This window comes from Candidatus Rokuibacteriota bacterium, from assembly GCA_030647435.1.
Lineage (GTDB): Bacteria > Methylomirabilota > Methylomirabilia > Rokubacteriales > CSP1-6 > AR37.
The window spans coordinates 1-56168 of record JAUSJX010000135.1 but is presented as its reverse complement, the minus strand read 5'-3'; the positions used below and the strand labels follow the sequence as shown (position 1 = coordinate 56168).

52 protein-coding genes, 1 tRNA gene and 1 pseudogene (1 of these 54 running past the window's edge) are annotated in these 56168 nt (G+C 68.4%); 24 read left to right on the top strand and 30 right to left on the bottom strand.

Annotated features, from left to right (window positions below):
* The 5 genes from Q7W02_24005 to Q7W02_23985 all read right to left on the bottom strand — a co-directional run.
* On the bottom strand, positions 1–678 hold the 5' portion of the coding sequence (locus Q7W02_24005; protein ID MDO8479197.1) for an SCO1664 family protein. The gene continues 24 nt to the left of window position 1, outside the view; 678 of the gene's 702 nt are visible here — the first part of the coding sequence; it begins with the start codon at positions 676–678; its stop codon lies beyond the left edge, outside the window.
* The gene (locus Q7W02_24000; GenBank protein MDO8479196.1) at positions 665–1180 is read right to left on the bottom strand and encodes a DUF3090 family protein; all 516 of its coding nucleotides are present in this window, start codon (positions 1178–1180) and stop codon (positions 665–667) included. The genes Q7W02_24005 and Q7W02_24000 overlap by 14 nt, the downstream gene beginning before the upstream one ends.
* Positions 1177–1821, bottom strand: coding sequence for a histidine phosphatase family protein (locus Q7W02_23995; GenBank protein MDO8479195.1), 645 nt, complete (start codon positions 1819–1821; stop codon positions 1177–1179). Before Q7W02_23995 ends, Q7W02_24000 begins: the two co-directional genes overlap by 4 nt.
* 258 nt (positions 1822–2079) lie before the next feature.
* Positions 2080–4419: a xanthine dehydrogenase family protein molybdopterin-binding subunit gene (locus Q7W02_23990; protein ID MDO8479194.1), complete on the bottom strand. Its 2340-nt coding sequence runs from the start codon at positions 4417–4419 to the stop codon at positions 2080–2082.
* Positions 4420–4597: 178 nt separating this feature from the next.
* Positions 4598–5038 (bottom strand): hypothetical protein, encoded by a 441-nt coding sequence (locus Q7W02_23985; GenBank protein ID MDO8479193.1) that lies wholly within the window; start codon positions 5036–5038, stop codon positions 4598–4600.
* Between the two features lie 717 nt (positions 5039–5755).
* Between Q7W02_23985 and Q7W02_23980 the strand changes: the two genes are divergently transcribed.
* From Q7W02_23980 to Q7W02_23930, 11 genes are all read left to right on the top strand, one after another.
* Positions 5756–6772 (top strand): hypothetical protein, encoded by a 1017-nt coding sequence (locus Q7W02_23980; protein ID MDO8479192.1) that lies wholly within the window; start codon positions 5756–5758, stop codon positions 6770–6772.
* A 325-nt stretch (positions 6773–7097) separates the two neighbouring features.
* Positions 7098–7622, top strand: a complete 525-nt coding sequence (locus tag Q7W02_23975) for an ORF6N domain-containing protein (GenBank protein MDO8479191.1) — start codon at positions 7098–7100, stop codon at positions 7620–7622.
* Positions 7623–7701: 79 nt separating this feature from the next.
* Positions 7702–9624 carry an OPT family oligopeptide transporter gene (locus Q7W02_23970; GenBank protein ID MDO8479190.1) on the top strand — a complete coding sequence of 641 codons (1923 nt, stop codon included), beginning with the start codon at positions 7702–7704 and terminating at the stop codon, positions 9622–9624.
* 39 nt (positions 9625–9663) lie between these two features.
* Positions 9664–10437 (top strand): methyltransferase domain-containing protein, encoded by a 774-nt coding sequence (locus tag Q7W02_23965; GenBank protein MDO8479189.1) that lies wholly within the window; start codon positions 9664–9666, stop codon positions 10435–10437.
* Positions 10438–10441: 4 nt separating this feature from the next.
* Entirely contained in the window at positions 10442–11809 is a 1368-nt protein-coding gene (locus Q7W02_23960) for a CUAEP/CCAEP-tail radical SAM protein (protein MDO8479188.1), read from the top strand.
* Between the two features lie 199 nt (positions 11810–12008).
* Entirely contained in the window at positions 12009–14582 is a 2574-nt protein-coding gene (locus Q7W02_23955) for a CHAT domain-containing protein (GenBank protein ID MDO8479187.1), read from the top strand.
* A gap of 4 nt (positions 14583–14586) precedes the next feature.
* Positions 14587–15462, top strand: coding sequence for a hypothetical protein (locus tag Q7W02_23950; protein ID MDO8479186.1), 876 nt, complete (start codon positions 14587–14589; stop codon positions 15460–15462).
* Entirely contained in the window at positions 15459–16181 is a 723-nt protein-coding gene (locus Q7W02_23945; GenBank protein ID MDO8479185.1) for a hypothetical protein, read from the top strand. Before Q7W02_23950 ends, Q7W02_23945 begins: the two co-directional genes overlap by 4 nt.
* Positions 16182–16267: 86 nt before the next feature.
* Positions 16268–16501, top strand: coding sequence for a hypothetical protein (locus Q7W02_23940; GenBank protein MDO8479184.1), 234 nt, complete (start codon positions 16268–16270; stop codon positions 16499–16501).
* Position 16502: 1 nt separating this feature from the next.
* Entirely contained in the window at positions 16503–17981 is a 1479-nt protein-coding gene (locus Q7W02_23935; protein ID MDO8479183.1) for a patatin-like phospholipase family protein, read from the top strand.
* A gap of 41 nt (positions 17982–18022) precedes the next feature.
* Positions 18023–18163: a hypothetical protein gene (locus Q7W02_23930; GenBank protein MDO8479182.1), complete on the top strand. Its 141-nt coding sequence runs from the start codon at positions 18023–18025 to the stop codon at positions 18161–18163.
* A gap of 59 nt (positions 18164–18222) precedes the next feature.
* Here the strand turns inward: Q7W02_23930 and Q7W02_23925 are convergent, their stop codons facing one another.
* The 14 genes from Q7W02_23925 to ispG form a co-directional block, all read right to left on the bottom strand.
* Positions 18223–18738, bottom strand: a complete 516-nt coding sequence (locus Q7W02_23925; protein ID MDO8479181.1) for an arsinothricin resistance N-acetyltransferase ArsN1 — start codon at positions 18736–18738, stop codon at positions 18223–18225.
* Between the two features lie 48 nt (positions 18739–18786).
* Positions 18787–19230: a hypothetical protein gene (locus tag Q7W02_23920; protein ID MDO8479180.1), complete on the bottom strand. Its 444-nt coding sequence runs from the start codon at positions 19228–19230 to the stop codon at positions 18787–18789.
* The gene (locus Q7W02_23915) at positions 19221–19886 is read right to left on the bottom strand and encodes a molecular chaperone TorD family protein (protein MDO8479179.1); all 666 of its coding nucleotides are present in this window, start codon (positions 19884–19886) and stop codon (positions 19221–19223) included. Before Q7W02_23915 ends, Q7W02_23920 begins: the two co-directional genes overlap by 10 nt.
* Positions 19883–20461, bottom strand: coding sequence for a 4Fe-4S dicluster domain-containing protein (locus Q7W02_23910; protein MDO8479178.1), 579 nt, complete (start codon positions 20459–20461; stop codon positions 19883–19885). The genes Q7W02_23915 and Q7W02_23910 overlap by 4 nt, the downstream gene beginning before the upstream one ends.
* 17 nt (positions 20462–20478) lie before the next feature.
* Positions 20479–23391, bottom strand: a complete 2913-nt coding sequence (locus Q7W02_23905; protein ID MDO8479177.1) for a molybdopterin-dependent oxidoreductase — start codon at positions 23389–23391, stop codon at positions 20479–20481.
* A 47-nt stretch (positions 23392–23438) separates the two neighbouring features.
* Positions 23439–23912: a hypothetical protein gene (locus tag Q7W02_23900; protein MDO8479176.1), complete on the bottom strand. Its 474-nt coding sequence runs from the start codon at positions 23910–23912 to the stop codon at positions 23439–23441.
* 226 nt (positions 23913–24138) lie between these two features.
* A complete protein-coding gene (locus tag Q7W02_23895; GenBank protein ID MDO8479175.1) occupies positions 24139–24561 on the bottom strand; it encodes an arsenate reductase ArsC in 423 nt (140 codons plus the stop codon).
* Between the two features lie 7 nt (positions 24562–24568).
* Entirely contained in the window at positions 24569–25612 is a 1044-nt protein-coding gene (gene arsB / locus Q7W02_23890; protein ID MDO8479174.1) for an ACR3 family arsenite efflux transporter, read from the bottom strand.
* Positions 25613–25634: 22 nt separating this feature from the next.
* Positions 25635–26456 carry an arsenite methyltransferase gene (locus Q7W02_23885; GenBank protein ID MDO8479173.1) on the bottom strand — a complete coding sequence of 274 codons (822 nt, stop codon included), beginning with the start codon at positions 26454–26456 and terminating at the stop codon, positions 25635–25637.
* A gap of 11 nt (positions 26457–26467) precedes the next feature.
* Positions 26468–26776, bottom strand: a complete 309-nt coding sequence (locus Q7W02_23880; protein ID MDO8479172.1) for a metalloregulator ArsR/SmtB family transcription factor — start codon at positions 26774–26776, stop codon at positions 26468–26470.
* A gap of 32 nt (positions 26777–26808) precedes the next feature.
* Positions 26809–28605 (bottom strand): sodium:solute symporter family protein, encoded by a 1797-nt coding sequence (locus Q7W02_23875; protein MDO8479171.1) that lies wholly within the window; start codon positions 28603–28605, stop codon positions 26809–26811.
* A complete protein-coding gene (locus tag Q7W02_23870; GenBank protein ID MDO8479170.1) occupies positions 28602–29813 on the bottom strand; it encodes a CoA transferase in 1212 nt (403 codons plus the stop codon). The genes Q7W02_23875 and Q7W02_23870 overlap by 4 nt, the downstream gene beginning before the upstream one ends.
* 42 nt (positions 29814–29855) lie before the next feature.
* The gene (locus Q7W02_23865; GenBank protein MDO8479169.1) at positions 29856–30596 is read right to left on the bottom strand and encodes a cupin domain-containing protein; all 741 of its coding nucleotides are present in this window, start codon (positions 30594–30596) and stop codon (positions 29856–29858) included.
* 148 nt (positions 30597–30744) lie between these two features.
* Positions 30745–31953 (bottom strand): flavodoxin-dependent (E)-4-hydroxy-3-methylbut-2-enyl-diphosphate synthase, encoded by a 1209-nt coding sequence (gene ispG / locus Q7W02_23860; GenBank protein MDO8479168.1) that lies wholly within the window; start codon positions 31951–31953, stop codon positions 30745–30747.
* A 102-nt stretch (positions 31954–32055) separates the two neighbouring features.
* On the opposite strand from ispG, the gene Q7W02_23855 reads away from it, so the two are divergent.
* Positions 32056–32514, top strand: coding sequence for a MaoC family dehydratase (locus Q7W02_23855; protein ID MDO8479167.1), 459 nt, complete (start codon positions 32056–32058; stop codon positions 32512–32514).
* Between the two features lie 6 nt (positions 32515–32520).
* Here the strand turns inward: Q7W02_23855 and Q7W02_23850 are convergent, their stop codons facing one another.
* From Q7W02_23850 to Q7W02_23840, 3 genes and pseudogenes are all read right to left on the bottom strand, one after another.
* Positions 32521–32910, bottom strand: a complete 390-nt coding sequence (locus Q7W02_23850; GenBank protein MDO8479166.1) for a coiled coil domain-containing protein — start codon at positions 32908–32910, stop codon at positions 32521–32523.
* A gap of 62 nt (positions 32911–32972) precedes the next feature.
* Positions 32973–33107 (bottom strand): annotated as a pseudogene (locus Q7W02_23845) (Bcr/CflA family drug resistance efflux transporter).
* A gap of 182 nt (positions 33108–33289) precedes the next feature.
* A complete protein-coding gene (locus Q7W02_23840) occupies positions 33290–34870 on the bottom strand; it encodes a hypothetical protein (protein MDO8479165.1) in 1581 nt (526 codons plus the stop codon).
* A gap of 162 nt (positions 34871–35032) precedes the next feature.
* Here Q7W02_23840 and Q7W02_23835 point away from each other — a divergent pair, with 162 nt between their 5' ends.
* Both Q7W02_23835 and Q7W02_23830 read left to right on the top strand, forming a co-directional pair.
* Positions 35033–35593 (top strand): thiamine pyrophosphate-binding protein, encoded by a 561-nt coding sequence (locus tag Q7W02_23835; GenBank protein ID MDO8479164.1) that lies wholly within the window; start codon positions 35033–35035, stop codon positions 35591–35593.
* Positions 35594–35595: 2 nt separating this feature from the next.
* Positions 35596–36195, top strand: a complete 600-nt coding sequence (locus tag Q7W02_23830) for a thiamine pyrophosphate-dependent enzyme (protein MDO8479163.1) — start codon at positions 35596–35598, stop codon at positions 36193–36195.
* A gap of 130 nt (positions 36196–36325) precedes the next feature.
* Here the strand turns inward: Q7W02_23830 and Q7W02_23825 are convergent, their stop codons facing one another.
* On the bottom strand, positions 36326–37228 hold the full coding sequence (locus tag Q7W02_23825) for a VOC family protein (GenBank protein MDO8479162.1): 903 nt from the start codon (positions 37226–37228) through the stop codon (positions 36326–36328).
* Between the two features lie 132 nt (positions 37229–37360).
* Between Q7W02_23825 and Q7W02_23820 the strand changes: the two genes are divergently transcribed.
* Positions 37361–39691 (top strand): xanthine dehydrogenase family protein molybdopterin-binding subunit, encoded by a 2331-nt coding sequence (locus Q7W02_23820; protein ID MDO8479161.1) that lies wholly within the window; start codon positions 37361–37363, stop codon positions 39689–39691.
* Here the strand turns inward: Q7W02_23820 and Q7W02_23815 are convergent.
* From Q7W02_23815 to Q7W02_23790, 6 genes are all read right to left on the bottom strand, one after another.
* Positions 39688–39849, bottom strand: a complete 162-nt coding sequence (locus tag Q7W02_23815; GenBank protein MDO8479160.1) for a hypothetical protein — start codon at positions 39847–39849, stop codon at positions 39688–39690. The genes Q7W02_23820 and Q7W02_23815 overlap by 4 nt on opposite strands.
* A gap of 197 nt (positions 39850–40046) precedes the next feature.
* Positions 40047–40664: a peroxiredoxin family protein gene (locus Q7W02_23810; GenBank protein ID MDO8479159.1), complete on the bottom strand. Its 618-nt coding sequence runs from the start codon at positions 40662–40664 to the stop codon at positions 40047–40049.
* A gap of 11 nt (positions 40665–40675) precedes the next feature.
* Entirely contained in the window at positions 40676–43861 is a 3186-nt protein-coding gene (locus Q7W02_23805; GenBank protein ID MDO8479158.1) for an adenylate/guanylate cyclase domain-containing protein, read from the bottom strand.
* Between the two features lie 23 nt (positions 43862–43884).
* Positions 43885–44508 carry a redoxin domain-containing protein gene (locus tag Q7W02_23800; protein MDO8479157.1) on the bottom strand — a complete coding sequence of 208 codons (624 nt, stop codon included), beginning with the start codon at positions 44506–44508 and terminating at the stop codon, positions 43885–43887.
* A 218-nt stretch (positions 44509–44726) separates the two neighbouring features.
* A complete protein-coding gene (locus Q7W02_23795; GenBank protein ID MDO8479156.1) occupies positions 44727–45758 on the bottom strand; it encodes an LLM class F420-dependent oxidoreductase in 1032 nt (343 codons plus the stop codon).
* Positions 45758–46282, bottom strand: coding sequence for a DinB family protein (locus Q7W02_23790; GenBank protein MDO8479155.1), 525 nt, complete (start codon positions 46280–46282; stop codon positions 45758–45760). Before Q7W02_23790 ends, Q7W02_23795 begins: the two co-directional genes overlap by 1 nt.
* Before the next feature lie 192 nt (positions 46283–46474).
* Between Q7W02_23790 and Q7W02_23785 the strand changes: the two genes are divergently transcribed.
* The 5 genes from Q7W02_23785 to clpX all read left to right on the top strand — a co-directional run bounded on the left by Q7W02_23785 (position 46475) and on the right by clpX (position 51645).
* Positions 46475–48247, top strand: a complete 1773-nt coding sequence (locus tag Q7W02_23785) for an acyl-CoA dehydrogenase family protein (protein ID MDO8479154.1) — start codon at positions 46475–46477, stop codon at positions 48245–48247.
* 96 nt (positions 48248–48343) lie between these two features.
* A tRNA-Leu gene (locus Q7W02_23780) sits at positions 48344–48429 on the top strand.
* 22 nt (positions 48430–48451) lie between these two features.
* Entirely contained in the window at positions 48452–49720 is a 1269-nt protein-coding gene (gene tig / locus Q7W02_23775) for a trigger factor (protein ID MDO8479153.1), read from the top strand.
* A 35-nt stretch (positions 49721–49755) separates the two neighbouring features.
* Complete coding sequence (gene clpP / locus Q7W02_23770) at positions 49756–50382, top strand: ATP-dependent Clp endopeptidase proteolytic subunit ClpP (protein ID MDO8479152.1); 627 nt, start codon at positions 49756–49758, stop codon at positions 50380–50382.
* Positions 50383–50394: 12 nt separating this feature from the next.
* Positions 50395–51645: an ATP-dependent Clp protease ATP-binding subunit ClpX gene (gene clpX, locus Q7W02_23765; protein MDO8479151.1), complete on the top strand. Its 1251-nt coding sequence runs from the start codon at positions 50395–50397 to the stop codon at positions 51643–51645.
* Positions 51646–51753: 108 nt separating this feature from the next.
* Here clpX and Q7W02_23760 read toward each other — a convergent pair whose 3' ends face one another.
* Positions 51754–52542 (bottom strand): GNAT family N-acetyltransferase, encoded by a 789-nt coding sequence (locus tag Q7W02_23760; protein ID MDO8479150.1) that lies wholly within the window; start codon positions 52540–52542, stop codon positions 51754–51756.
* 58 nt (positions 52543–52600) lie between these two features.
* On the opposite strand from Q7W02_23760, the gene rsmI reads away from it, so the two are divergent.
* From rsmI to Q7W02_23740, 4 genes are all read left to right on the top strand, one after another.
* Positions 52601–53302 carry a 16S rRNA (cytidine(1402)-2'-O)-methyltransferase gene (rsmI, locus tag Q7W02_23755; GenBank protein MDO8479149.1) on the top strand — a complete coding sequence of 234 codons (702 nt, stop codon included), beginning with the start codon at positions 52601–52603 and terminating at the stop codon, positions 53300–53302.
* Positions 53281–54069, top strand: coding sequence for a bifunctional hydroxymethylpyrimidine kinase/phosphomethylpyrimidine kinase (thiD, locus tag Q7W02_23750; GenBank protein MDO8479148.1), 789 nt, complete (start codon positions 53281–53283; stop codon positions 54067–54069). The genes rsmI and thiD overlap by 22 nt, the downstream gene beginning before the upstream one ends.
* Complete coding sequence (gene tatC, locus Q7W02_23745; protein ID MDO8479147.1) at positions 54069–54869, top strand: twin-arginine translocase subunit TatC; 801 nt, start codon at positions 54069–54071, stop codon at positions 54867–54869. The genes thiD and tatC overlap by 1 nt, the downstream gene beginning before the upstream one ends.
* A gap of 25 nt (positions 54870–54894) precedes the next feature.
* On the top strand, positions 54895–56168 hold a 1274-nt coding region (locus Q7W02_23740), incomplete at its 3' end, for a DEAD/DEAH box helicase (protein MDO8479146.1).

Below are 56168 nucleotides of genomic sequence, written 5' to 3'. Positions count from 1 at the left end.
GTGGCCGCTCTTGTCCTCCGGGAAGCGGGCGTAATCGGCAAGCGCCTGGGCGCGGACCAGGAGCGCCTGCTGCTCATGGGCGTCGAGGAGATCGGCTAGCGGCTCGGGCAGGCCGTCTTTCACGAAGCGTTTCAGGTCGTCCAGCATGTCCTTCGGAATCGGCTCGCCGGCGTAGTCCCAGATGACGGTGCGGAGCTTCATCTCGGTGTGGAAGGTCAGGCCGTTGTCGATGGCGTAGATCAGGTTGTCGGGGCCGAGGAGGCAGTGGCCGCTCTTCCGGTCGGCGTTGTTGGCGACGAAGTCGTAGACGCAGATCTTCTGGAGGCGCTCGCGGTGGCGCGGGTCTTCGCGCAGGGTGAACCAGTGCTGCTCGAACTCGGCCTCGATGAAGAGCTGGAAGGATCCCTCGCCGTGCGGGCCCTCGCGCACGATGGTGGGCGGGACCAGGCCCCAGCCGAGGGCTTCGGAGAAGAGATAGGCCGCCAGCTCGCGCTTGTAGAGGCCGGGCGGGAAATCCCAGAGCGGGCGCTCGCCGCGATCGGGCTTGTAGATGGCGCGCGCGCAGGTGGGGCCCAGCGTCACCTCGGCGAGGAGCGTCACGTTGCTGGCCCAGGGCATGCGTCCCTTGACTGTGACCTCGCCGCGGGTCAGCAGATCGAGCGCGTCAGTGGACAACATGGCCGTTGCTGCGCGGGCAGACGTGGCCGGCGGGGTCCATGGGCCCGCTGCAGACGGGGCAGGGCGGCCGCCCGCCCTTCATCAGCTCCTTCGCGCGCTCGACGAAGGCCTGCGCCTGCTCGCGCGTGATGCGCACGCTCGCGGTGGCGGGCTCTTCGCCCGCGCGCTGGCCTTCCTCTTCCTCTTCGAACAGCTCGTGGGCGTGCACGATGATGCGCTCGTGCTCCTCGTCGTAGCCGACTCCAAGCGTGGCCACGATCCACGCGGGCTCGGCGAAGGGGAGCAGGTCCATCTCGGCGGGCACCTTGCCCTTGGGCGCGCCCAGCTTGGTGATGAGGCCGGTCATGTATTCGGCGAGGGCGCGCACCTGCTCCTTCTCGCACTTGAGCGTGATGAGCCGGCCCGTCTCCTGCGCCTGGAGAAAGAAGACGCGCTCACCCGGCTTGCCGACGGCGCCGGCGGTGAAGAAGTTGGGCTGTTCGAAATCGAAGGATTCGCTCATTTGATGCCGAGGGCGGAGAGGTCGCCGTCCATGGAGTTGACGGTCAGGGCGGCGGCGCCTGAAGACCGATAGGCGATGGCCGTGATGGAGGCCGTGCCGATCATGATGCGCTGGAAGAGGTCGAGCGGGGTGCCGAGGGCATGCGCCACGACGGCCTTGATGGGGTCGGCGTGGGAGACGGCGATGACGATCCGGCCCGGGTGACGGGCCACGATGCGCGCGATGGCGCCCGTGATGCGCGCCTGCATCTCGGTAAACGATTCGCCGCCCTCGAAGCGGAAGCCGCTCGGGTGGTGCTGGACGGCCTTCCACTCGGGTTTGCTTCCCGCGTCCTTCAGCGCCATGCCCGTCCACTTGCCGATGTCCAGCTCCAGGAGGCCGCGCTCGATCCGCACGGCCATGTTGCGCGCTTTCGCGATGATGGCGGCCGTCTCGCGCGCGCGCTCGAGTGGTGACGAGTAGACGGCGACGACCTTGGCGATCTTGGCGATGCGTGCGGCGGCGGCTTCGGCCTGGCGGCGGCCCTCGTCGCAGAGGTGCAGGCCGCGCGCGCGGCCGGGCAGCTTCACGCCCGTCGTCGGCGTGAGGCCGTGGCGGACAAGGAGGACCACGGTCGGTGGCGCGGGCTTCTTGTCCTTCATGCCCCCCTCATCCACTCAGCCCTCGCCTCGCGGCCGAGCCGCTCAGCTCGAACTGCGGCCCTCTCCCCGTCCCCCTCACCCTGCCCTCTCCCCCTCCAGGGGCGAGGGAAGAGCAAACGACCCTCTCTCCCTCCGAGGGCGAGGGAAGAGCAAACGACCCCCTCTCCTTCCGGGGGCGAGGGAAGAGCAAACGACCCTCTCTCCCTTTTGAGGGAGAGGGTTGGGGTGAGGGTGGAGGGTCATAGGGCGCAACCCGTACTAGCCATGCCTGCGCGCCTCTTGGAGGGCCTGCCAGATGCGCGCGGGCGTGGCGGGCGCCTCGCGGAGCACCACGCCGAACTCGCCAAGCGCGTCTTCCACGGCGTTGACGATGGCCGCCGCGCCTGGGATGGCGCCGCTCTCCCCCACGCCTTTGACGCCGAGCGGGTTGATGATCGAGCGATGCTCGGTCAGCGCGACGGGGATGTCGGGCACGTCGTCGGACTTGGGGATGCAGTAGTCCATGAATGAGCCCGTCAGCAGTTGGCCGGCTTCGTCGTAGACCAGCTCTTCCATGAGGCCGGCGGCGATGCCCTGGACGGCGCCGCCCTGGAGCTGGCTCTCGACGATGGCCGGATTGATCGCGCGCCCCGGGTCGTGGACCACCGCGTAGGCCAGCAGGCGCACGCGGCAAGACTCGACGTCCACGTCCACGACCGCGGCCTGGGTGCCGAAAGCCCACGTCACCGTGGCGGGATAGAAGTAGGTGCAGGCGTTGAGGCCGGGCCCGGCCATTGGAGTTTGAGGCGTGGGCTTCAGCGCCTTGGACTTGACGGCAGCCAGCGCGAGTCGCGCGAGGGTCACGCTCCTGTTTGGCGAGCCGATGACGAAGGCCTCGCCGCGCTCGATGCGGATGTCCTCGGGTGCGGCCTCAAGCAGCTCCGCGGCGACCTGCTGGGCCTTCTGCTTCACCTCGCGCGCGGTCTGGGCGACGGCCGGGCCGGAATTGGCCATGACGCGGCTGCCGCCCGTGCCCATGCCGAAGGGGAACTGGCTCGTGTCGCCCGCCATGACGTGCACGTCCTCGAAGTTGGCGCCCAGCTCGGCGGCGGCGATTTGCGCCAGCGTTGTCGCGTGCCCTTGCCCCTGCGCCGTCACGCCGATGTAGACGTAGACCTTGCCGCTCGGGTCCACGCGCACCGTCGCGCCTTCATAGGGCCCGAGCCCGGAGCCTTGCGCGTAGCAGGAGACGCCGATGCCGAGGCGGCGCGTGCCGTTCCGGTTCTCCTGCTGGCGCCTGCGCCACCCGTCGTAGCCCAGGATCGCCAGCGCGCGGTCGAACGAGCCGGGGAAGTCCGCCGGGTCGTACGCGATCGGCGTGCCGTCCTTGTAGATGAGGCCGGGCTTGTAGGGCATCTCGTCGGGGCGCACGAGGTTGTGGTGGCGCAGTTCGACCGGGTCGATGCCGAGGCGGCGGGCGCCGATGTCCATCAGGCGCTCCATGACGAAGTTGGCCTCGGGCCGGCCCGCGCCGCGATAGGCGCCGTTGAGCGTCTTGTTGGTGACCACACTCTTGCCCTGGCTGCGGAAGTGCGCCACGCGGTAGGGCGCGCAGAAGTGGTTGACCGTGTTGAGCGTGAGCCCCTCGCCCTCGATGGGGTAGGCGCCGACGTCGGCCAGGAACGAATCATCTATCGCCACGATGGTGCCGTCGCGCTTGAAGCCGATCTTCGCCTCGTGGACCTGGTCGCGGTCGTGGCCGCTGGTGACGAGGTCCTCGCCGCGCCCCGAGATCCACTTGACCGGCCAGCCGGTCTTGAGCGCCGCGGCCGCGACCAGCATCTCCTCGGGATAGATCGAGCCCTTGGGGCCGAAGCCGCCGCCGACGTCGGGCACCATCACGCGGATCTGCTCGGCGGGCAGCTCGAGGACGGCGGCCAGCGAGTCGCGGAGTGAATACGGGTTTTGCGTGGAGGACCAGACGGTGAGCGTGCCCGTGTCCGCATCGCGGTAGGCGAGCGCCCCGCGCGTCTCGATGAAGCCGCCGGCCATGCGCGGGTGCCGGATCTTCTCGCTGACCACGACGTCGCACTGCATCCAGGCCTTGTCCACGTCGCCGTAGTGGGCGCCGACGGGCAGCGTGGTGTTGTCGGGCCAGTCGTGGATCGGGGGCTTCGCTGTCACGGCTTTTTCGGTATCCGCGGCGACGGGCAGCGGCTCGTACTCGATCTCGACGGCCTGCGCCCCGTCGGCCGCCGCATAGGCGCTCTCGGCAAGGACGACGGCCACGGCCTCGCCCACGTAACGGACGCGCTCGTGCGCGAGGACGGGCACGGCGAAGGAGCGGCCCTTGTACTGGCCGCCATAGGCCGCGGGCATGGAGCGCTTGATCTCGGGCAGATCGCTCGCCGTCCACGCCGCCGTCACGCCCGGCAGGGCCTTGGCGGCCGCCACGTCTATCTTAATGATGCGGGCGTGGGCATGGCGGCTCCTCACCACGGCCATGTGGAGCAGGCCGGGGCGGGAGAGGTCGTCCACGTAGCGGCCGGCGCCCGTGATGAGCCGCCGGTCTTCCTTGCGCTTGGGAGACGCGCCGATCAGGTCCTGGGCCGAAGTCACGAAGAGGAGTGTATACGTCCCCGCCAACTCCCGCCAGCGGGGCCATCTCAACCTGACCCCGACTCTGCGACCAGCAAGACAGAATGCCGTCGCATCGCTCTAGCTCATCGAATCGGCCAGCGGCTCATTCGGCCCAGAGGACCTTCCGGGCGTCTCAAGGTAGGCGCCCCGCCTGCGGTCAGTGCTGGGGCGGAGCCAGGGGTGGTGCCGGGGGGGCGGGAGGCGCCGGCGCGACGGGATAGGGCACCCACACCCACTGGTAGGCGACGGTCACGCCATCGCCGTACAGCCGATAGCACCCAGACGGATAGCAGCTTTCCCGCGGCACGGGAGCGACATACACCTGCGGCTGAGGATAAACCGCGGGAGGCGGGGTCACGTAGACCGGCTCAGGATAGCGGTAGTAAACCCTGGGGGTGGTGGCGGCAATCACGGAGCCGACAATGAGCCCACCGAGCAGCGCGCCGGGGAGCCACCGACCGACATGCCCACCGCCGCCATGCCAGCCGTGGCTCTGACCCCCGCGATAACCGCCACGATGTCCGGAGGCGGCGAAGGCCGGGTTGATGAGCGCGAGGGAAAGAGCCCCAACGACCGCGAGACTGATGACCTTCTTCATCGCCCTGTTCCTCCCTGTCCGCTGCGTCAAGGTATGGCCGGACGTCGCGCTCTGCCTCGGAAGAGCTCGCACGGCGTCCGTGTCTAGTGATTCCTGAGCTTGCAGTGTCCGTGTGTAGGCGGTATGTAGCCCGTGTAAAGAAATGTGAACAGGGATTCTTGATATGGACCGATCTCCGCCCCGGTGACGGCGTCCACCGAGCCCCCCGCGAGTCGCTCGATACGCCAAAGGATCTGCCCTAAGAGGCGTTGCGTCAAGGGGCGTTCGGCCAGCTGGAGGATGAAGTACCGGGCATGCCGGATCAGGCGACGGCCGGTCTTGAACAGCCGCTGCTGCAAGCTCGTCCCCGACCTGGCTTCACTTGCCGTGGATCATCTCACTGCCGCTACGTCCCTCGGGCGACCGAATGGGTCATGCTGTCCGGTCGCCCGTAGCTACGGCCAAGCCACAATGGCATCATAGAGGCGTGCCTGCCGCGGCGCCCTGCCGCGACGGGTGAAGCTGCGGCGGTGCGGCCAGCGCCACAAGGCGGGGATGCGGTCCCCGCGCCATCGCCCCGGATAGCCGCCGGAGTAACGCCCGGCCGGCAGGCACATGTCCCGCGTTCTTTGAGGTTGCAATTCGCAACCTCAAACGCGACTGCACTCGGGGTCAGGTCTTGAAATCCAGCATGCCGCGGTTTGTTATCCTCTGCCGGTGATCGAGGGTTATCGGGCTGTGGAGGTTCTGTATCACAGCTATCTCACCGGGCTCATCCTGACCACGGTGAGCCGGCGGAGCGGGGCCGACGCGGCCGAGCTCGTCTTCCGCACCTTTCGGCGCCAGCACTTCGAGAAGTTTCTGCCCGGGCTCGCCAAGCTCGGCCTCTCGGCGCTGCCGCATGCCGTGGCCTGTGCCCAGTACCACTACCTGTCGAATCACCTGGGCGGCGTGCGCGTCGAGTATATGTACGAGTCCGACCGGAAGGCCTGGGTGCGCTACGCGCCGCCGCGCTGGATCTACGACGGCGCGGCCATCTGCGGCGTGCCGAGCGAGGTATCGCGCGCGATGCTTCGCGGCTGGCACGCGCACAACGGCGTGTCCTTGGGCAACCCGCGGCTCGGCTTCGTCTGCACCAAGCAGACCACCGACGGCCAGCCGGGTCTCGAGGGCTACTACCTGGAATACGACCGCGACTTGGATCCCGAGGAGCGGCTACGCTTCGCCCCTGACGAGGACGGGCCCGACTTCGATCCGGCCCGAGCTCCACGCGTCGAGGGTGCGGATTGGCCGCAGGAGCGCCTGCGGAAGATCGTCCGCAATTACGCCATGGACTACGTGCGGACCATTTTGCCCGTGCTCGCCGAGACCTTCGGCGATGCGGAGGCGACGCGGCTGGGAGGCGTGACGGGCCGTCTCATCGGGATGCAGTACTACGCCGAGACGGCGGGGCTCCTCGGCATCGACGGCCGCCGGCCGGAGGACTTCGCCGAGTACCTTGTCCGCATGGGCCTGGCGCAGGATGACCGGATCGAGTGGGCGCGCGAGGCGGACGAGGTCGTGGTGCGCCAGCACACCTGGCGGCTCATGCAGGGCGTCGTCTCGCCGCCGCCGGCGGTCTTCAATTCCTGGAACGCGCTCTGGCAGGGGGCGCTGTCCGTGCACAACCGGCGGCTCGTCCTCGACGCGCGCCGCCGGCTCGACCAGGGCGATCCCTGCTTCGAGTGGCGCGTGCGCCCGAGGCGGCCAGAGTAGCGCTCGCCCGCCCGGCACATTCCCCACGCCGTTTGAGATCGCAATTTGCGATCTCAAACAGGGGGGGGCGGCCGAGGATCTTTGAGGTTGCAATTTGCAACCTCAAGTTTGAGGTACCAATTTGGCACCTCAAGTTGGCATGCACTGCCGTTGTGAAGCATCATTGGGGGCGTGCCTGCCGCGCCGCCCGGCCGGCACATTCCCCACCAAACTTGAGGTCGCAATTTGCGATCTCAAGATGAGGGCACCCTAAGGTTCCTCCCTCTCAACTGTATCTCGGCGGCCACAGATTGACACTCTGCATGAGCATTGTCATAAGCGTGCCATGGAGAAGCCGTTTGCCATGGCCCCCGACTCTAGGATCGCGCGTCGTATCCTCTTTGTGCGGGGCCATAAGGTGATGCTCGACCGGGATCTCGCTGTCCTGTACGGGGTCTCGACCAAACGGCTCAACGAGCAAGTACAGCGCAATATCGAACGTTTTCCTGCTGATTTCATGTTTCAGCTGACTCTCGACGAGGCCGAGTCTTTGAGGTCGCAATTTGCGACCTCAAACAGGGGACGGGGCGGCCGGCGTTACTTTCCGTTCGCCTTCAGCGAGCAGGGGGTCGCTATGCTGTCCGGCGTACTCAAGAGCCGCCGGGCGGTGCTTGTCAACGTCGAGATCATGCGGACCTTCGTGAAGCTGCGCCAGATCCTCTCATCGCACGCGGAGCTCGCCCGCAAGCTCGAGGAGCTGGAGAAGAAGTACGACAGTCAGTTCAGGGTGGTCTTTGACGCGATCCGCGAGCTCATGAGCGCGGAGCCCGGCGAAAATCGCCCGGTCGGATTCCGGCCGTCGCGGGGCTAGGAGCCGGGCTCGCCTCGCGAAATCCGGCTGAAGCACGCTCGACAGAAATATGCGTATAGTCTGAGCGGTCCGAAGCCCGATGGCTCAACCGGAGAGCGCCAGCCCGACGAACGTTCCCGCCTCCCCGACGGCGCTGCCCGTCGAGGGCTTCAGGGGCACCCCCGAAGAGATCGAACGCCAGTGGTACGAGCAGGTCTACCGCGGGCGCGGGGACAGCATGCTCCAGCTGACCTGGCGCGCGGTGCTCATGGGCTCGGTGCTCGGCGGCGCGCTCTCGCTCACCAACCTCTATATCGGGCTCAAGGCGGGCTGGGGCTTCGGCGTGGCGATCACCGCGTGCATCCTCTCGTACGCGATCTGGACCACGCTGCACCGGGTCGGGATCGTGCGCGAGCCCATGACCATCCTCGAGAACAACTGCATGCAGTCCACGGCCAGCTCCGCGGGATACTCCACCGGCGGCACGCTGATCTCCGCCTTCGCGGCCTACATGCTCATCAACAACAGCACCATGTCCTTGCCCACCATGCTCGCGTGGGTGTTCTGCCTGTCGGTGCTCGGCGTCACCATGGCGATCCCCATGAAGCGGCAGATGATCAACGTCGAGCAGCTGCGCTTCCCGAGCGGCATCGCCGCGGCCGAGACGCTGCGCGCGCTCCACTCCGTCGGGGAATCGGGGATGCGGTCGGCCCGCGCGCTCGGATGGGCCGGCCTGTTGGCGGTCGTCAGCAAGTTCTGGACCGAGGGCCTGGTGGTCGTGAGCGCGCAGCTCGCCCCGTTCATGATCGGCACGTGGGTGGCCGCGCTGAACCAGCGCGTGTTCGGCCCCGCATGGATGGGACGCACGGTGATGTTCTCCTGGGAGCCCATGTTCATCGCCGCCGGCGCCATCACGGGGCTCCACGTGTGCTGGAGCATGTTTCTCGGCAGCGTCACGGCGTGGATGATCTTCGCGCCCGTCCTCCAGCACCGCGGCATCATCGAGGGCTCGGGCTACGCGACGATCGTGCAGTGGACGCTCTGGGGCGGCGTCGCCTGCATGGTCACGTCGAGCCTGCTCTCGTTCGGACTGCAGTGGCGGACCGCGCTCCGCGCCTTCACCGATCTCCGGGCGATGTTCGGCGGCGGCCGCGGAGCCGCAAACGATCCCGTCGGCGCGATCGAGACGCCCGCCTCGTGGTTCATCACCGGCCAGGTCATCGGGTTCCTCGGCCTGGCGTGGCTCGGCCACCGGACCTTCGGCATGCCGTACTGGCAGACGGCGGTCGCCGTCGCGCTGTCATTCGCGCTTGCGCTCGTCGCGTGCCGCGTCACCGGCGAGACCGACACCACGCCCGTGGGCGCGATGGGCAAGATCACCCAGCTCACGTTCGGCGCGCTCAGCCCGGGCCACATGAACATCAACCTCATGAGCGCCAACATCACCGCCGCCGCGGCGGGCAGCAGCGCCGACCTGCTCACCGACCTCAAGAGCGGCTATCTCCTCGGCGCGCACCCGCGGAAGCAGTTCATCGCCCAGTTCGCCGGCATCTTCGTCGGGACGCTCGTCAGCGTGCTGTGCTTCAGGCTGCTCGTGCCCGACGCCAGCGCGCTCGGCACCGACCAGTTCCCCGCGCCCGCGGCGCAGACCTGGCGCGCCGTCGCCGTCGCGCTCTCAGAGGGTCTAGGCGCCCTCGGGCCCGTCAAGATCTGGAGCATCGTCATCGGCGGGCTCGTGGGCATCGTGCTCACGCTGCTTCCGAGGATCTTCCCAACGCGCCGGCACCTCATCCCGTCGCCGGCCGGCGTGGGCCTGGCGTGGACCTTCCACTGGCACTACGGGCTGCTCTTCTTCATCGGCGGCGTGCTCGGCTGGTGGGTCCAGAAGAAGCATCCGAAGTGGTCGGAGGAGCTCACGTTCCCCGTGGCGTCCGGCTGGATCGCCGGCGAGAGTCTCATGGGCGTCGGCCTCGTGATGTGGGAGAACGGGCCGGAGCTCGTGCGCAAGCTCTTCGGCCGCTGAGGTTGCCTCTCTCCCGGCGAGCCGCGGTATGCTGTCATCGTGGCCTGGGACCCAGCGCAGTACCTGAAGTTCGCCGACCAGCGTTTGCGGCCGGCGGTCGACCTGTTGAACCGGATCGACGCCGCCGACCCGGGCGAGGTCTGTGACCTGGGCGCCGGCGCGGGCAACGTGACGCGCCTCCTCAAGGCGCGGTGGCCGAACGCGCGCGTCACCGGCGTGGACGCATCGCAGGAGATGCTCGCGAAGGCGGCCGCGGCGGCCCCGGAGATCACGTGGCAGCGGGCTGATCTCGCGACGTGGCGGCCGGAGCGGCCGGCCGACGTCATCTATTGCAACGCGGCCTTGCACTGGCTCGGCGACCACGAGCGGCTCTTCCCCGCGCTGCTGTCCGCGCTGGCGCCCTGCGGTGTCCTCGCGGTGCAGATGCCCCGCAATTTCTCCGCGCCGTCTCACACCGCGATGGTCGAAGCCGCGCGGAGCGGGCCGTGGAAGGCGAAGCTCGAGCCGCTGCTCAGCCCGATACCGGTCGCTGAGCCGGCCTTCTATTACGGCGTGCTTTCACCGCGCGCCGCGGCCCTCGACATCTGGGAGACCGAGTATCTCCAGGTGCTCGAAGGCGAGCACCCGGTCAAGGAGTGGACCAAGGGCACGTGGCTCAAGCCGCTGCTCGACGCGCTCGACGAGCCGCACCGGAGCGGCTTCGAGTCCGCATACGCCGAGCTGGTCGCCCGCGCCTATCCGCGCCGCGCCGATGGCCGCACGCTCTTGCCGTTCCGCCGCCTCTTCATCGTGGCCACGGCGCGTCAGGGCTGAGCTGATGCGAATCCTGCTCGTCTCCTGCTATGAGCTGGGCCACCAGCCGCTGGCGGTCGCCTCGCCGCTGGCTTTCCTCGAGCGCGCCGGTTTCGTCGCCGATGCGCTCGACATCTCCGTCGAGGAGTTCGACGCCGACAAGGCGGCGCGCGCCGGACTGGTCGCGATCTCCGTCCCCATGCACACGGCGCTCCGACTGGGTGTCCGCGTGGCTACGATGATCCGGCGGATCAACCCGGGCTGTCACATCTGTTTTTACGGGCTCTACGCGTCGCTGAACGCGGAGTACCTGCTCGCGCACTGCGGCGACTCGGTGATCGGCGGCGAGTTCGAGTCGGCGCTGGTGGCGCTCGTGGAGGCGCTTGCGGCCGGGCGTCCGGGCGTGGTCGAGGGAGTCCACCTGCGGGGCCACGCCGCCAAGCCTGTGCTCGATCGTCTGCCTTTCCCCGTGCCGAGCCGGGGGGCGCTGCCGCGCCTCAAGAAGTACGCGCATCTGGACAGGGACGGCCGCAAGGATCTTGTGGGCTACGTGGAGGCAAGCCGCGGGTGCCTGCACCTGTGCCTGCACTGCCCGATCCCGCCCGTGTACGGCGGCCGCTTCTTCGTGGTGCCGCAGGAGATCGTCCTCGCTGACATCCGTCAGCTGGTGGGGGAAGGCGCGACCCACATCACCTTCGGCGACCCGGATTTTCTGAACGGTCCGGGCCATTCGCTCGCGGTGGTTCGTGCGATGCACGCCGAGTTCCCGTCGCTGAGCTTCGACTTCACCGCGAAGGTCGAGCACATCATTGAACGAGAGGAACTGTTTCCCGAGCTGCGAGCGCTCGGCTGCGCCTTCATGATCTCGGCCGTCGAGTCGCTGAGCGATGTAGTTCTCGGCAACCTTGAGAAGGGCCACGCGCGCGCCGACGTGCCGCACGCGCTTCGGATAGTCCGGGAGGCGGGCATCGCCTTCCGGCCCACGTGGGTCGCCTTCACGCCGTGGACGACGCTCGAGGATTATCTGGACATGTTCGAGTTCGTCGAGCGGGAAGGGCTGATCGACCACGTCGACCCCGTCCAGTTCGCGCTGCGGCTTTTGGTCCCGCCCGGCTCGGCCCTGCTGACGCGCGAGGCGATCACGCCGTACCTGGGTCCGCTCGACCAGGCCGCCTTCATCCATCGCTGGACGCATCCCGACCCGCGCATGGACCTGCTTCAGCGGGAGGCCAGCCGCCTCGTCGAGGCCGCGGCCACCGAGGATGCGGCCGCCACGTTCTACCGGCTGAAAGCTCTCGCCCATTCGACGGCGGGCCTGCCGCTCGAGCCCGAGCCGGCGCTCGCGCCGGACAGACGGCGGCCGCCCAGGCTGACCGAAGCGTGGTTCTGCTGAGCGGAGCCAACCGAGGGCCAGTTCGGCCCTCTCAAGCCGGCGCTCCACGAAGGTGTGTCGGGCGTCGTCCTGTAACGCGCGTTCTTCATCGCTCGCGCCATCAATAAGGGCAAGAATCCGGCCGGGCGTCGTACCGATGCTGTATTCTCCCGGTGAGCCGCACGTCCCGGAGGCATCGAGCTTGGTGGGAGGTCGCGCCATGGAACAGTTGCCCGGTCGGCGTTCGTGTTTTCTGCTTGTCTCCTGTGTCTGTCTACTCGTCGCGATCGCGCCTGTCCCGGTGTGGGCGCAGGGCAGCGCGCCCGAGCTGATGCAGCGGGCGCTGGCGCGGGTCGAAGCGTCCCGCGACCACTTCGCGCGCACCCTTGAGCTGCGGTCTCGCGCCGGCGACCTGCAGCAGGCCCTGTCCGAGCTCGACCAGGCGTGTCCGGCGTTGATGACGGTCGGTGACCGCGCCGGTGCCGCCACGTGTCTGGTCAAGTCCGGTGACGTCGTGCGCATGCTGAGCCAGCTTCGCCTGGGTGTGCAGATGTCCGCCGAAGACCAGCGCTGGGTCCAGAACCTGCTCAGCGAGGCGAGCCGCCGGTACCGCGAAGGCGAGCGCCTGGCGCGGGCCGAGCGGGCTGTCCAGCCGCTCGCCGAGGCGCTCATCGGTCAGGTACGCACGCAGCTCGGCGCGGGCGCGCTGCACGACTACCGGTCGGCGGCAAGCGCGGCGGACGAGGCGATCCGTGTGGCCGCCGCCCTGCCCGATCGTCGCACCCTTGCTCGCGGCATCGAGCTGAAGTCCCAGCTCGATGTGGAGCAGGGCGATGTCGTCGCCGGCGCCGACGGCATCAACCGGGCGCTGGCCATTTACGCCAAGCTCAGCGACGACCGCGCGCGATTCTACGTGCTGCTCGACCGCGCCGACATTTTCGGGAAGCTCGCCGCCCGCTGCGACTTCAAGCTGACATTCGTGGAGTGCGACGAGGATGCGAAGCGGGCGCGCGCCGACTATGAGGCCGCGCGATCGATCGGGACGACCCTCGGGTGGTCGGGCCTCATCCGCCAAATCGACCAGTTCATCCGTAACATCGAGACGCGCCGCCAGTTGATCGCGAACCGCAAGCGGATGCACGCGTCCGTCGTCGGGCAGTTCCATCCCGCCAAACCCGGCGACGCATTGGTGTCGGAACGGTATGTGACGAGCGGTGGCGGCGTGCCGCGCGAGTTGGTCGAGGCAATCGCGGCGATGGGCGGCCTTCCAGGGGGCACCGACGCGCGGGGCGCGTACGTCCGGGGGATCGAGGCCGACATGCGCGGCGACGGGGATGCCGCCCTCGCCTCCTACCTGCGCGCTGTGGCGTTGCTCGAGGGTGATCGGCAGCGGGCGAGTGACAGCGAGGCGCGGGGCGTCTTCCTCGAGGACAAGATAGACTTCTACTATCCGCCGATCCTCCATCTCCTCCAGCGCGGCAAGCAGGCGGAGGCATTCCGGCTTATGGAGGCGTCCCGTTCGCGCGTGCTTTCCGACTTGCTGGCGACGCGGAGCGGGGCGACCGACCAGCGCCAGCGCGCGCTGCTGGCTCGCCACCAGGAGCTGCGTGCGAAGATCGGGCGGCTGCAGAAAGAGCTGTTCGACCTGCGAACGCGCCCCGACTATGACGCGGCCGGCGTGGGCGCGGCCGAACAGGACCTCGAGCGGCTGGAGCGCGAGCGCGCGAGCGCCGCCCAGGAGATGCAGCGGCTTGCGCCGGGTCTGCTCGAGCCGGCCTTCTCGGAGCCGGTTCCGCTGGGGGAGGTTCTCCAGGGCGCTACGGCCGGCCGTTATGACGTGCTCGAATACCTCGTCCTCGACACCGGTGTCATCGTCTGGCACATCGGGAGCGGCGGCGTCCACGTGCGCAACGTCTTCCTGCCCCGAGCCGAGCTCGGCGCCAAGGTCGATGCGCTGAGGAAGAGCCTGGTCAATCCGCGGACGCCATTCGACACGCGGACGGCGCGCGAGATGTTCCTGTTCCTCGTCGAGCCGATGCTTCAGTGGGTCAAGAGCGGAACGCTCGTGGTCGTCCCGCATGAGGATCTGCACTACGTGCCGTTCCAGGTCTTTCAGGATCCTTCGGACGGCCGGTTCCTCGGCGAGAAGGTCCGGATCTCGTACGCGCCGAGCGCCACCGTGCTCAGCAGGCTCAAGCCTGGCGGCGGGCTTGCCGGGAGCTCGATGCTCGCCGTGGCGGGACCGCGGCTCCCCGCGGGAGTGGACGAGGTCAAGGCGATCTCGCGTCTGTACCCGGCGGGGCGGGTGACGTTGCTGCTCGATGAGGCTGCCACGGAGGAGGAAGTCACGCGCCGCGTGGCGAGCCATGGGGTATTGCACCTGGCCGCTCACGGCGTCTTCGACGGGCCGGAGCCCTTGCTCTCGTATATCGAGCTCAGGCGGTCCTCGGGCGCCGATGGGCGCCTCAGTGCAGCCGAGATGTACGGGCTGCCGCTCGGCCAGGCGCGACTCGTCACGCTGAGCGCGTGCGAAACCGGCCGCGCCGAGGCGACCCACGCCGGGGAAGTCATCGGCATGCAGCGCGCGCTCATCTATGCGGGGGCTGGGTCCCTGCTCCTGACACAGTGGAAGGTGGACTCGGCCTCGACGGCGCTGTGGATGGAGACGTTTTACCGTGAGGCCGCCCAGGCCGCGCTTCCCGAGGCCGCGCGCCGCGCCAGCGCCGTGCTGCTGGCCAAGCCCGAGTACACGCACCCCCACTACTGGGGCGCGTTCTTCCTCGTGGGACGCTGAGGCGATGCCGTCTCTGCCCGGGTTGCTCGCGGAGGCGTTCGGTTCGGCCGTCACCAAATGGAGCGTCCTGACCGGCATCTGGACTTTCGTGCTCTACGGGATTGGCTACGTCGCGCTGCGCTTCCAGCTCACGGCGCTCGGTGTGGGTACGGACCTCGCGGTTCTCGACGAGCGCTACCTGTTCGAGGGCACGAAGTTCCTGCTGCAGGTCATGACGGCGATCCCGCTCGGGGTGCTGCTCGGGCTGCCGATCGCCGCGCTCGGATGGGTCGTCGTACGCGCCGTGCCCGCTGTGCGCGGGGCCGCTGCCCGCTGGTGGTCGGTGCCGGCGCGGCCGCTCATCGCCGGCATCGTCTTCGCCGTCCTTCTGATCCAGATCGTCATGCGACAGTGCCTGGCATTCAACGATCTTTTGCTCGCGACGGACCTGCCGAGACAGCCGACGTGGTTCCGCGCGATTTTGCTCGCGGGCGATGACACGCTGATGAACCTGTTCTTCGTTGTCCTCCTGGTGGGCGTCGGGGTCACCGCGGTGTGCGTGCTGGCGCTCGGGGCATGGGAGACGGCGCGCCCGTTTGACCGCGTGCTCGGCGTGCTGCTCGTTGTCCTGCTCGGCATCGAGCTGCTTCTTCTGCCCGTGAACTACGGCTATCTGAGCACGCGCCGGGCCATGCCGCGCATCGTGATCGGCACCCCAGTCGAGACTGGGCGGCAGGCATGGCTGGTCTGGGAGGGCAAGGACGGCGTCACATACCTTGCCCTCGATCCGAAGGGCGGACGGCGCCTCGTCACTGTGCCGAAGGGCGAGTTCAAGTTCATGGAGATGGTCGCGTACGATCCAGTGCTGCGGACGCTCTACGGCGGAGTCAGAGCTCGATGAGTGCGACGCTGAGGTCGCGGCTCCTGGCTCTCGCCGTCGCCGCCGGCGTGCTCTGCGTCGGATCGGTCTCAGCGCAGGAGTCGGTCTGGCAGACTCTCGCCGGCTTCTTCGGCATGTCGCAGTCGCCGAGCCAGCTTCGTTCAGGCTCCGGCGAGCCGGTGGCGGGTGAGATCTGGCTGGTCCCTGCCGCGGCCGGCGCGAGGACGAGGCTCACGGCGGAAGGCGGTTACAACTCGCCCGTGTTCCTACCAGACGGCAAGGCGCTCCTCGCGCTACGCGATGACGTCCTGGTCCGCATCGAGATCACCGGCGGCACCGTGACCGAGCTGGCGCGGCTGCTGGGCGTCACGAGGCTCGTCGGTGTCGCGCGCGAGCGGCCGGACGACCTTGCCGTACTGGCCGTCGGCGACGGCCGGCCCCGTATCGAGATCTTCGAGCGCAGCTCGGGCCGTCGGCGCGCCGTGCGCCACGACCCCCAGAGCAGCCGGGACCGGCTGATGCTCGCCTACGCGGAGGGTGACGAGCGGGAGTACGGCAGCGTGCGCGTCTTCATCGACGAGCAGAGCACGTCGTTCCGGCAGTGGACCGACGTCTTCATCCAGACCGCCGGCCGGCCCCCGGTTGATCTCACGAACGGCAATGGGATCAGCAGCCGCCAGCCGGCCCTGTCCCACGACGGCGCGCTTGTCGCGTACGTCAACGTCGGCCGCGCCCGCTGAAGACCAGGCGCGCTTGTGCAGCAAAACCCCCTAAACTATAGTGCTCGCCGGGTCGGGACGCTCGCCCGAGCGCGCAGGAGGACATTTTGGAACACGTGATCGTCGAGTTTCCTGAGCGTCGCGAGGTTTTCATGGGAGGCGTCAGCCAGGGCGACAACCTGAAGGACTCCGGCGGGTACTGGATTCTCCCGGTGGACGAGGGCTTCCACACCTTTACCCTCGGCGGCCCAAAAGACTTCGCTCCCGACAGCCAGGGGATCGATGTCCGCGGCACCACGCCCGGTCAGCCCCTGCACATCGTCTTCACGAAGAAGGTCTGACGTGCGCGTGCCCGTCCGATCGCTCCTGCTCCTCGCGGTGGCCGCGCTCCTCGCCGCCTGCGCCGGCCAGCCGATCAACACCAGGCTCGACGCGTTCGACGGCACCAGCGGGTACCGATACCGCAATCTGCCCTCCGAGGGCAACGCCGACGATCTGTTCGTGATCCTGGCCTTCTCCGGCGGAGGCACCCGCGCGGCGGCGTTCTCGTTTGGCGTCATGGAGGGGCTGAACGATACAAAGTATCGGGGGCCGAACGGGGAGCGCGCTCTCCTCGAGGACGTCGACGTGATCTCGTCCGTGTCGGGCGGCAGCTTCACTGCCGCCTACTACGGCTTGTTCCGCACGGAGTTCTTCAAGGAATTTCCGGGCGCCTTCCTGCACCGCGACATCGAGGGCGACCTCCTCCTCCGCGCCCTGTCGCCGGTCAACTGGGTTCGCCTGGCGTCTCCGACCTTCGACCGCATCGATATGGCCGCCGAGCTCTACGACGAGGTGATCTTCAAGGGCGGGAAATTCGCGGATCTGCTCAACCCCCCGCGGAAGCCTTTCATCATTCTCAATGCCACGGACATGACCTTGGGTCACCGCTTCGAGTTCACGCAGGACCAGTTCGATCTGCTGTGCTCGGACCTCGGACCTCTCAAAGTGGCGAATGGCGTCGCCGCTTCCTCCGCCTTCCCGGGTCTGCTCAGTCCTCTCACGCTCAAGAATTTCGCGGCGAAAGACTGCGGCTATAAACCGCCGGAGTGGCTCACGGACGCGGCGCGACCAGGCAACCCCATGCAGCGCTACGTGCCCGCGCGGGAAGCCCTCTCCTATCAGGTGTTCGAACCCGGGCGCCCCTACATCCACCTGCTCGACGGCGGGCTCGCCGACAACATAGGGCTCCGAGGCCCCTACATGGCTCTCACCAGCCACGCCAGCCCATGGAGCGTGCTCTCCAGGATCAACCAGGGCCGCGTCCGGCGCGTCGTGGTGATCACCGCGAACGCCAAGACCAAGCCGAGCCACGACTGGGATCAGCGGCGGCGGGCGCCTGGTGTCTTCAGCGTGCTGGGGTTCGTGGCTTCCGGGCCGATGGACAACTACTCCTTCGATACCGTCCAGATGGTCCGCGACTTCTTCACCCAGCAGGACGCGGACATCAAGTCGGCGAACGCCTGCGCGGCCCGGATCAAGGATGCGTGTGGGGCCACCGGCACGGACCAGCGGCGCGTAGTGGACTTCTTCGCGGTGGAGCTCTCGTTCGACGCGGTGGACGACGACACGCTCCGCGGCTGCCTCGACAACCTGCCCACGTCGTTCGCCCTGCCCGAGAAGACGGTCGGGCTGCTCCGCGTCGTCGCGCGCTCTCTGCTCATGAGATCGAAGGATTTCCACGCGGCGATGCGCACGATCGACCCCGCCTGGACTCCCAGCCCCGTCACGATCGACCCCGCGCTTCGCGCTGAGGTCTGCGCGTCATCAGCGGCGCGCTGACGCGGAATCGAGGTATGGCAGAGCCATGTAAGGGGGGGTAGATGATGGACGAGACGGCCGAGCTGCTCTCGTGGATCCTCGCGCTGGCCTTCACGACGGGCCCGGCCGAGGTGCTGGCCTACATGCCCGCCATCGCGTGGAGGTCCGGCACGGGCATGGTCGTCTGGAACAACTTCGCCTAACGGTGTGATGATCCCCTCGCCCCCGGAGGGGGAGAGGGCAGGGTGAGGGGGGCGGTCGCCTAGCGGCCCACCAGGCGCTCGACGACGACGCAGTCCTTCCAGACGCCTTCGAGCTGGCCGTGCGCTTTGTACGTACCGACCTCGCGGAATCCCACCGCGCGGCACGCGGCCCGGCTCGCGAGGTTCTCCGGGAAGATGCGTGAAACGAGCTTGTGCAGCCCGGCCTTGGCTGATTCCTCGATGAGCGCCTCGAGCGCGCGGCGTCCTACGCCGCGACGCCGGTAGTCGCGCGCGACGTACACGGAGAACTCGGCAATCTTCGCGTAGCACTCGCGCGGCCGGTAGGAGGACGTCGAGGCGAAGCCGACGACCTGCCCGCTCTGCTCGGCCACGACGATCGGATGCATGCCGTCGAACCAGCCGGCGACGTCCTCGGCCATCCGCGGCCGTGTCTCGAAGGTGGCGATGCGGTCCTCGATGCCCTGGTTGTAGATCCGCGCGATGGCGCCCGCGTCGGCCGGCGTCGCCCGCCGCATGGTGATGCCCCGTCCGCTCTCAATGGATCCGCCTGCCATGTGAGTAGAGTAACAGGGGCAGGCTTGGGTCGCTCTTCCGTCTTCGCGTCAGCTGGTAGAGCGCTCCGATGACAGCTCCGGAGATGGAGGACGGGACTGCTGAAGCGCCGGAAGAAAACAACGGTGGCGGAACCGCGACGGCATGTGGGAGCCCACCGACGCCACCGCCACCGTCAGGAGGAGCAGAAAGACGCGATGCTCCCAGAAGAACGGGACCGTCAGCAGGATGAGGAGCTTGGCCAGGACCACCAGGCCTTTGCCCATGAACAGCCAGGCGCAGGTCGATGCCAGCTCCAGCGCCAGCAGGGCCCCGCCGCTGGCGATCGTGGCAACGAGAAACGGCATCAGGCGGGCGGGATCCACGTCGAAGAAATGGCCGCCGAGGAGCGCCCCGAAGGTCATGAGGTGAGCGGTGCGCAAGGTGAGGCCGAGCGCGCGGTGACGCGGGATCCGCCTGGGCGGATCGGGGAACAGGAGGGCCCTCACTCGCATGAAGCGTCCTGTGCCCCGGCCTCCTGGTCGAGGAAGGCCTCGGTGAGCGCGACGATGCCCCGGTAGAAGGGTCCGGGCGCGTTGGCCCGGATTCTCTCGCACAGGCGCGGCGCCCATTGCCGGATATGTTCTTGAAGCAGGCGCCGCTGGAGCGCTTGCGCTCGCGCGACGGCGTCGCCGTCGCCCTCCTCCCGCGCACGCGCCTCGGCGTCACAGAGAACCTGCATGCAGCCCAGCTCGAGGCCGATGTGGTCCGGCAGCTCGCGGACATCGCCCGCCACCTCGACGCCCGCCTCCCGGTAGATCGCCTTGACGGCGAGCGTCGAGGGGCCCATGAGCAGTCCACGAACGACCTCACCGTCGACGACACGCTCGTCGCGGTACACGGCCTCGTAGGGAGTGACGTAGCGTCCCAGCGGAACCGTGAAGAGGCTCTGGTACTCCTGGTCCAGGGTGTCCCAGCTCCCGTCAAAGCGCGAGCGGAACTGCTCGAGCTCGCCGACGACGGCGGCGCCGAACTGCTCGGCCAACTGCCGCAGGACGACGTCGTCGAGGATCGGCGAGACGGACTGGGCGGTCGGCGGCCGCAGGAAGGCGCCGGCCAGGTATCCGTAGAACTGCCCTCGAGCGACAGCGCAGGCCGCCTCCATGATCATCGCTTCACGAACCTCGCCGACGGCCGGGTCATCCCCGGCGCGGCAAAGCCGTCTGGCGCGTTCTCGCCGGAGCGCGCCGCGTCGAAGTCGGGGACATAGGTGAGCGCCTTGCCGATGCACGTCGTGGCGCAGGCCGGCTCGAGGCCCTTATCGGTCCGGTGGACGCACATCGTGCACTTCTCCACCTTCCGCGTGGCCTCATTCCACTGGGGCGCGCCATACGGGCAGGCCCACACGCAGTACTTGCAGCCGATGCATGCCTCCTGGTCGATGAGCACGATCCCATCGGAGGCGCGCTTGGAAATGGCGCCGACCGGGCAGGCGTTCATGCACGCGGGCATCTGGCAGTGATTGCACGCCGAGGTGACGAAGGTGCGCCAGACGTTCGGATACGTGCCGCCCTCATTCACGATGACCCAGCGGTAGCTCACGTTGAGCGGACGCTGGGGATTGCCGTTCTGGAAAAGAAGCGGGGAGTTGCTCGGGGCCGTGTTCTGCTCCGACTTGCACGCGACCGTGCAGCTGTGGCAGCCGATGCAGCGTCCCAGGTCGATCACCCATCCGCGCTGTGCCATGGCCTCTCGCCTCCCCTCTACGCTTTCACGAGCCGGACGCGGCTGTCAGAGAAGGACACGCTGCCGCCGACTTTGTCCTGGATGGACGTGTTGAGGATCCGCCCCTTGAACTGGTCGAGCCGCATGATCGGGTTCACGGTCAGCCCCGTGCCCCGGCTCGGGTCGGCCGACTGCCGCACGCCGTCCACGACGTACGGTCTGGACGCCAGCTGCCAGTGGCCGAAGTGATGCGACACGGCGATCACGCCGGGCCGGAGCCCCTCGGTGAGCTTGGCCTTGCCCACGACGCCCTCCGGGCTCGTGCGCGAGCTGAGCCGCACGGCATCGCCGTCGCCGATCCCGAGTCGCCGCCCGTCGGAGGCGTTGATCTCGACGTAGTTCTCCGGCTGGATAAGCGTGAGCCACGGGATGGTCGCCGTCCGCGCCTGCGCCTGCCAGGCGAACTTGTAGGTGATGAGGTGGAACGGGTAGTCGGCGCCGTCGATGCCGGCGATGGGCGTGTCGTCGGCGAACTTGGGCGGCTCGTAGTGCGGGAGGCCGTCGAAGTACTGGCCGGTCATGGAGTCCTTGGTCGTCGCGAGCTGCTCGATGTAGAGATGGATCTCGTTGGCGTACTTGTACTTGAGATACTTGCCGTCGTACTCGCCGCCCGAGTCCTCGAACACGCCGCCCTTGGCCACGATCTCGGCAAGAAGCTTGCCCGAGTTCTTGGCGAGGTTCTGAAGCCCCTTCTTGTAGAAGTCCCAGGAGGTGTTGATGGGGCTGCCGTCTTCGAACGCCTTGTCGCCGACTCCTGGGAGGCCCAGCGCCTTGGCCAGGCCGATGTGGATGTCGCCCACGGTCTTGGTATTCGGGAGCACGGGCGTGTAGACGTTGGGCGCATCGGGATTGAAGGGCACCGTGCCGATGTCCTTGCCGTCGAGCTTGCCTGCGACGGGCTGCTGGAACGACGTCGCTCGCGTGAGGATGGTCGGCGTCATCCCGGGGAAGGCCCACTTCTCGAGATACGTCGTGTCCGGCAGGATGTAGTCGGCGAACGCCGCGACCTCGCCCATGTTGAGGCTGATGGCCACGAACAACGGCAGCTTGGTCTCGTCCTTGACGTAGTCCTCGAAGACCGTTCGCAAGGCCGGCGTGCTGTAGGGCCACGCATTCCAGTACGTGAACAGAGCCTTGAGGGGATACGGGTAGCCTTCAGCCGCGCTCGGGATGACCTCCTGGTAGTTGCCGTGGGTCGCGTACGGGAACCACGGCCGCTTGGCCGGATAGCCGCCGTCGCGCTTGAAGAGGCTGGGCGCGTCCTTCTCGTAATGTTTGACCGTCCGGTTGAGCTTGAGGCCCTTGGGCGAGACGCCGCCCGGCACGGTCCCCAGCGGCGTCACGCCCGAGCCCTCCGACCATCCGCCGCCACCGCCGGCATTGCCGCCGCGCCAGTCGTAGTTGCCCACGAGGGTGTTGAGCAGGTTGACGGAGAGCTGGTTGTACACGCCGTTCGTGTGCTGGACGAGGCCCCGGTAGGCGTTGGTGACGGCCTGCTTGCCCGCCGCCGCGAACTCGGCGGCGAGCGTGGTGATGATCGCCACGCTCACGCCGCCGTCCTCGGCGTACTCGGCCAGGGACTTCGAGAGCAGGCGCTCCTTCATGAGGTGGAAGGCCGTTTTGCACCGCCGCCCGGCCACGGTGACCTCGCCGGGCTCGAGCTCGCCGACGAGAGCCGGCGCGCCGATCTCCTTGGCGCCGCCGCCCATCCACGCCACGTAGTTGTCCTTGCCGCCGCCGATGGCGTCGGCGCGAAGATAGCGCCGGGCCTCGGGGTGAGCCGGGTCCACCACCACGAGGCGCGTGGCGTCGGCCCAGGTGGGCTCCCCCGCCGCCTTGGCCGCCGCCTGGTTGGCATTGGCCAGGTACTTGGCGTCGTACTTGCCGTTCTCCACCATCCAGCGCGCCATCCCGAGCGCCAGCGCCGCGTCCCCGCCGGGCTTGACGGGTACCCACCGATCGGCCAGCGCCGCCGTGTTCGAGAAGCGGGGGTCCACCACGACGTACTTGCCGCCCTTGGCGCGAAAGTCCATCAGCTTCTCGCCGAGCGCGACCAGCGGGAAATTCGCCTCGAGGAAGCTCGAGCCGAACAGCATGATGTACTTGGCCTCGAGGATGTCGGGCTTGAAGTGGTTCTTCCGTCCCCGGTTCGCCTTTGTGTCCCAGGTCATCAGCTCGTTGGCGACGTGGTGAGATGTCTCGCAGATGCTGGTGTGGTCCTCGCGCCGGTTGACCGTCCCGAAGCCACTGCCCCAGATCCGGTCGGTGAAGCCGCCCTCGACGGTGCGGCCGGGCGAGTACAGCACCTGGTTGGCGATGGGCCCGAGCTCGGGCGCCGCCGGATCGATGAGCGTGGTGAGATCGCGCAGCGGCTTGAGCCTGGCGGCGATCTCCTCGAAGGCCTGGTCCCAGCTGATGGCCTTCCATTCTCCGGAGCCGCGCGCGCCGGCGCGCTTGAGCGGCTGCTTGATCCGGTACGGATCGTAGAGCACCTGCATGCCGGCCTGCCCCTTCGCGCAGAGTCGCCCGGGCTTGCGCTTGGCCTGCTCCACCGGCGTCGCGTACGTGGGGCGCTCGCCGGGCCCCAGGTTGTTCGGGTGATACGGGTTGCCGTCGATCTTGAGGACGACCCCGTCCTTCAAGCGCGCCATCATCCCGCAGCGGCCGTGACAGTTCTGGCAGACGCTCATGAGGACTTGCACGCCCGCATCGAGCTCGGTGGCATCGGGCGGAATCTGGCCCGTGGACAGCGCCTGCGCCGGGCGCGCCAGAAATAACATATCGCCCGCCCCGGCGGCGGCGCCCAGGGCCGCGGCCATCTGGAGGAAGCGCCGCCGATCCACCTGACCGTCCAGCAGGGTCGTCGTCCCTGCTTCTGCGTGCTGAGCCATACTCGTCGCCCTCCTATCCGAGTCGACCGTTCCAAGCCGATCGGGAATCATTCCGCGTAGAACTTTCTGTTTGCCATGCCGTTCTTGCCATGGCAGGCGGCGCAGGAGCTGGGATCGGTGTTCTTCCGGATCTGCATGCCGGAGTGCTGGACCACGTCCACGCGCGCGTGGCAGGTGCGGCAGTTGTCGTTGGTCACCCCGGCCTTGGCGTCGTAGTCGGGCATGAACGGGACCATGGCCGCATGCGCGTTCTTGACAGCGGGCTTGAGCGTGGCCCGCGTCATGAGGTCGGCGTGGCAGCCCAGACACGTGCCGCGGAACTGCGGCGAGTCGGGGTTATGGACGGCGGCCAGGTCGATCGCGTCCGCGCGCGGCGGGCCGGCTTGAGGGCCGGCAGGTCCCGAGCACGCCGCCACCACGACCGCGAGGGCAACGAGGAAAGCTGTGATCGTTCCAATCCTGGCCGTCCCGTCCCGTCCCGGCCGCCCTCCTCCGCTGGAGGTTGTATGGAATAGCATCATCTGTGCTCCTCCTCGGCCCTCAATGGTTCCTCGGGGTCCTACGGAAGCCTGCACGGGTGGTGCCACAGGAACCCGGGTCAAAAACTGGGGCGGATGGACTACGGCCCGCGTTCGAACGCACTAAGGAGGGCCGGGAGTCGTGGCGGCGGCGCCGCCCCAGCGGGGCCTCTATGCCGCAGTGCGGTGCAGGACCCGGAAGGAGCGTGCACGGATGTTGCGGGGGGTCTCAGGCCTCCGGCAGAGAGATCCAGCTGCTGATCTTCTGCGAGATCTCGTCCCTGATACGGCAGAAAGTTTTGAGTTTCTCCTCCTCGGAGCCGGCGGCCGCCGAGGGATCCTCGAAGCTCCAGTGGAGGCGTGTCGTGCGCGCCGGGAAGATCGGGCACCGCTCGTTCGCGTTGTCGCACACGGTGATCACGCAGTCCCAGGGTTGGGCGAGAAACTGGTCGAACGTTTTCGAGCTGTGCCCGGCGAGGTCGATCCCCACTTCACGCATAACCTGGATCGCGAGCGGGTGGACTCGCGGCGCTTCGGTGCCGGCGCTGGCCGCCTCGAACCGGTCCCCGCCGAGCGCCCGCAGGAAGCCCTCGGCCATCTGGCTCCGCGCCGAGTTGTGCGTGCAGAGGAAGAGAACGCGCCGCTTCGTCATGCGCCGCTCACTCTGCCGGGGTGGGCGAGGGCGCGGGGAACCAGCCGCGCGTCCGGTTGCAGAAGGCGCAGACCGACAGCATGACGGGCACCTCGACGAGCACGCCCACGACGGTCGCCAGCGTAGCGCCGGACGTCAGGCCGAACAGCGAGATCGCCGTCGCCACCGCCAGCTCGAAGAAGTTGCTCGCGCCGATCAGCGCGCCCGGGGCGGCCACCGCGTACGGGACCTTGAGCCAGCGGGCCAGACCATAGGCCAGGCTGGAGTTGAAATAGACCTGGATCAGGAGCGGGATTGCGATCAGCACGATATGCAAGAGGTTGCCGAGGATCACGTCGCCCTGGAAGGCGAAGATCAGGACGAGGGTGGCGAGGAGCGCCATCACCGACACCGGCTTGAGCCGCGCCAGGAAGACCTGCTCGAACCACGGGAGCCCCCGCGTCCGGACGAGCACGGCCCGCGAGCCCGCACCCGCCGCCAGCGGGATCGCGATGTAGAGCAGGACCGAGTACAGCAAGACGTCATACGGCACGGTGATGCTCGACACGCCGAGCAGGAAGATGACGATCGGGGCAAAGGCCACGAGCATGATGAGATCGTTGAGCGCCACCTGGACCAACGTGTACGCCGGGTCGCCGTCGGTCAGGTAGCTCCAGACGAAGACCATGGCGGTGCAGGGGGCCGCGGCCAGGATGATGGTGCCGGCCAGGTACTGGTCCCCGAGCGCCGGCCCGATCATCCCGGCGAAGAGATGCTTGAAGAAGAGCCAGCCCAAGAAGGCCCTGCTGAAGGGCTTGACCAGCCAGTTGACGAAGAGAACCACGAAGATGCCCCGCGGCTGGCGCCCGACGCCGCGGAGCGCGGCGAAGTCGATGCGGAGCATCATCGGGTAAATCATCAGCCAGATCAGCACCGCGATCGGGAGGTTGACGTGGCTGACCTCGAGCCGGCTCAGCCCTCCCACCAGGGCGGGGCTGAGCCGGCCGATCGCGGTGCCTACGACGATGCAGAGCGCGACCCAGACGGACAGATAGCGTTCGAAGACGCTCAAGCGCCTGGTCTGCCGGTGGGACTTACCGGGCCGCGGGCTTCCGGGCGCGGATGAAGGCGCTCATGAACTTGCCGTCCACCTGCGGCGCGATGGTGTCGGGGTCGATCCCCGATCCGGCCAGGAAGTCGCGCGCGTCCTCCACCCGGTAGACGCGCGTCGGCTCGACGTCGATGCCCTCGAAGCCCGCCTTGCCGAGCTTGTCGCGGTACTCCTGCTCCTCGAGCGCGCCGGCGACGCAGCCGATCCAGAGCTCGACGCTGCGCCGGATGGCGGCGGGTATCTCGCCCCGCACCACGACGTCGGAGACCGCGAAGCGCCCGCCCGGCTTGAGCACGCGGAAGGCCTCCGCCAGAACGCGGTCCTTGTCGGCCGAGAGGTTGATCACGCAATTGGAGATGATGACGTCCACCGTGTTGTCCGGGAGCGGTATCTGCTCGATCTCGCCCTTGAGGAACTCCACGTTCTGGGCTCCTGATTTGCGCTGGTTCTCGCGCGCCAGGGCCAGCATCTCGTCCGTCATGTCGAGGCCGTAGGCCTTGCCCGTCGGCCCGACTCGTCTGGCGGAGAGGAGCACGTCGATGCCGCCGCCGGAGCCCAGGTCGAGGACGCTCTCGCCGGGCTTGAGCTCGGCCAGCGCCGTGGGATTGCCGCAGCCGAGCGAGGCGGCCGCAGCCTCGGCGGGCAACCCTTCCGTCTCCGTCGCGGAGTAGAGGTTGGACGTGATCGGATCGCACTCGCCGCGCGAGGACGCGGATCCGCAGCAGGAGCTGCCGCCCGTCGTGACCCTGAGCGCCGCCTTGCCGTACTTGTCCTTCACGATCTGCTTGATGTCCTGGTCTGCCATGGCGTTCTCCTTTAACAGCAGGCGGTCAGCAGGCGCGCCAGCGTCGTGGCCGTCTCCCGCTGCACGGAATAGTAGATGTACCGCTCTTCCTTCCTGCTCTCGACGAGCCCGGCCCGCCGGAGCAGGTCCAGGTGATGCGACAGGGTCGGCCCCGGGATCTCGACCGCCGCCTGGATCTCGCCGACCGAGACTTCCTTCCCGGCACGGACCAGGAAGAAGAATACTTGGAGACGGGTCAGGTGGCCGAGGGCCTTGAACGCCTCGACGTGGCTTTCGTCCGCGTCCAACCGGGCCAGCGGGAGGCGGGCTATCGTTTTCATATTTTGAAGTGTATGGAACTATCGAACGGATGTCAAGCGGGATCCTTGAACGAGCGCGAGATCCAGTAGAATGCGGCCGCCGCCACGGCCAGCATCCCCAACCCCGCGCCGGTGAAGCCGAAGATGACTTTTCCGATGCCGAAGAGCGTCGCGTAGACCGCGATGACGCCGGCGATCCAGTTCGTCCAGGCGAGCGCTCCGCCTGGGATAGCCTCGCGCCCGTATCCGAGCCGCGCCGACACCGTTGCCCAGCCGGGGCCGCCGGGACGCACGCGCCGGTAGAAGGCGTCGAGCACCGCGTCGGGCTCCGGGCGCGTGAGGAGCGTCACCGTCAGCCACACGACCGTGCTGCACGCGACGGTCACGAGCATGACGGTCGCGGTCGCGTTGGGATCGTTCGCGGCGAACCGCGGCTTGATGAAGCCGAAGCCGAGCAGGCTGATCACGAAGCTCGCCACCGTCGCGGAGATCTCGCTCCACGCGTTGATGCGCCACCAGTACCAGCGCAGGATCAGCACGAGCCCTGTGCCGGCGCCGAGCGCTAGGAGGAGCTCCCACGCCTTCTCGACGCTTGAGAGCTGGGAGGTGACGGCGATCGACCCGAGGAAGAGGAGGACCGTCGCGGCGCGGGAGACGGCGACGTAGTGCGCCTGGCTTGCGTCCCGCTTCACGAAGCGCTTGTAGAAGTCGTTGACGAGGTAGGACGCGCCCCAGTTGAGGTGGGTCGCGACGGTGCTCATGTACGCGGCGGCGAAGCCGGCGAGCATGAAGCCGCGCCACGGCGTCGGCAGGAGGTCCACGAATGCCTGGACGTAACCGGCTTCTCTATCTTGAAGATTCGGGTAGAGGATGACCGTGGCGAGGCCGGTGACGATCCACGGCCACGGCCGCAGCGCGTAGTGCGCGATCTGGAAGAAGAGCGTGGCGAGCACGCCCTCCCTCTCCGACCGCGCGCTGAAGATGCGCTGGGCGATGTAGCCGCCGCCGCCCGGCTCGGCGCCCGGGTACCACGCCGCCCACCACTGGACGGAAAGATAGACGCCCAGGGTGAGGAGCGGCATCCATGCGTAGGCGTGAAGGCCGGTGGCCGTCGCGCTCACCGGGAGGACGGACAGCGCCGCCGCCTCGCTCCCGAAGTGCTGGACCAGCTTGATCTTCATGACCTCTATCCCACCCACGGCGCGCACCGCGTAGACCGCGAGGACGATGACGGCGCTCATCTTGATGACGAACTGGACGAGGTCGGTCCACAGCACGGCCCACATCCCCGCGGCCACCGCGTAGACGGCGGTGATCGCGAAGCAGATGCCCACGGCGACGACCTCGCCGCTCACCGTCATTCCGGCGATCGTCACGTCCCGCAGGCCGAGCGAGATCGTCAGGATCTTGATCATCGCCCGGGTGACCCAGCCGAGGATGATGAGGTTGATCGGGATGGCGAGGTAGAGCGCGCGGAAGCCGCGCAGGAAGGCCGCGGGCCGTCCGCCGTAGCGTACCTCGGCCAGCTCGGCGTCCGTCATGACTTCCGCCCGTCGCCAGAGCCGGGCGAAGAAGAAGACGGTCAGCATCCCGCTCATCACGAAGTTCCACCAGAGCCAGTTCCCCGCGACGCCCTTGGTGGCGACGAGCGCCGCGACGACGAGCGGCGTGTCGGCGGCGAAGGTCGTGGCGACCATCGCCGTGCCGGCGAGCCACCACGGCACCTGGCGCCCGGAGAGGAAGTACTCGTCGAGGCTCTTGCCGCCGCGCCTGGTGAAGAAGAGCCCGATCGCGGTGCAGAAGAGGAAGTACGCCGCGACGATCGCCCAGTCGAGCGGGGTGATGGTCAAGGCGCGATCACGCGGAGCCGCCGCAGTAGGGTGATGCCGGCGGCGTCGTAGCCAAGGCCACGGAGGATCTCGTCCGTATGCTCGCCCAGCTCGGGCGCGCGGCCTGCCGGGACTTTTGGCTGGCCCGCCACGAAGACCGGGTTGCTGACCGTGCGGAAGGGGCCCTCGGCCATGGGGACGATCACCTGGGCCGCGGTCATCTGCTGGTCGTCCTTGATGTCCTCGATGCGCGCGATGGGCCCGAAGGTGACGCCGTAGGACTTGAGGCGCTCGCGCCACCCGGCCCAGTCCCGCGAGGCGAAGACGCCGTCGAGGATGGCGACGAGCTCCGCGGCATTGGCCTGGCGTGACTCGAAGGTGGCGAAGCGCGGGTCGGAGGCGAGTAGAGGCCTCTCGATGGCGCGGGTGAAGGGCTCCCATCCTTTTTCGGCACGCAGCACTGTCAGCATGAACCAGCGGTCGTCCTTGCAGCGGTAGAAGTTGATGATCGGGTTCCGGCACCGCTCGCGCGGCATCCGCTCCGGGAACGTGGCGTCGCAGAGCGAGGCCTGGATGAGCGTCGAGTTGGCCCAGGCGCCGCTCGCCATGAGAGACGTCGAGACCTTGGCGCCGCGGCCGGTCTTCTCGCGCTGGTAGAGCGCCAGCATGACGGCGCCGAAAAGCACCATGCCCGTCGGGTGGTCGCCCATGCCCGGCATCGAGTGGGCCGGCGGCCCGTCCGGGGCGTGCACGAGGTCCATCAGCCCGGAGCGCGCCCACCAGGCGTTGATGTCGAAGCCGGGCTTGTCGGCCTCTTCGCCGACTTCCCCGTAGCCCGTGACCAGCGCGTAGACGAGCCTTGGGTTGAGGGGTTTGAGCTCTTCATAGGTGAGGCGGAGTCGCGCGAGGACGGCCGGAGGGAAGTTGGTGACGAGGACGTCGGCGCGTGCCGCCAGTTTGAGGAAGGCCTCCCGCCCCTCGGGCTTGCTTAGGTCCACGGCGAGGCTCTTCTTGTTGCGCGAGTCGAGCAGCCAGGAGTAGTTGTGCTCGCTCACGGGCAGCCCCGGCAGCTCGCCGAGCCGCCGGTTCGGGTCGCCCCCGTCGGGCGTTTCGACCTTGATCACCTCGGCGCCGAAGTCGGACATGACAGTGGCGGCGGACGGGCCGGCGAGGAAGCTGCCGACGTCCAGCACGAGGATGCCGTCGAGAGCGCGCGGTGAAGGGCTCATCGTGGAGCGGTTGAGGACGTTACGGCCGGGAGCGCGCGGATGTCAAGCGAAGCGCCAGCCGTCGAGCGCTCGCGGGTTCTTTGGGACGACGCGCAGCGGCAGGTCGCGCGGGCCGAGGATGCCCGCGTCGAGGAGCGCCTGCGCGCCCCGGCCGAGATCCTCGCGCCGGAGCGACGGCATGGTCGAGAGTCGGCTCGCGAGGGCGTGGGCTCGGGCGGGAAGCGTGACGACCCCGCCGGGGAGCCAGAGCGGGAAGTCGCCGCGCTTCCGATCAACCGGACCCGCGAAGACGGGCACCTGTGTCCAGACGCGATCGCGGCTCAACCGCGGGATGGGCTCGGCCTGCCCGGCCGCCACGTCCCATGTCGTGATCGCTGCCGCAGCGGGGGCGCCTTTGAGCGGCTTCTTGCGCGTCTTCCAGGTGAGCGACAGCGCGAGCGAGCGGCCGTGGCAGAGGACGCGGTGTGGCGTCCGCGGCGGCATGTAGAAGAGCGAGCCGGCCTCGAGGTGGCGAGTGGTCCAGCCGCGGCCGATGATCCTCTCGTCGAGGTCCGCGCGCGTGCCGCGCGGCACCTGCGGTCCCGTCGTCACGGTGCGCCGCCCTTCGAGCTGCACCCACACGCTGTCCACTTCGCCGTCGTGGTGGAGCCCCATGCCCTGGCGGCCTTTTCCGTTAACGATGAAGAGAAAGGAGGTTTCCTCCCGGCCGGGGCCGAAGAGCGTCGCGCGGAGCGCCGCCATGAGACGCGCCACGCGCGGCAGCACCTGGTGGGCCTGCGGCATGTAGATCGTGGCGCCCGCGGCGAAGGCGCGATCGATCTGCGCGCGGGTGGGGCGCCGCTGGTAGGTCCGCTCCGCCGCGATCTGGACGGGAAGGCCGGAGCGGGCCAGCCTTATCGCCTCGCGAAAAGACGGCGCGAGCGCTGTGCTGTTACTTCTTCGAGGCGGCGTAGCGCTTCTCGACGTAGTTGTCGAGAATCTCGAGGAACTCGGCAACGATCCTGTCGCCCTTCAGCGTGAGCTTGAGCGCGCCGTCCACGAAGACAGGGGCCTTGGGCTCCTCGAAGGTGCCGGGCAGCGAGATGCCGATGTTGGCGTGCTTGCTCTCGCCGGGGCCGTTGACGACGCACCCCATCACCGCGACCTTGAGCTCTTCCACGCCCGCGTACTTCGACTTCCACACCGGCATCTGTTCGCGGAGGTAGGCCTCGATCTCCTCGGCCATCTCCTGGAAGAAGGTCGAGGTCGTGCGCCCGCAGCCGGGGCAGGCCGTCACCTGCGGCAGGAAGCTCCTGAGCCCCATGGACTGGAGGATCTGCTGGGCGACCAGCACCTCTTCCGTCCTGTCGCCGCCGGGCTTGGGGGTGAGCGACACGCGGATCGTGTCGCCGAGTCCCTCCTGGAGCAGGATCGAGAGCCCGGCGGAGCTGGCGACGATGCCCTTGGCGCCCATGCCCGCTTCGGTCAGCCCCAGGTGCAGCGGGTAGTCTGAGCGCGGCGCGAGCTGGCGGTAGACGTCCACCAGGTCCTGGACGCCCGAGACCTTGGCCGAGAGGATGATGCGGTCGTGGGCCAGGCCCGTCTGCTCGGCCAGCTCGGCCGACCGGATGGCGCTCTCGACCATGGCGTTCATGGTCACGTCGCGCGCGGAGAGCGGCTCGCGCAGCTTGGAGTTCGTGTCCATCATCTCGGTCAGCAGGTTCTGGTCGAGGCTGCCCCAGTTGACGCCGATGCGCACGGGCTTGCCGTTGTCCACGGCGACCTTGACGATGGCGGTGAAGTTGTCGTCGTGGTGCTTGCCGCCGACGTTGCCCGGGTTGATGCGGTACTTGGCGAGCGCCTTCGCGCAGGCGGGGTACTTGGTCAGGAGCACGTGGCCGTTGTAGTGGAAGTCGCCGATGACGGGCGCCTGCACCTGCTTGACGATCTCGGGGACGGCCCGCGCCGCGGCGTCGTTGTTGACCGTCACGCGCACGAGCTCGCTGCCCGCCGCGTGGAGCGCGTTGACCTGCGCTACCGTGCCGGCGATGTCCGCCGTGTCGGTGTTGGTCATGGACTGGACGGCGATGGGCCGCTCGCTGCCGACCTTGACGCTGCCCACGTCCACCAGCACCGTCTTCCTGCGCTTGGAGAAGCTCATATCAGCGCCCACTATATCATGGGGATCGAGGGCTTCCAGAGCGCCCCGGGATCGTGGATAATCGGGCTCCGGAGAACCCAAACCCCGATCGAGGAGAACGCCATGCTCGTTGTCGAGACCCCGAAGGACCTGAAACAGCACATCGGCAAAACGCTCGGCCCGTCCGAGTGGATCGTCGTGGACCAGCCCATGATCGACAAGTTCGCGGAGGCGACGGGCGACCACCAGTGGATCCACGTGGATGTCGAGCGCGCGAAGAAGGAGATGCCCGGCGGCAAGACGATCGCCCACGGCTACCTGACCCTGTCGCTCCTGCCTCGGCTGGTCCCGCAGCTCCTGAAGGTGGAGAAGCGGAGCCGTGGCCTCAACTACGGATCCAACAAGATCCGCTTCACCAACACCGTGCCCGCCGGCTCGCGGGTCCGGCTCAAGCAGACCATCAAGAACGTGGAAGACGTCGAGGGCAACGGCGTCCGCATCACCTCCGAGATGGTGATGGAGGTCGAGGGGCAGGAGCGGCCGGCGCTGGTCGCCGAGGTGCTCGGCATCCAGTACACCTGAGGGCGGCTACTGGAAGCGGGCCCTGGCCTTCTCGTAGGTCTGCTTGACGGAGTCCATGGCCGAGTTCGCGCCGGCCTTGACGTCGTTCCACGCCGAGGCCGAGGAGGCCTTGACGGCCTCGGTCTTCTGGGCGAGGACGGCCTTCTGCCGGTCGAGCACTTCCATGTCGCGCGCGAACTCGGCCTTGACGGCATCGCTCGCCCGCCCGGCCTTGGCCTTGAGCTCGTCGATCTTGACGTCGAGCTCCCGCTTCTGCGTGACGAGGGCGCGCTGGTACTCTTCCTTCTTCTCGTACGTGTAGTCGGCAGTCTGGCGGCTGTCCTCCTTCATACCGGAGACGGTGTTGCAGCTCGCAAGCGTGGCGGCGGCGATGAGCGCGATGGCGAGAGTGCGCATGGATCCTCCTACGCCGACGGTAGACGAGCGTGGGCCGGGCGTCAAGCCGCCAGGCGATGCACGGCGAGGGTGAGCTGCACCTGCGCTTCGCTCGCCGCGAGATCGCGCGAGATCGCCTGGAAGCTCGGCAGGTACATGTCGATGGACAGCGACCCGAACGCCGACAGCGCGCCCAGGATAAGGGCGAGTCTCGTCATCGGTACAATCTGGGGCCCAGCCCGGCCATCAGGCCTCTCAGCCGGGATCTCTCCCACGACCCGGATCAAGCAATCCACCATGGCGCCGATCGTGCCAGAGCGCCTGCGAGTGCATAGCTGACATAGACCCCGTTCTTGGACACCGCGGGCCCACAGCGGCCCTTGTCACAGCGACCGAACGGTCACTTGCCGAGGAACGTCTTCGCCTGCCGGATCTCGGGCCGCTCGCTGTCGGCCTTCTCGCCGAGTGTCACGATCTGGGAATAGTACGTCCTGGCCTTGGTCCGGTCGCCTGCCAGCTCGGCCGCGCGAGCCGCGCCGAAGAGCCCCTTGAAGCGGTTCGGCTCTACCCGCATCGAGGCCTCGAACTCCTTCAGCGCCTGAGCCGGCTCGTTCGACTCGAGCAGCATCTCGCCCAGGAGCTCGCGCGCGGGTACGAGCGGTCCGGGCGTGACCGGGTGCTTCTCGGTCGCGTCCTCGCGGTCGGCAGCCGAGCGCAGGAGCACGAGCGCATCGTCCTTCTTTCCCTCGGCCCGTGCGATCCACGCGGCCACCACGCGGTGCTGGATGTCGACCTGCTCCGCCCAGTAGCCGTTCTTCGCCGCAACGAGGGCGTCCCGCAGCACCTGGAGGCGGTCGAGATCCTGTCGCGCCGCCGCCGCGTTGCCGCTGCGCGCGGCGCCGAGGCCTCGCGCGAACACCAGCTGCGCTTCCGACTGCGGGAAGCGTCCCCACGGGAACTCCTTCCCGAAGAGCGTGAGCGACGCGGCCTCCGACCAGCGGCCGCGCTCGAGCACATAGCGGGACGGAATGGTCGCCAGGGCGAAGCCGGTCACGAAGTGCTCGAGGTTTATTTTCTGGATCGCGTTCATGTCGTCGAGCACGCGCTTCGCCGCTTGATCCTGCGCCATCTGCAGATACGCGTACGTCAGGTAGTCCATGGCGTGCAGCTGGTTGAAGTGATCCTGGGCGGCGGCCGCCGAGGCGCGGTTCGACTCGATGGAGTCCGGCCAGTAGCCCCGCCGCGTGAAGATGTGAGAGGGCATGTGGAGCGCATGCGGCGCCGCCGGCGCGATGCCGGTGTAACGGCGGGCGGCACTGAGCCCTCTTTCGGCGATCAGCGGGTAGTCGTAGCTGTGGATCAGGTAGTGCGCCACGCCCGGGTGCTGGGGCTGCTCGGCGAACACCTTCTCGAGAATGGAGGCGGCCTTCAGCTGATTCGCGTAGGTCTTGTCGGTCGGGAGCGCCGTCGCGTTCAGGGCGAGGGCGTAGAAGATCGCCGCTTCGCGATCGTCGGGATAGCGCTGGGACAGTCGCTCCATCGCCTGGAGGTAGGCGAGGGCCCGCGCCCGGTGATCAACCGTCGCCGCGTCCTTGTAGAAGACCTCGAGTGCGCCGATGTAGTCGCGCTCGCGCTGGGTCTTGGCGCCCGCGGCCTTCGCCTTCTCGACGGCGGCCCAGCCGTCGGCGAGCCCCTTGGCTGACGGCGGCCACCCGAAAGGGTTGCCGAGCGCGTTCATCGCGATCCCCCAGTGGGCCATCGCGCAGCCGGGGTCCTTCTGGAGCACGCTGGCGAGCGCGTTGAGCGACGCCGGGTGGTAGAAGGAATGCAGCGCGGCGATGGCGCGGTCGAACTCCGCCTGGACCTCGGCGTTGCATGACGTCGGGAAACTGACCTTGCCGACCTTTTCTTGCGCCGCGGTACCCGCGACGCCGACAACCATCATCAGGGACAGACAGAGGGCGAGTGTGCGGAGTGTCATGGTTTGAAACCTCCAATTCCGAGTTCGGGGCCGGCGTTGCGTGAGGAGCCGTGAGGGCGATTCTAGTCTGAAATGACTACGTGAACCGGGATTTCCGATATGGACCGAAGCAGCGCGTTGACGGTGCTAGTATATGCGGACCAAATGCCCCGGGGAGGCGCGATGCCCGAATCCATTCCAGCGTCACTGATCATCGACACGTTGAAAGACACCTTTCGCGAGGCGCGCGCCGCGCTGGCGGCGGAAGTCGCCGAGCCGCCGAAGCACAGCCACCTCGGCTGGATCCTGAGCGTGCCGGACACGCACCAGAAGTCCGTGCTGGCCGCCCTCGACAAGGAAGAGCAGATCCGGGTCCTGACCTGCGCGACGGAGGACGAGGCCACGACCATCGCGGCCGGCCTCCACATCGGCGGCGAGCCGTGCGTGCTGATGATCCAGCACGCGGGGCTCTACGCCTCGGTCAACACGCTGCGCGGCGTGGCCATGGACGGCCAGATCCCGCTCTTCTACATGATCGGCCTCTTGAGCCGCGAGAAGGACAAGGAGCCGCGCGAGTCGCGGCATTCCATGGTCCGCTACTGCGAGCCGCTGCTCGACACCTTCGGCGTGCCGCACGCGCGGCTCGAGGGGCCCGACGACGTCCACCTGATCCCCGAGTACTACCGCCTGAGCCGCGCGCGCAAAGGCCCGGCCGCGGTGCTGGTCGGTTTGGAGACCATCTAGCCATGGCCCCCGACGTCAAGCCGATGAAACCCGAGGAGATCCTGCAGCTCATCAATGCCCAGCGGGGAAGCGCGATCTGCGTGCCGACCATGACCACGTCGCCGGCCTGGCGGACCATCGCCCCCGACGATCTCTCCGTTACCTGCGTCGGCTTCATGGGCGGCGCGTCGTCGCTCGGCCTGGGGCTTGCCCTCGCGCAGCCCGACCGCCGCGTCCTGGTGCTGGACGGCGACGGCTCGCTGCTCATGCAGCTGGGCTCGCTCGCCACGGTGGCGGGCGCCGCCCCGCGGAACCTCGTGCACTTCCTGTTCAAGAACGGCGTCTACCACACCTCGGGCGCTCAGGGGATCCCTGGGGGTCTCACGGTGGACTTTGTCGCGATGGCCAAGGGCGCGGGCTACAGGATGGCGTGCGCCATCCACGATATCGAGGATTTCAAGCGCCGGCTTCCCGAGCTGCTGAAAGCCGAGGGGCCGGTTTTCGTGGAGCTCCACACCGGCCTGTCCGAGCAGACGCCGATGACCGCGAGCGGCGGCGTGCCCTTTCCGCAGCAGGTCAGCGACCTGCGCGCGAAGCTCCTGAAGCCTCACGCGCGCGCCTAGCCTCAAATCGGGGTCAGGTCTTGCAATCCAACATTCGGGCTCGACAGATGGTCGTTTGTCCCGGTTGGCTCTGATCAGAAATGTATGATTGCAAGACCTGACCCCGATCCGCGTGCCTGAGCCGCGCGGCCTAGCGGGCGGCAGGGGTCGGCGTGGCCTGCGCCGGCTCGAGCTGGACCTTGTGGCCCCAGATGGTTCCGCGGTCGTGCCGCTGGACCTGCCAGACCGCGTCGTCCACCAGCCGTCCGCCCCAGCCGTACTCGACCTCGAAGCCCGACGGCGTCGACATGTAGAAGGACACCATCTGGTCGTTCGAGTGGCGGCCGAGCGAAGACACCACGGGGACGCCCGCCCGGGTCGCCAGGTCGAGCGCAGTGCCGACATCGTCCAGCGTGTTGGTCTCGAGCATGAAGTGCCACAACTTCTTGTCGCGGCTCCGGGGCAGGTCCGGGATGCTGGGCTGGAAGGCGATCGAGTGGTGCCGCGGGTTGCAGTGCAGGAAGACCATGGTGTTGATGTAGTCGGAGACCCGGAAGCCGAGCGCCTTCGTGAGGAGCCCCGCGCTTTCGTCCCGATCCGTGGAGCGCAGGACGACGTGGCCGAAGCCGAGCGAGCCTGTCTTAAAGCCTGACATGGGGCGCGCCGGCTGGAAGGGCGGGTCCCAGCGGGTATTGGGGCCGATGGAAAGCTCGAAGGGCAGGTCGCCGGTCTCGAACTTCACGAAGTCGAGGACCCGGCGGTGGGCGATCTCGGCCGGCGTGCCCTGCGTGACCGATACTCCGGCGGCGCGCAGGGCGGCCTTGGCTTCCTCGAATGACGCGGTGGTCGCCGCCTGCAGCCCGATATAGAGGACGTCGTCCTCGCCGCTCGGGTGGAGCGCGATCCGGTGGTGGTTCTCGTCCATCCGCAGGTACACGGTGCCGTCGTCGGCGCGCTCGATGATCTGCATGCCGAGGATGTCCGTGGCGAAGGTTTTCCAGGCGTTCATGTCGCTGACGCCGATGCCGAGGTACGCGAGCTGAGAGACAGCCATGGCCTTATCCTCCCCTGAGGTTGGTGCGGCTACGATAGCGACGGCGGGCCGCGCAGTCAAGTTACAAGGATGCTAGAATCCGCCCGCGCCGGACCTCGACCACGCGTCGAACCTCGATGAGGAGGAGCACGGATGGGGCAGTACGGCATCGGGCAGTCGGTCAAGCGGTTCGAGGACCCCCGCCTCGTGCGGGGCGAGGGCAGATTCCACAACGACGTCAACCTTCCCGGCCAGGTTTACGTAGTCGTCGTGCGGTCGCTCCATGCCCACGCGCGGATTGTCTCGATCGACACGACCGCGGCCGCGGCCGCCCCCGGCGTGCTCGCGGTCTTCACCGGGGCCGACCTGGCGCGGGACGGCCTCGGCACGATGAAGATGACGCTGAAGCGGAAGCGCCCGGACGGCTCGCCGATGTGGGCGCCACCGCACCGGGGGCTGACGCAGGACCGCGTCCGCTACGTGGGTGACCCCATCGCGCTCGTGGTCGCTGGGACGCTGGCCGAGGCCGAGGACGCGGTGGAGCTGGTTCGTGTCGAGTACGAGCCGCTGCCGTCGGTGACGTCGACCGCGGAGGCCGTCGGCGGCGCCCCGGTGTGGGACGAGTGCGCCGACAACATCTCGAACGTCTTCGAGGTCGGCGACAAGGCGGCGACCGAGGCCGCCTTCGCGCGCGCGGCCCACGTCGTCCGGCGCCGCTACGTGATCACGCGCGTGCACGCGCAGTACATGGAGCCCCGCGGCGCGCTTGGCGCCTACGATCCTGGAGAGGACCGCTACACGCTCCACGCCGACGTCCAGTACCCGCACCGCGTCAGGAACGCGCTCGCGAGCAACATCTTCCAGGTGCCCGAGCACCAGATCCGCGTCATCGTGGGCGACGTCGGCGGCGCCTTTGGCACCAAGGGCTGGCAGTACCCCGAGCACAAGCTCGTGCTGTGGGCGGCGCGCAAGCTCGGCCGGCCCGTCAAGTGGCAGTGCGAGCGCCGCGAGGCGATCCCGGCGGACGAGCACGCGCGGGACAACGTCAGCGAGGCCGAGCTGGCCCTGGACGCCGACGGGCGCTTTCTCGCCATCCGCGTCCGGACGCTCGCCAACGTGGGCGCCTACATTTCCTCCGACCGCAACCTGCTCGCGACCTTCGGCAACGTGGTCACGGTGGTCGGCGTCTACGCCTTCCCTGCCGCCCACGTGCAGGTTCTGTCCGTGCTGACCAACACCAGCTCGACGGCGCCGTACCGCGGGGCCGGCCGGCCCGAGGCGACGTACGTGATCGAGCGCCTGATCGACGACGCGGCGCGCGAGCTCGGCATGGATCGGCTGGAGCTCAGGCGGAAGAACCTCATTCCCGCCTCGGCGATGCCGTACAAGACGGCGCTCGGCACGACGTACGACTGCGGCGAGTTCGCGAAGAGCATGGAGAGGGCGCTCGTGCTCGCCGACGTCGGGGGCTTTCCCGCCCGGCGCGACGCGTCCCGCCGGCGCGGCGCGCTGCGCGGTCTGGCCGTGGTCAACGCCATCGAGCGGGCGGCGGGGCCCGCGCCCGAATTCGCCGAGATCAGGTTCGCCCCGAGCGGGAGCGCGACCGTCTTCATGGGCACCAAGAACCAGGGGCAGGGGCACGAGACGACGTTCAAGCAGATTCTCCACGAGCGGCTGGGCCTCGACCCCGCCGAGGTCCGCTACATCGACGGAGACACGGACGGGGTCGCCTTCGGCATGGGCACCATGGGCTCGCGCTCGACGGTCATCGGCGGCACCGCGCTCTGGACGGCCGCCGATAAGATCATCGCCAAGGGAAAGAAGATCGCCGCGCGCCTGCTGGAAGCGGCCGAGGGTGACATCGCCTTCGCCGATGGCACGTTCAACGTGGTGGGCACGGACCGGGCCGTGGCAATCAAGGAAGTCGCGCGGGCGGCCTTCGTGCCCGCCCAGCTGCCGCCCGGCCTCGAGCCAGGGCTTTACGAGACGGGCACCTTCGCGCCCAAGACGGACACGTGGCCCAACGGCTGCCACGTCTGCGAGGTGGAGGTGGATCCGGACACGGGGGCCGTCACGCTCGCCAGCTACGCGATCGTGGACGACGTGGGCACCGTGATCAACCCGCTCACGCTCAAGGGCCAGATCCACGGTGGGGTCGCGCAAGGTGTCGGGCAGGCGCTGATGGAGCAGGTCGTGTACGAGCCGGAGTCGGGCCAGCTCCTGACCGCGTCCTTCATGGAGTACGCGATGCCGCGCGCCGACGACTTCTGCGACGTGCACATCGAGAGCAGCCCGGTGCCGACCAAGCTGAACCCGCTTGGGGCCAAGGGCGCGGGAGAGGCCGGCACCGTCGGCGCCCTGCCCGTCGTCATCAACGCGGTCATGGACGCGCTGGCGCCGCTCGGCGTCCGGGAGCTCGACATGCCCGCGTCCAGCGAGCGCGTCTGGGCGGCCATCCAGGCCGCGAAGCGCGGCGGCCCTTAGCCGAGATCATTCAGGACCACCTGCGTGTAGTCCGCTCGTTCGGCTCCGGCCTCGCCGGGCGCGATCTCGAGGCCGTGCGTGACCCGCCAGCCGAGGCTTTCGAGCCAGGCGAGGGTGGCCTGTTCGACGACGGATTCGGTGACGCCGCGCTCGGTCACGCGTCGCCCCCTTCCTCAGCGGGCGGTTCTACGAGCTCTACCATCGCCGCAAAATGTGCGGGGTCCTGCGTCAGTCATGGCCCGCCTCGCCCGAGGGTCCTCCCTCGGACCTGCCTAGTCACAGCCTGATGACCGGGCTGCTTATCCTTGCGTCCTGGCCTCAAGCCATGTCGCGGGGAGTCCCAGGACGCCGGTCTTCACGTCGAGCGCTTGGGGTCCGTTGACGGGTTCGCGCAGCGCTCCAACTCGCGCAGGATCTCCTCCGTGCTCGGTATCTGGCGCACGCCCTGCTCGCCGAAGTAGGCGCCGGAGAGCTTGTAGCGCACGACCGCGTCGCGATCGAGGAGGAAGAACCCCATGTCGCTATCGTGAAGCAAGGTGGGCATCTCACCGAGGTTTGTCCTGGGGTCACCGATCTCGGCCGGCGGCGGCTTCGGGATCTTCGACGCTCCGTAGATCGCCTTCGCGTACCAGGCGAGCGAATGTGGGCGGACATCCACGCCCCACGCGTGGTGGACGCGGTAATCCGGATCGCAGAGATACGGGAATGGGATGGAGAAGTTCCGCGCATAGAAGCGCGCGCGCTCCGGCTTCGTCGGCGTCACCTGCAAGATCTCGGCGCCGAGCGCCTTGATCTTCGGGTAGCCGCGCGCGAGTTGGGACATGTGCGTGCGGCAGAAGGGACACGCCATGCCTTTGGTGAACCAGACGATGAGGTTGCGTTTGCCCCGGTAGTCCTCGGGCCCGATCTCCTCGCCCTGTCCCGACGCCAGGCGAAACGACGGCGCGCGCTGTCCGATCTCCACGCCTGCCATGTCCTGCTCCTTTAGCAGAGGAACGGCAGGACCAGGAAGGTGTCGCTGGTCCATCCCGTCGCCTCTTGCACGTCGCGACTCTTGGTCAGCCACCGCTCCGCCTCTGCCTCGTCGCCCGCCTCGATCGCCAGCGTGGCCAGCCCATCGTAACAGGGGAAGAGCAGCTGCGGCTCTCCCACCGCGCTCGCCACGTCGAGCGCTTCCCGATAATACCGCGCGCTCTCCTCGTGCTCGCCGCGGCACTGATGAATCTGCGCCAGGATGATGAGCGGCACCGGTAGGTGACCGCGCTGCCCGAGACGACGGTCCACCTCGACCGCCGCCTTTGCCGCCTTGACGCCTTCCTCGTAGTCGCCCGCGAGCATGCAGTGCCCGCCCGCGAGTGTGCAGAAGAGCCATGCCTGCTGGAGCTGATCGCCGATCTTCTGCGCCAGCGCCAGCCCCTCGCGGCAGTACTCGCTGGAGCGCACGTGATCGAACGCTGCGTACATCACGGCCAGGTTGCTGTACGCACGACACGCGACGGCGCCAAGCTGGTGGGCCAACGCCGTGTCGAGGCTCTGCTGGACGTACTCTGCCGCCCGCTCGATGTCGCCCGCGCGGGCCATGGCCACGCCGAGCGTGTTGCACGCATGGGAGACGACGTCCGGTGCGCCCAGCGCGTTGCCGAGCGTCAGCGCACGTCGCGCCCACTCCATCGCCCGATCGTGGTCGCCGAGTCGGAAGTGGATGCGCCCCAGCTCTTGGTAGAGGCGCGCCGCCGCCGCGTTGTCGGCGTCGCCGCCGAGCGCGGCGAGCCCGCGCTGGAGGTGGTCGAGCGCGCGCTCCCGTTCGCCGGCGTCCCAGGTGGCCACGCCCAGCTTGCGGTGCAGCTCGGCCGCCCGAATGCGGTCGCCCGCGCGCTCGACGAGGCCGAGCGCCTCCGCGAGGTCGCGAAGCGCATCGCCGAGACTGCCGTGCGCATGCGCGGCGTCACCGAGCTTTTCTAGAACGACCGCGCGATGGCCGTCGTCAGCGCCGTCCAGCGCCTGCCGGTAGTACGCGATGGCGTCGTCGTAGGCGAAGAGGCTACGGGCGCGGTCGCCGGCAAGCACGAGGTAGTGCAACGCCTTCGCCCGGTCGGCACTCCTCGCGTAGTGCCGCGCCAATTCTTGTAGAACGTCCTCCGGCCGCTCGACGTAGAGCTCTTCCAGGGCTTGGCCCGCCCGCGCATGCAGCTCCGCGCGCGACTTCACCAGCAGACTCTGGTAGGCCACCTGCTGGACGAGCAGGTGCATGAAACGGTACCGCTGCTCGGGGAAGAGCGCGGTTTCGCCCAGCAGCTCGGCGCGTACCAGCACCGCCAGCTCAGCGAACAGGTCGAGGCCGGGCGGCGCGATGGCCTCCAACAGCGGCAAGGGAAACTCGCGGCCGAGCACGGCCGCCACCTGCAGCACGCGCTTGGCCGAATCGGGCAGCCGGTCGATGCGCGCGGTGAGGAGATCCAGGATAGTCGACGGCACTTCGGCCTCGGCGAGGGCGGCCGCGTCTCCGCCGGTGAGCAGGCCGCGGTCCCTGAGGTAGCCCGTCAGCTCCTCGATGAAAAGTGGATTGCCCTCCGCGCGCTTCACGATGAGCTGTCGCGCCGCCGGCGCGACCTCCGCGCGGTCGAAGAGCGCCGTCACCATCTCGGCTGTGTCCTCCTCGGAGAACGGCTCGAGCACCAGCCGCTGGTGGAAGGAACGGTTCTCCCACCCGGACGCGTAGCCCTCACGGTAGGTGCACACGAGGAGGATCGAGTGCGCGGCGAGACTGTCCACGACGGAGTCGAGGTAGTCGCGCGAGCTGCTGTCGATCCATTGCAGGTCTTCCATGAGCAGGAAGAGCGGGCGGTGTTGCGCCCCGCGCAGCGTCAGCGCGCGCACCGCCTCTACGAGCCGACGCTTGCGCTGGGCGTCGTCGAGGCCGTCTATGTCCAGCTCGACGGCCGGCAGCGCCAGCACGTGCTTGAGGTAGGGGATGGTCCACTCGAGGCTCGCGTCCAGGCGTCGCACGCCCGTCTCGACTTTATGCACCTGCGACTTCTCGGCCTCGCCCTCCTCTAGCCGAAAATTCATCTGTAGCAGCTGCGCGATGAGGTTGAACGGTAGCGCCTCACGGTGCGGGTGACAGCGGGCCGACAGGAATGTGATCGCGTCTTCGTCGAGCCCGCGCTTCAGCTCGTAGGCCAGGCGCGATTTGCCCATGCCCGCCGCGCCAACGACCGACACGACGTTGCCGCGCCCACGCCGCGCCTTGTCGAACGCATCGCGGAGAAAGGCCAGCTCGCGCTGCCGCCCGACGAGGGCCGTCAACCCCCGCTCCAGCGCCAGGTCGAAGCGCGCGCGCCCGCTCCGCTGGCCGGTGACGGTGAAGGTCTGCACGGGCGCCGGCAGCCCCTTCATCTCGACCTCGCCCGCGGGCTCGATGAGGAAGTAGCCGGCGACGAGCCGCATCGTGGCCTCGCTGAGGCGCACGCCACCCGGCGGCGCCGCCTGCTGCAGGCGCGCCGCCAAGTTCACCGTCTCGCCCTGCGCTGTGTAGTCCATGCGCAGGTCGTCGCCGATCTTGCCGACGACCACAAGCCCAGTGTTGATGCCGATGCGCACCGCGAACTCGATGCCGCGCTGGCTGAGCAGCGCTTCCGCGTACTGCCGCACCGCCTGCTGCATGGCCAACGCCGCCGCCACCGCGCGCGCCGCGTGATCTTCGTGCGCGATGGGCGCGCCGAAGAGCGCCATGATCCCATCGCCCGTGAACTGATTCACGGTGCCTTCATAGCGGTGCACGGCGTCGAGCAGGTGCTGGAAGCAACCGTCCATGATCCCGTGCAGGTCTTCCGGGTCCAGCCTGGAGGACAGCGCCGTGAAGCCGACGCAGTCGACAAAGACGACGGTGACCTGCTTGCGCTCGCCCTCCAGCGCGCTGCGCGAGGTGAGGATGCGGTCGGCGAGATGCTTGGGGGTGTAGCCGGTCGGCGCCTGCGCCGCGTGGAGCGGCGCAGCCGCGGAGGCCGCGGGTGGAGCGGTGGTGACGGGCTTGCCGCACTCGTCGCAGAATTTCGCGGCGGCGCGCAACGGAGTGCCGCACCCCGCGCACGCACGGGGCAGGGCGGCGCCGCAGTTCTCGCAGAACTTGGCGGCGGCGCGATTGTCGTGCCGGCACTGTGAGCATGTCACGGCGTCATCGTACTCCCGTTCAGTCAGCCCCCCACGCCGCGGGCAGCCGCGACGATCTCCGTGGGGCTCGGAAACTTCGCCAGCTCATGCACTCCCTGCTGGGCTTCGATGTGCGTCCATCGCACGATCCCGTCGCGATCGATCAGGAAGTGGCCGCCCAACTGCGTTCCGTGCGTAGCGAAAATGTCTTCGTCGACCTTCGTCATGACGAAGCCGTCTTTCGCGTTCAAGGCGACGTTCGCCTCCATCGGATGCAGCGGGCTCGGCAGCTCCCCCGTCGGGTTGATGCGCACCGCGGCAAACGAATCGTCGGGCTTGACCGTGGGCACGCCGAACGACTGGTGCGTGCGCGCGTCGGGATCGGCGAGCAGCACCACGCGTGTGGGATGGTAGCGGAAGTAGAGTCCCGCCCGCCCGCGCTGGGTGTTCAATACCGCCACCGTGGCGATGCCCATGCCGGCGAGCGTGTCGTGGATGCCGGAGAACTGGAAGATCTGGCGGCGGCAGAATGGGCAGTGGAGGCCGCGGAAGAGGCCGAGAAGCACGGCGCTGCTGCCGCGATAGTCGGCGAGGGAAACGTCGCCCGCCTGGTTGATGGCCGGCAGAGTGAACTCCGGCGCTCGGTCTCCGGGGCGCAACGTCGCCATGGACATCACGAGAGTAGTGTACTCAAATTCGGCGGGCCGACGAGAAGTTGTTCCGAGGTGATGCTCGACCAGGTCCGTATTGAGGCGAGCGAGTCCCTGGTAGTCACCCATCGGGTGGAACCCTCCGAACCAGCCCGGAGCCTCAGTGGCCGCGTCTTTTCGCTGCAGCTGAGCCATGCGACCTCGCTGCGTTCACCCGTGATATCGGAATTCCGGCCTTAGAGGGCCCGGACAAGCTCGAGCAGGCGCCCGAGCGTGGCGAGCCGTGCGTCGAGCGAATCACCCGCGGGCTCGACGCGCAGCGTGGTGATCCCGGCCTGGCGATACGCCTCGAGGCGCTTGCGCACCATCGCCTCCGTGCCGAGGAGGTTGGTCTTGAGCACGAGCTCGTCGGGCACCCGCGCGGCGGCCTCTTCCCTGCGGTCGTCCAGCCAGAGGCGCTGGACCTCGACCGCGACGTCCTCGTAACCCGCCCGCTTGAACGCGTCGTTGTAGAAGTTGTGCTGGCGCGAGCCCATGGCCCCGAGCGTGAAGGCGAGGCCGGGCTTGCGCGGCGGGATCAACCGCTCGACGTCATCGGAGAAGGCGACCACGCCGCCCGCCTGGAGGTCGAGCTGGACGAGCGAGCGGCCCGCGCGGACGGCGCCCGCCTCCAGGTGGTCGAAGAACACGCGCGCGTGCTCGGGCATGAAGGAGGTGCCGAGCCAGCCGTCGGCGATCTCTCCCGTCATCTCGAGGCTCCTCGGTGACAGCGTGGCGAGGTAGATGGGGATGTCCGGCTGGGGCCGTGCCGCCGACCTGAGCGCCTTGCCCTCGCCTCCGGGCAGCGGCAGCTCGTAGATCTTGCCCTTGTAGGCGAGGCGCTCGCCTCGCGCTGCGCGCCGCACGATCTCGACCGTCTCGCGCATACGCGCTACGGGCCGCTCGAAGCGGATTCCGTGCCACCCTTCGATGACCTGCGGCCCGCTCACGCCGAGCCCGAGCATGAAGCGTCCGCCCGACATTGCGGCCAGGCTCATGGCCGTCATCGCGATGAGCGCGGGTGTGCGCGTGCCCGCCTGCATGATCCCCGTGCCGAGGCGGATGCGAGAGGTGCGCGCCGCCATGAAGGCGAGCGGGGTCGCCGCGTCGTGTCCCCACGCCTCGGCCGACCACAGGCAGTCGACGCCGAGGCGCTCCGCCTCCACCACATAGGCGCTCGCCGCCTGCCAATCGTCGTTGGCGAGCTTGAGCGAGATGGAAACGCGCATCAGGCGCTGCGGGACGCCGTCATTGCGGCGGCGATCTTCTGAAGCTGGCCGGCGTGGTCCAGGTCGTGGAGGCGCATGAAGAGCAGGGTCTCGCGCCAGTTGAGCGGGCCGAACATCCCGTGCTCGATGGGGCGCTCGAGGCTGGCGAGGGGATCGGCGCGCAGCACGCGCTCGAACAAGGCCTCGCGATCTCGCGTTAGGAGGGCCGACCACTCGGCCGCCGCGCGGGTGGGCGTGCCGGCGACGCCCTGGTCTTTCATTCGCCTCGGCGGCGGCGCCTGGTCGAGGGCGCTCGTGATGCCGGCACCGAAGTAGGCGCCCGCGGCGACGACGTGCGCCATCACCTCGTTCGCGCTCCACTCGTCGGCGGCCGGGCGCTCGGTGAAGCGGGCGGCCGGAATGGCCTCCGCCGCCGTCCGGAGGTCTGCCGTCGCCGCGCGGATTTTCTCGATGATGGCGGCCGGCGAGAGCTTCGCGCCCTGCGCCTCCAGATAGCTCCGGATCCGCGCTTCCTCGTCGGTCATGTCGTTCTCCTCACACGATCTCTTCGCCCAGGATGCGCCACGTCTCTCGCCAGGATGCGCCGCCTCTCTCGAATGTCGCGGAAAGGGTAACATAGTGCTGCCGGGTATTCGCCGCCCGCAGGCGCGGCCGTCGGCCGAGTTGACAGCGCCGCTCCGAGTTGAGATAAGCGGGGTCATGAGGGGAGAGCCGCGATGAGCCTCACGAGCAAGGGCGCGCAGCCGGCGCAAGACGGGATGCCGACGACCCGGGGGATGAATTTTTTCCTGGAGGACCGGAACCTCCAGTTCCTCTGCGAATCGGTAATGGGCGCCGCGACCTTCGAGCGCGCCCGGCCGCACCTCGTCGAGATGGGCGAGGTCGCCGGCGGAGAGCTCGATGACTTAGCAGCCCAGGCGGACAAGAACCCGCCGGTCCTCCGCGCCTTCGACCAGGCCGGCCGGCGCGTGGACGAGGTCGTCTTTCACCCGTCCTACCGCCGCATGGAGACCATCGCCTTTGAGCGCTTCGGCCTCGCGGCGCTCTCGCACCGGGACGGCGTGCTCGGCTGGCCCGGTCGCGTGCCGCAAACGGTCAAGTACGCGCTCTCCTACCTCTTCGCCCAGTCCGAGTTCGGCCTGCTCTGCCCTGTCAACATGACGGACTCGACCGCGCGGATGCTGAAGCACTACGCGAGCGACGAGCTCAAGGCGGCCTGGATCCCGCGCCTGACCACGACCGACTTTCCTCAGCTCCTGCAGGGGACGCAGTGGATGACCGAGAAGACGGGCGGTTCCGACGTCGGCGCCGCGACCACGCTCGCGCGCAAAGGCGCCGACGGGACCTGGAGGCTCTGGGGCGACAAGTGGTTCTGCTCCAATGCCAACGCGGATGTCGCGCTGACGCTGGCCCGGCCCGAGGGCGCGCCCAAAGGCACGCGGGGGCTCGGCATGTTCCTCGTTCCCAAGTACCTGCCGGACGGCACCAAGAACGGCTGGGTCATCAACCGGCTCAAGGACAAGTTCGGCTCCCGCTCGATGGCCTCGGGCGAGGTGACGTACCAGGGCGCGGTGGCGTACGTGGTGGGCGATGTCGGCCGCGGCTTCAAGCAGATGATGGAGATGGTCAACCTCTCCCGGCTCTCCAACGCGATGCGCGCCGCGGGGATCATGAGGCGGGCGCTCCTCGAGTCCGTCGTCCACGCCAGCGGCCGCGCGGCCTTCGGCGGGCCGCTCATCGCGCTGCCTCTGCTCCGCGCCAACCTGATGGAGATGCTGCTCGACGTCGAGGCCGCGGCCTCGGTCGTCTTCAACGCCGCGGCGGTGTTCGACCGCTGGGACGGCGGCTCGGTCGAGGACCGCAAGCTCTTCCGTATCTGGACGCCGATCGCCAAGTGCTGGATCACGGCGCGGGCGCGGGCCGTGGCGAGCGAGGCCATGAACGTGCGCGGCGGCAACGGTTATATAGAAGAGTGGGTCAACGCGCGGCTCGTGCGCGACAGCTACCTGGGCGCCATCTGGGAGGGCGCGACCCCAGTGGTGGCGCTCGACGTCCAGCGCGCCATCATGCGCGAGCAGTGCCACGAGGCCCTCTTCGCGTATATCGGCTCGCGGCTCCAGCACGTGACGGAGCCGGCGGCCAAGCCCTGGGTGGACGTGGTAGTCCAGGCGGTCGAGGCGCTCAAGCGGCGCATCGACGGCTGGGCGGCGCTCTCCCGCGAGGAGTTGGAGCTCGAGGCCAAGCCCGCGGCTGACCTCCTCTACCACCTGCTGGCCGCGAGCCTGCTCCTGGGTGAGGGCCAGACACTCCGCGACGGCGCCCAGGATTTTCGCAAGTTCCTGGTCGGAGCGCTTTATGTCCAGCGATGGCTCCTGCAGCGTGATCTCTACGCGCCGCCCTTCGGCGCGCGCGATCTCGGCTGGCTCGACGCCTTGATCGCCTGGACGCCCGTTCCCAAGTCAGCACTGGCCAGTCGGGCCTCTCACTAGGCCGCCGGCTTGTGGGCCGACTGACAACCCCCCGTTCTGACAGGGGAAAAGGCGGTTCGATCCCCCTTGGCCCTTGTGGTATCCTCACCCTACACCGCGAGAGTGGCGGAACTGGCAGACGCGCTGGACTTAGGATCCAGAGGGTCATACCCGTGGGGGTTCGACTCCCCCCTCTCGCACCAGCCTTTCTCATCAGGAGCCTGAATGAAAGTCGCCGTCGAAGAGATCGGCGCGTGCAAGCGCCGCCTGCAGGTGGAAGAAGGTCCGGAGGTCGTCCAGGACGCGTGGGAGAAGGCCTTCAAGCGCGTCCAGAAGGAGGCGAAGCTTCCCGGCTTCCGCAAGGGCAAGGTGCCGGCGGGCATGATCAAGCTGCACTTCGCCGATGACGTCCGCAAGGAGGTCGCCCGCAACCTGATCCCCGACGTCTATCGCCAGGCGCTCCAGGAGACCAAGCTCCGCCCCGTGGAAGAGCCCGACCTCAAGGAAGTGACGCTCGAGGAGGGCGCGCCGCTCAAGTTCGAGGCGATGGTGGAGATCAAGCCCGCCATCGCACTCGGCCAGTACGCGGGGTTGACCGTCAAGCATGCGCCCAAGCCCTTCGAGGAGCGCGAAGTGGACGAGGCGCTCGAGCACCTGCGGGAGCAGCACGCCGAGTTCCGCGCCGTGGAGCGCCCGGCCGATCTCCACGACCACGTGATCATGGATTACACGCTGACGCCCGAGGGCATGGACGCGCGGACGGAGACGGGCTACGGGTTTCTCATCGGCTCGGGCGCGGTCATGCCCGAGGTGGAGGAGGCTGTGATCGGGCTCGTAGCGGGAGGCGAGCGCACCGCGCGCGTCCGCTTCTCCGACAACCACCGGACCGAGGCGCTTCGCGGCAAGGCGGGCGAGGCAAAGGTCAAGGTCACCGAGGTCAAGGAGAAAGTGCTCCCCGCTCTCGACGACGGGCTGGCCAAGACCGTGGGGCAGTTCGACACGCTGGACGCCCTCAAGGAGGGGGTCCGGAAGGGTCTTGAGGCGCGGCGGGACGCGGAGAACCGGCAGGCGCTCGAGGACGCCGTCACCGAGGCCGTGCTGGCGGGGCACCCGGTCGAGGTGCCTGAGGCGCTGGTGCTGCGCCAGGTGGGCCACCTGATCGAGCACACGCGCGAGCGTGTCAGGCGCCAGGGCATGGACCCCGACAAGCTGCCCTGGGACTACGGCAAGCTGCTGGAAGAGCTCAAGCCGGGGGCCGAGAAGGCCGTGCGCCGGTCGCTCGTGCTCGAGGCCATCGCCGAGAAGGAGGGGCTCATCCCGACGGACGCCGACGTCGACGCCGAGGTGGAGAAGATCGCGGTCGCCAACAACCGGCCTGTCCCGGCCGTGAGGCGGATGATGCAGGATAGCGGCGACCTGGACGGGCTGCGGCACTCGCTCCGCGAGACCCGGACGCTGGAGTTTCTCATCTCGAAGTCAACCGTGGCGGCCTAGGGTACACTGAGCGCATGGCAACCAAGAGGCGTCCCATGGCGTTGGTTCCAATGGTGGTGGAGCAGACGCCCCGCGGCGAGCGGGCGTTCGACATCTTCTCGCGTCTCCTCAAGGAGCGGATCATCTTCCTGCCGACCTATATCGAGGACGAGATCGCGAACCTCGTGATCGCGCAGATGCTCTTCCTCGAGGCCGAGGACCCGGACAAGGACATCGCGCTGTACATCAATTCGCCGGGCGGCTCGGTGACGGCGGGCATGGCGATCTACGACACCATGCAGTACATCAAGCCCGACGTCAGCACGATCTGCATGGGCCAGGCGGCCTCGATGGGGGCGCTCCTGCTGGCGGCCGGCGCCAAGAACAAGCGCTTCGCCCTGCCGCACGCGCGGATCATGATCCACCAGCCGCTCGGGGGGGTCCAGGGGCAGGCGACGGATATCGACATCCAGGCCAGGGAGATCCTCCGGATGCGGGAGGAGCTGAACGGCATCCTGCTCCACCATACGGGCCAGACCATGGAGAAGATCCAGCGGGACACCGACCGCGACTTCTTCATGACCGCGGAGCAGGCCAAGGACTACAAGATCGTGGACGAGGTCATCTCCTCCAAGCCGACCCCGAGGCCGGTAGCCGGCGCGCCGGCGATGGCGGGGAGATAGGCGGCTCGGGGCATGGCGGCTCGGGCGCGCGAGGGCGGAGGGACGCTGAAGTGCTCGTTCTGCGGCAAGAGCCAGAACGATGTGCGCAAGCTCATCGCGGGGCCCACGGTCTACATCTGCGACGAGTGCATCGAGCTCTGCAACGACATCATCGCGGAGGAGTGGGAGGAGGAGAAGAGTAAGGAGCTCCGCAGCCTCCCCAAGCCCGCCGAGATCAAGAACGTGCTCGACCAGTACGTGATCGGGCAGGAGCGGGCGAAGAAGGTCCTCGCCGTCGCCGTCCACAACCACTACAAGCGCGTCGAGGCGGGCGGCGAAGCCGGCGACGTCGAGCTCCAGAAGGCGAACATCCTGCTGATCGGCCCGACCGGCTCCGGCAAGACGCTGCTCGCGCAGACCCTCGCCAAGATGCTCCACGTGCCCTTCACCATCGCCGACGCGACCACGCTGACCGAGGCGGGCTATGTCGGTGAGGACGTGGAGAACATCATCCTACGATTGCTGCAGGCGGCGGACTACGACGTCGAGCGGGCCCAGCGGGGCATCGTGTACATCGACGAGATCGACAAGATCGCGCGCAAGAGCGAGAACCCGTCCATCACCCGCGACGTCTCGGGCGAGGGCGTCCAGCAGGCGCTCCTGAAGATCCTCGAGGGCACGGTCGCCAACGTGCCGCCCCAGGGCGGGCGGAAGCACCCGCACCAGGAGTTCATCCAGGTCGACACGGCCAACGTGCTCTTCATCTGCGGCGGGGCGTTCGTCGGGCTCGACAAGATGGTCGAGAACCGCGTGGGCAAGACCGGCATGGGCTTCGGCGCCGAGATCAAGAGCCGGGAGGACCGGCGGGTGGGCGATCTCCTGGCGATGGTACAGCCCGAGGACATGCTCAAGTACGGCCTCATCCCCGAGTTCGTCGGGCGGCTGCCGGTCGTCGCGACGCTCCACGACCTGGACGAGGCGGCGCTCGTGCGTATCTTGAGAGAGCCCAAGAACGCCATCATCAAGCAGTACCAGAAGTACTTCGACCTCGAGAAGGTGCGGCTCAAGTTCACCGACGACGCCGTCGCCGCCGTGGCCCGCGAGGCCATGAAGCGCGGCACGGGCGCGCGGGGGCTCCGAGCGGTGCTGGAGGAGGTCATGCTCGAAGTGATGTACGAGCTGCCATCCCTCCCGGGGCTCAAGGAGTGCATCATCACGCGCGAGGCGATCGTGAGCCGCGAGCGCCCGATCCTCATCTCGGAGCCGAAAGAGCAGTCCGCCTGACGCCTCCCCTCACCCTCTCAGCCCTCGCCTCGCCGAAGGCGTCTCAGCTCGAACTGCGGCCCTCTCCCCCTCTCGGGGGCGAGGGTATCGATTAGCTTCCCCTCTCCCCTATGGTTCCAACTTCCCTCTCCCCGCTGGGGAGAGGGAGGGGTGAGGGGCGATTGGATGCCGCATCCACACGTTGGCTTCCTCGTAGCGCCCGATATCGCGCCTGACGTCGATCTTCACCGGTTGGAACGCGCCCGCGACGACGTACGTCCCGCTCTCCGGGAAGCGCAGTCCCGTCCACTCTTCCCATCGAGCAACGGTGTCGGTCACCACCATCGCCTTCGGGGCGACCCGCATGATCTCGGCGCCCATTCGCTGGTGCACGCGGAGCCACGGATCGAAGAACCCGCCGTCGGCGCGCGTCCAGGTGACGTAGCGCTCCATGGGCGTGAGCGGGTAGAGCTGCTTGAGCGACGGGCGCACCGGCGCCACGAGGGTCTTCAAGCCGTGACGCCGGGCGATCTCGCCCATGGCCTCGATCACCGGCCGGCTCACCCCACGGCTCCGGTGCGCGGGATCCACGATGGCGGCCAATGCCGAGAGCGCCGTCGGCCGGCGGCCGTCCCGCTTCACCGCCACGCCCCGCTCCAGGATCTCCGGGATGTCCGGCGGGAGGTCAGCCATCGAGCCGTCGCAGATCAAGGGGATGGAGTTCCCAATTGCCACGAGCGCGCCGGCCTCATCCCACAGCCCGAACTGGAAGTCGGCGAAGTCGGTGAAGATCCGGGGCCACAGGGGGCCCGCGCCGTTGCCCTCGCGGACGAAGCGCGGCCAGGCCTGGCGGTGAAACTCGGGGAAGCGCTCCCTGAGCTCCGGCTCCTCGCTGAGGGTGCGAACCGTGAATTCCATGTCAGAATGATCCTCGAATGAGAGCCCGTCGTCCAGCGCCGCCTCTCGAGCCCACGTCATGACCCCCGGCACGCTCTACGTGGTCGCCACGCCCATCGGCAACCTCGAGGACATCACGCTCCGGGCCCTGCGCGTCCTGAAGGAGGTCGGCCTCGTCGCCTGCGAGGACACGCGCCGCACGCGGACGCTGCTGACCCACTTCGGCATCCACGTGCCCGTCACGAGCTACTTCGAGCACAACAAGCTCGCCAAGGGCCCGGCCATACTCAAGACGCTCAGCGAGGGCAAGTCGGTGGCGCTCGTCACCGACGCGGGCACTCCCGGCATCTCGGATCCGGGCTTTCTGCTCGTCCGAGAGGCGAGAGAAGCCGGAATCCCCGTGGTGCCCGTGCCCGGCCCCTCGGCCGTGGTGGCGGCGCTGTCGGCCGCCGGTATCCCCGCCGACAGCTTCGTGTTCGACGGCTTCCTGCCCGTCAAGCCGGGCAAGCGGGTCCACAGGCTCGAGGCGCTCCGCGAGCTCGAGATGACGCTGGTCTGCTACGAGTCGCCTCACCGCATCCTCGCCGCGCTCGAGGCGATAGGCCAGGTGTTCGGCCAGGTCGAGATCGTCGTGGCCCGCGAGCTGACCAAGCAGTTCGAGGAGATCGTCCGCGGCACGCCGGAGGCGCTTCGGGAGCGCTTCGCCGCAGGCACGGTCAGGGGAGAATTCACGCTCGTCATCCCGTATACTAAGAGCCCATGTCCATCCCCAAAGCCCTGAGCATCGCCGGCTCGGATTCCGGCGGCGGCGCGGGCATCCAGGCGGATCTCAAGACCTTCTCGGCCTACCGGGTCTTCGGCATGTCCGTCATCACCGCGGTGACGGCGCAGAATTCCCTGGGGGTCCAGGCCGTCGAGTATCTGCCGCCTTCGCTCGTCGCCCACCAGCTCGCAACCGTCCTGGACGATTTCGGCGCCGACGCCGCCAAGTGCGGCATGCTCGGCACCGCCGCCATCGTCCTAGCGGTGGCGGCCGGGTTGCGCGCGCATCCGGTGGAGCGGCTCGTGGTCGACCCGGTCATGACCGCCAAGTCCGGCGACGTGCTGCTCGAGCCCGCGGCCGTCCGCGCTGTGACGATGAGCCTCCTGCCCCTGGCCCTCGTGGTGACGCCCAACCTGCCCGAGGCTGAAGCGCTGGCCGGCATGCCGGTGTCGAGCCGGGCCGACATGGAGGAGGCCGCGCGCCGCATCCACAAGCTGGGGCCGCGCCACGTGCTGGTCAAGGGCGGCCACCTCAAGGGCGACGCGGTGGACCTCCTCTACAACGGCCGAGACTTCACGGCCTTCCAGGCCCCGCGCATCGAGTCCGACAACACGCACGGCACCGGCTGCACCTTCTCGGCCGCCATCGTGGCGGGCCTGGCTCAGGGGCGGCCGCTCGGCGAGGCCGTGCGCGACGCCAAGGCTTACGTGACGCGCGCCATCCGCGAGGGTTTCGCCCTCGGCCGCGGCGTGGGCGCGCTCCGGCACTTCCTCACGGAGTGGTGATGGCGGACGAGCAGACGGCGCCCGAGTCCGAGCCCGAGCAGGAGCGCGCGCTCGGCAAGATGTCGTTCATGCAGCACCTGGGCGAGCTCCGGATCCGCATTATGTGGGCGCTGGGCGCCGCCGGCATCGGGCTCGTGATCGCGTTCTTCGTCACCGACCCCGCCATGCGCTTCATCTCCCGGCCGCTGGTCGGGCTGAAGGTCGAGCTGGTCTTCACCACCCCCACCGAGGCCTTCTGGACCTGGATGAAGGTCGCCATGGTGCTGGCCATCTTCATCTCCATGCCCGCCCTTCTCTACCAGGTCTGGAAGTTCGTGTCTCCCGGGCTCCACGCGCACGAGAAGAAATACGCGGCGCCGTTCATCATCGTGGGCTCGCTGCTCTTCCTGGTCGGGGGCGCCTTCGCCATGTTCGTGGTCATCCCCTTCGCCTCGACCTTCCTGGTGACGTTCGGTCAGGAGAAGGGGTGGAAGCCGATGATCACGGTGTCCTCGTACACCGATTTCGTGATCAAATTCGCCCTGGCCTTCGGCATCGTGTTCGAGCTGCCGGTGGTGATCACCGTCCTGGCCCTGATCGGGGTGGTGACGCCGCAGTTCCTCTCGAAGAACCGCAAGTACGCCGTCCTGATCAATTTCGTCATCGCGGCGATCCTGACGCCGACACCGGACATTATCAACCAGTCCCTGATGGCGGGCCCCCTGTGCGTCCTGTACGAGGTCGGCATCATCTGCGCGCGCCTGGCCGTCAGGAAGCGCAAGACGCCGGCGCCGCCCGCCGAGACGATCGCGGCGCCATGAGCCCCCAGGCCACGCCATGAGCCCAATGGACTTCAACTCCCTCGAGCTGCCCGAGCCGGTGATGCGCGGCATCCGCGACGCCGGCTTCGTCGCGGCGACGCCCATCCAGGAAAGCACGCTCCCGCTCGCGCTCAAAGGCAAGGACGTGGCGGGCCAGTCCCAGACGGGCACCGGCAAGACGGCGGTCTTCCTGATCGCCGCCTTCACCCGCTGCCTGCGCCATCCGGCGCCGGCCAAGAGCGGGCCGACGGCGCCGCGCGTGCTGATCATCGCGCCGACGCGCGAGCTGGTGGTGCAGATCGAGGCGGACGCCCGGCTCCTGGGCGCCCACACGGGGCTCAAGATCCGCGCCGTGTACGGCGGCATCGACTACAATAAGCAGCGCGAGGATCTCAGCGAGGCCTGCGACATCCTGGTGGGCACGCCCGGCCGCCTCATCGATTATCTCAAGCAGCACATCTGGTCGCCCCAGCGCGTCGAGATCCTCGTCATCGACGAGGCCGACCGCATGTTCGACATGGGCTTCATCGCCGACCTGCGCTTCATCCTGCGCAAGCTGCCCAAGCCCGAGAAGCGGCAGTCCTTCCTCTTCTCGGCGACGCTCTCCTTCCGCGTGCTGGAGCTGACCTGGGAGTTCATGAACAACCCCACCCAGATCTCCGTCACGCCGCTGCAGAAGACCGCCGAGAACGTCGTCCAGGTGCTCTATCACGCGGGGCGCGAGGAGAAGTTCAGCCTGCTGCTGGGTCTCCTCAAGCGGGAAGGCGGCAGCCGCATTCTGATGTTCTCCAACACGCGCGAAGAAGCGCGCCGCCTCGAGGACCGCCTGGGGCGCAACGGCTGGCAGGCCAAGGCCCTCACCGGCGACGTGGAGCAGAAGAAGCGGCTGAAGATCCTGAACGACTTCAAGAACGGCGAGTTGCCCATTCTGGTCGCGACGGACGTCGCCTCGCGGGGGCTCCACATCGAAGGAGTGACCCACGTCGTCAACTGGGACATGCCCCAGGACCCCGAGGACTACGTGCACCGTATCGGCCGCACCGCGCGCGCCGGGGCCACCGGCAAGTCCATCAGCCTGGCGGACGAGACGGGCGCGCTCCAGATCGAGCCCATCGAGAAGTTCATCGGCGAGAAGATTCCCGTCGAATGGGCCGAGGATGATTGGTTCCTGCCCGAGATCAAGCCGACGAGCGAAGAGCGCCGGAAGTATGCCGACGAGAAGCGCGCGCGCATGGCCGCGCGCGGCGGGCGACCGGGCGGTGGCGGGCGCGGCGCCCCGGGCGGCGGGCGCGGGGGCGG

Bases quoted from the DNA above. Each gene is read 5' to 3' on its own strand.
- Q7W02_23870 (MDO8479170.1), bottom strand. From the start codon at position 29,813: ATGAGCCCTTCACCGCGCGCTCTCGACGGCATCCTCGTGCTGGACGTC.
- rsmI (MDO8479149.1), top strand. From the start codon at position 52,601: ATGACCCCCGGCACGCTCTACGTGGTCGCCACGCCCATCGGCAACCTC.
- Q7W02_23895 (MDO8479175.1), bottom strand. From the start codon at position 24,561: ATGACGAAGCGGCGCGTTCTCTTCCTCTGCACGCACAACTCGGCGCGG.
- Q7W02_23915 (MDO8479179.1), bottom strand. From the start codon at position 19,886: ATGATCATGGAGGCGGCCTGCGCTGTCGCTCGAGGGCAGTTCTACGGA.
- Q7W02_23910 (MDO8479178.1), bottom strand. From the start codon at position 20,461: ATGGCACAGCGCGGATGGGTGATCGACCTGGGACGCTGCATCGGCTGC.
- Q7W02_23975 (MDO8479191.1), top strand. From the start codon at position 7,098: ATGGAGAAGCCGTTTGCCATGGCCCCCGACTCTAGGATCGCGCGTCGT.
- Q7W02_23920 (MDO8479180.1), bottom strand. From the start codon at position 19,230: ATGCGAGTGAGGGCCCTCCTGTTCCCCGATCCGCCCAGGCGGATCCCG.
- Q7W02_24000 (MDO8479196.1), bottom strand. From the start codon at position 1,180: ATGAGCGAATCCTTCGATTTCGAACAGCCCAACTTCTTCACCGCCGGC.
- Q7W02_23850 (MDO8479166.1), bottom strand. From the start codon at position 32,910: ATGCGCACTCTCGCCATCGCGCTCATCGCCGCCGCCACGCTTGCGAGC.
- Q7W02_23955 (MDO8479187.1), top strand. From the start codon at position 12,009: ATGGAACAGTTGCCCGGTCGGCGTTCGTGTTTTCTGCTTGTCTCCTGT.
- Q7W02_23800 (MDO8479157.1), bottom strand. From the start codon at position 44,508: ATGGCGACGTTGCGCCCCGGAGACCGAGCGCCGGAGTTCACTCTGCCG.
- Q7W02_23995 (MDO8479195.1), bottom strand. From the start codon at position 1,821: ATGAAGGACAAGAAGCCCGCGCCACCGACCGTGGTCCTCCTTGTCCGC.
- Q7W02_23970 (MDO8479190.1), top strand. From the start codon at position 7,702: ATGGCTCAACCGGAGAGCGCCAGCCCGACGAACGTTCCCGCCTCCCCG.
- Q7W02_23880 (MDO8479172.1), bottom strand. From the start codon at position 26,776: ATGAAAACGATAGCCCGCCTCCCGCTGGCCCGGTTGGACGCGGACGAA.
- thiD (MDO8479148.1), top strand. From the start codon at position 53,281: ATGTCCATCCCCAAAGCCCTGAGCATCGCCGGCTCGGATTCCGGCGGC.
- Q7W02_23835 (MDO8479164.1), top strand. From the start codon at position 35,033: ATGCCCGAATCCATTCCAGCGTCACTGATCATCGACACGTTGAAAGAC.
- Q7W02_23760 (MDO8479150.1), bottom strand. From the start codon at position 52,542: ATGGAATTCACGGTTCGCACCCTCAGCGAGGAGCCGGAGCTCAGGGAG.
- Q7W02_23795 (MDO8479156.1), bottom strand. From the start codon at position 45,758: ATGCGCGTTTCCATCTCGCTCAAGCTCGCCAACGACGATTGGCAGGCG.
- Q7W02_23865 (MDO8479169.1), bottom strand. From the start codon at position 30,596: ATGCCGCAGGCCCACCAGGTGCTGCCGCGCGTGGCGCGTCTCATGGCG.
- Q7W02_23830 (MDO8479163.1), top strand. From the start codon at position 35,596: ATGGCCCCCGACGTCAAGCCGATGAAACCCGAGGAGATCCTGCAGCTC.
- Q7W02_23885 (MDO8479173.1), bottom strand. From the start codon at position 26,456: ATGGCAGACCAGGACATCAAGCAGATCGTGAAGGACAAGTACGGCAAG.
- Q7W02_23930 (MDO8479182.1), top strand. From the start codon at position 18,023: ATGATGGACGAGACGGCCGAGCTGCTCTCGTGGATCCTCGCGCTGGCC.
- Q7W02_23820 (MDO8479161.1), top strand. From the start codon at position 37,361: ATGGGGCAGTACGGCATCGGGCAGTCGGTCAAGCGGTTCGAGGACCCC.
- Q7W02_23785 (MDO8479154.1), top strand. From the start codon at position 46,475: ATGAGCCTCACGAGCAAGGGCGCGCAGCCGGCGCAAGACGGGATGCCG.
- Q7W02_23925 (MDO8479181.1), bottom strand. From the start codon at position 18,738: ATGGCAGGCGGATCCATTGAGAGCGGACGGGGCATCACCATGCGGCGG.
- Q7W02_23825 (MDO8479162.1), bottom strand. From the start codon at position 37,228: ATGGCTGTCTCTCAGCTCGCGTACCTCGGCATCGGCGTCAGCGACATG.
- Q7W02_23855 (MDO8479167.1), top strand. From the start codon at position 32,056: ATGCTCGTTGTCGAGACCCCGAAGGACCTGAAACAGCACATCGGCAAA.
- Q7W02_23945 (MDO8479185.1), top strand. From the start codon at position 15,459: ATGAGTGCGACGCTGAGGTCGCGGCTCCTGGCTCTCGCCGTCGCCGCC.
- Q7W02_23985 (MDO8479193.1), bottom strand. From the start codon at position 5,038: ATGAAGAAGGTCATCAGTCTCGCGGTCGTTGGGGCTCTTTCCCTCGCG.
- tig (MDO8479153.1), top strand. From the start codon at position 48,452: ATGAAAGTCGCCGTCGAAGAGATCGGCGCGTGCAAGCGCCGCCTGCAG.
- Q7W02_23950 (MDO8479186.1), top strand. From the start codon at position 14,587: ATGCCGTCTCTGCCCGGGTTGCTCGCGGAGGCGTTCGGTTCGGCCGTC.
- tatC (MDO8479147.1), top strand. From the start codon at position 54,069: ATGGCGGACGAGCAGACGGCGCCCGAGTCCGAGCCCGAGCAGGAGCGC.
- Q7W02_23810 (MDO8479159.1), bottom strand. From the start codon at position 40,664: ATGGCAGGCGTGGAGATCGGACAGCGCGCGCCGTCGTTTCGCCTGGCG.
- Q7W02_23905 (MDO8479177.1), bottom strand. From the start codon at position 23,391: ATGGCTCAGCACGCAGAAGCAGGGACGACGACCCTGCTGGACGGTCAG.
- clpX (MDO8479151.1), top strand. From the start codon at position 50,395: ATGGCGGCTCGGGCGCGCGAGGGCGGAGGGACGCTGAAGTGCTCGTTC.
- Q7W02_23900 (MDO8479176.1), bottom strand. From the start codon at position 23,912: ATGATGCTATTCCATACAACCTCCAGCGGAGGAGGGCGGCCGGGACGG.
- clpP (MDO8479152.1), top strand. From the start codon at position 49,756: ATGGCGTTGGTTCCAATGGTGGTGGAGCAGACGCCCCGCGGCGAGCGG.
- Q7W02_23790 (MDO8479155.1), bottom strand. From the start codon at position 46,282: ATGACCGACGAGGAAGCGCGGATCCGGAGCTATCTGGAGGCGCAGGGC.
- Q7W02_23960 (MDO8479188.1), top strand. From the start codon at position 10,442: ATGCGAATCCTGCTCGTCTCCTGCTATGAGCTGGGCCACCAGCCGCTG.
- ispG (MDO8479168.1), bottom strand. From the start codon at position 31,953: ATGAGCTTCTCCAAGCGCAGGAAGACGGTGCTGGTGGACGTGGGCAGC.
- Q7W02_23840 (MDO8479165.1), bottom strand. From the start codon at position 34,870: ATGACACTCCGCACACTCGCCCTCTGTCTGTCCCTGATGATGGTTGTC.